The sequence below is a fragment of the Pantoea sp. X-Soil-ISGK-355 genome (assembly GCF_059730805.1).
Genome location: NZ_AP035971.1, coordinates 3,670,765 through 3,728,046 on the forward strand (window position 1 = coordinate 3,670,765; position 57,282 = coordinate 3,728,046).

Genomic DNA, 57,282 nt, shown 5'->3' on the forward strand with positions numbered 1-57,282 from the left:
TTTGCCTGTTAAGGTCTCTGTATCCGATGTCGATCGAGAAAGTCGCTCAGCTGGCTGGCGTCTCCAAAGCCACGGTATCGCGGGTTCTCAACGCGCATCCCGGCGTAAAGCCCGATACGCGTGAGAAAGTTCTGGCGGCAATCTCTGCCTGCGACTATCAGCCCAATCTGCTGGCGCGTCAGCTGCGTACGGCGCAAAGCAACATGCTGCTGGTGCTGATCTCGGATATCACTAACCCCTTCTGTTCACGCGTGGTTCAGGGCATTGAGGCCGAAGCGGAACTGCACGGCTATCATATCCTGCTCTGTAACTCCGCCTCGCAGCTTCAGCGCGAAGCCGCCTATCTGAGTTTGCTGACCGGCAAAGTGGTGGATGGTGTAATTACCATGGATGCGGCCTCCGGCTTACAGGATTTGCAGGCGCTGATCGCCGGAGCCCCCTGGGTGCAGTGCTGTGAATTTAATCCCGACATCCCCGCCTCCTCAGTCAGCATTGATCACCTTGAAGCGGCGCGTGACACCGTCCATTACCTCGCCGGTAAAGGGCGTAAACGCATCGGGCTGGTCAATGGCGACATGCGCTACCTCTACTCGCATCATCGTGAAAAAGGCTACCGGCAGGCGATTGAGGAGCTGGGGTATGCGTGGTCCGGCGTCTCTTATACCTGTGAGATCTCCCCTGAAGCAGGCAGTCAGGGGCTGCGGGAGTTGATGGCGCTGCCGGAACCGCCGGATGCGGTGTTTGCGGTATCAGATGTATTGGCGGTGGGCGTGGTACATGCGGCACTGGAAGCAGGTCTGCGCGTGCCGGAAGATCTGGCGGTCGTCGGGTTCGATGGCGTGCCGTTTACCCGCAGCCTGAATCCGCCGCTGACCACCATCGAGCAACCGATGAACCAGCTGGGCGCGCGCAGCGTGCAGCTGCTGCTGCAGAAGATCCGTAATCCGAATGCGCCGGTCATCCGTGAAGTGCTGCCCTGGACGCGCGTTGAACGCGCATCCAGCTGACTTAATGCCAGATTAACAGCACGCAGGCCGCAGTCAGTAGCCCCATAGCGAGGTTAAAGATTTTCCAGGCACGACGGCTGCGCAGAATGCGGCCGATCATCGCGCCAAATCCCATCCAGATCACGCCCGAGACGAGATTAACCAGAAACATACCGACGCTTATCGCCATCACCGAATGGCGATACGCATCACCGGCCAGACTGAAGCTGGCGACCGCGCCCAGTGCCATCAGCCAGGCCTTTGGATTGATCAGCTGCAGCAGCCCACCCTGCCAGAACGGCATCGGCGCATCCGGCGCCTGGTCAGTTTCCAGCTTTTCATAACTGGCGGTAGCGATTTTCCATGCCAGCCAGAGCAGATAGAGGCTACCGGCGATTTTCAGCACCAGGTGCAACGAAGGATAAAGCAGGATCAGACCGCCTACGCCAAAGGCCACCATCAGCAGCATCACCTGCATACCAATCATGATGCCGATCATCAGCGGAATGGTGCGCATAAAGCCAAAATTAGCGCCTGAGGCGGTGAGTAACATATTATTAGGCCCGGGCGTAATCGCCGCGACCCAAAGAAAGCCCAACATTGATAAAAAAAGACTGAGTTCCATGACAATCGGGTACTCCTTACCCCTGCAAGAAAAAACTTATCGAAGCTAACAGTGAGATATGGAACAGACAAGCTTTTACCACATGAAATTTACCGGACCGGAAAACGAGCAGTTCACGCCGCCTGACAGCCTGCGTAACGCCCACCTGCAGACAATGCTGCCGCGCCTGCTGCGTCGCCGTGTCACGTTCGCGCCTTACTGGCAGCGACTCGATCTGCCGGATGGCGATTTTGTCGATCTCGCCTGGAGCGAAGATCCCCAACAGGCGCAGAATAAGCCGCGCGTCGTGCTGTTTCATGGGCTGGAGGGCAGCTTTCACAGCCCCTATATTCATGGCCTGATGGCGATCTGCCGCGCGCGCGGCTGGCTGGCGGTAGTGATGCATTTTCGCGGCTGCAGCGGCAAACCCAACCGGCTCAATCGCATCTATCATTCCGGCGAAACGGAAGATGCCCGCTTTTTTCTGCACTGGCTGCGTACCCGCTGGGGCCAGGTGCCGACCGTGGCCGTCGGTTTTTCGCTAGGCGGCAATATGCTGGGCTGCCTGCTGGGCCAGCAGGGCGCAGCTGCCGAAGTGGAGGCAGGCGTCATTGTCTCCGCCCCACTGCTGCTGGAGCCATGTAGCGTAAAACTGGAACATGGCTTTTCACGCTTCTATCAATACTATTTGCTGGCGCAGCTGAAGAAAAATGCCCGCCGCAAACTGCACGCCTGGCCGGATACGCTGCCGGTCAATCTGGCGCAGTTAAAAGCGCTGCGGCGACTGCGCGATTTTGATGATGCGATTACCGCCCGCGCCCACGGTTTTGTCGATGCGGCCGATTACTATCATCGGGCCAGCGCCATGCCCTGGCTCAAACGCGCAGAGAAACCGCTGCTAATCATCCACGCCAAAGACGATCCCTTTATGAGTGATGAGGTGATTCCGCACAGCAGCCAATTATCTGCCACTATTACTTATCAACTGACACCACACGGCGGCCACGTCGGTTTCGTCGGCGGGACGTTACGCCAGCCCGAAATGTGGCTGGAACAGCGCATCCCGCAGTGGATCGCCCCTTTTCTGGATACCTGATCTCGTGATTATTCCCTGGCAACAGGTCTCTCCTGAGACCCTTGAAAATCTGATTGAAACCTTTGTGCTGCGTGAAGGCACTGACTATGGCGAGCATGAACGTAGCCTGCTGGACAAGGTGGCTGATGTGCGACGCCAGCTGGAAACCGGTGAAGTGGTGCTGGTGTGGTCGGAACTGCATGAATCGGTCAATATCATGCCGCGTAAAGAATTTCGTGGCTGATGCACCCGGCACCCTTTCATGATAACAATGCTCATCGTCCGACCTCACAGGGAGCTTTTCTATGTCTGCACGTCATCCCATTATCGCGGTGACCGGTTCCAGCGGCGCAGGAACCACCACCACCAGCCTGGCGTTCCGCAAAATTTTTCAGCAGCTTGACCTGCATGCGGCGGAGCTGGAAGGTGACAGTTTTCACCGCTTTACCCGCCCTGAAATGGATATGGCGATTCGTAAGGCACGCGATCTGGGACGTCATGTCAGCTACTTTGGCCCGGAAGCCAATGACTTTGGCCTGCTGGAGCAGAGCTTTAAAGAGTATGGTCTCAGCGGGGAGGGGCAGTCGCGTAAATATCTGCACACTTACGATGAGGCGGTGCCGTGGAATCAGGTGCCCGGCACTTTTACACCCTGGCAGCCGCTACCGCAGAACACCGATATTCTTTTTTATGAAGGATTGCATGGCGGTGTGGTGACAGCGCAGCACAACGTGGCGGAACAGGTCGATCTGCTGGTGGGCGTGGTACCGATTGTTAACCTGGAGTGGATTCAGAAGCTGGTACGCGACACTGGCGAGCGCGGTCATTCACGTGAAGCCGTAATGGATTCCGTGGTGCGCTCAATGGAAGATTACATCAACTACATCACACCGCAGTTTTCACGCACCCATATCAACTTTCAGCGCGTTCCAACCATCGATACCTCCAACCCGTTCGCAGCCCGCGCCATTCCGTCACTGGATGAGAGTTTTGTGGTGATCCACTTTCAGGCGCTGGAAGATATCGACTTCCCCTACCTGCTGGCAATGCTGCAGGGCTCGTTTATCTCGCACATCAATACGCTGGTGGTGCCCGGCGGCAAAATGGGTCTGGCGATGGAGTTGATCATGGGTCCGCTGGTGAAGCGGCTGATGGAAGGTAAGCGGATAGAGTAAGAGGTCAAAAGGGCCTTTCCAGACTAATGCCAATGCAGGATCAATCTGACAGCAGCGAAAATGCTTAACACGCAGGGAACCGGGTCAGAAAAGGAAAGCGTCCCGCGCCAGGGACGGCGCGGGACGAGCGGCCAGGGATTGGCTTAAGCGACTTTCCGATCTGACCCGGTTCCCAGCGCAGGCACAGTATCAACGCGGATTCCCTATGCAGGCACAATCTGACAGCGGACCGACACAAACCGCTCTGACCCTGTTCACAACGCAGGCACAATCTCAAAGCGGATTTCCGGACCAGGCACAGTCTTAAAGCAACCTGCATCAGATACTGGAAGTGAAGTTAGCAGGTCTGCAATAACCCCTGCGGCTACTAAAGTTCGATCACTTCATAGCTATGCGTAATGTTGACGCCTTTACCCAGCATGATGGCCACCGAGCAATATTTTTCAGCCGAAAGATCGACCGCGCGTGAGACCGCTTTATCCTGGAGCGCTTTGCCACTCACGATAAAATGCAGGTTGATGTGCGTAAAGATTCGCGGCGCCTCTTCACGACGTTCTGAGGTCAGTTTTACTTCACAATCAGCCACATCGTTGCGGCCTTTTTGCAGAATTGATACCACGTCAATCGCGCTGCATCCACCTGCCGCCATCAGCACCATTTCCATTGGGCTGGGCGCTTTATCACCTGAATTGCCATCCATCAGTATCTGATGGCCGGATGAGGATTCTCCAAGGAATGTCAGCCCTTCTACCCATTTCACTCTTGCCTGCATGATTTTTGCTCCGGAATACGCTGTTTTGTCGCCAGAGTACGCTTTCGCCTGGTAAACAGCAATCCAGAGAAATCCGCCTGTAGCTGAAGCGAGACAACAGAAGACAGTCGGCAAAAGCTGTGCTACAAACAGTGCTGAAAATATTTTTCGTCACCCGATGGCGAAGCCGGGAAGAATGATGCGCACTGCGCCTGATGCGGCCCGAATAATTTCCTGAAAAGGAAACGCTTGAAGCTTTCACCGCCTGACAGGGAAAACTGCCCCCTGTATTTTGGGCACGATTACAACAGAGGATAATAGCGAATGGTTCTCGGCAAACCGCAAACAGACCCTACACTCGAATGGTTCCTGTCCCATTGCCATATTCACAAGTATCCATCCAAAAGTACGCTGATTCACCAAGGTGAAAAAGCAGAAACGCTTTACTACATCGTGAAAGGTTCCGTCGCGGTTCTGATTAAAGATGAAGAAGGCAAAGAGATGATTCTTTCCTACCTGAATCAGGGCGATTTTATTGGTGAGCTTGGCCTGTTCGAAGAAGGTCAGGAACGCAGCGCCTGGGTACGTGCGAAAAGCGCGTGCGAAGTGGCGGAGATTTCTTACAAGAAATTCCGTCAGTTGATCCAGGTTAACCCCGATATCCTGATGCGACTCTCATCGCAGATGGCGCGTCGCCTGCAGGTGACGTCTGAAAAAGTGGGTAACCTCGCTTTCCTCGACGTTACCGGCCGCATTGCACAGACTCTGCTTAACCTGGCGAAGCAGCCAGATGCCATGACGCATCCCGACGGCATGCAAATTAAAATCACTCGTCAGGAAATTGGTCAGATTGTGGGTTGTTCACGTGAAACCGTGGGCCGTATTTTGAAGATGCTGGAAGATCAGAACCTGATCTCCGCACACGGCAAAACCATCGTCGTTTACGGCACCCGCTAATTCCTGTCATCCACGGCGTGATGGCAACATCACGCCGTTATTGTTTGTGTTGGGCCGATGTGGCGTCGAATCATTTACCATCCTGAAGTCAATTATGCCTTGCGGCAAACGCTGGTGCTCTGTCTGCCGGTGGCGCTGGGCTGGCTGGCTGGCGACCTGCAAAAAGGTCTGCTGTTCTCATTAGTGCCCGCCTGCTGCAATATCGCCGGTCTCGATACGCCGCATAAACGCTTTTTCAAACGTCTGATTGTGGGCGGTAGCCTGTTTGCCCTCGGCAGCTTTCTGATCCAGTGGCTCACCCTGCATGCGATTCCACTGCCGCTGATCCTCTTCGCTATGCCTTTGCTGCTCGGCGTCACGGGTGAGATCAGCCCGCTGCATGGCCGTCTGCTGCCCGGCACCCTGATTGCCGCCATCTTTACCCTGAGCCTGATTGGCCGCATGCCCATCTATGTCACCCCGCTGCTCTATATCGGCGGCACGCTGTGGTACGGGCTGTTTAACTGGTTCTGGTTCTGGCTGTGGAAAGAGCAGCCAATGCGCGAAAGCCTGAGCCTGATCTACCGCGAGCTGGCTAACTACTGCGACGCGAAATACACCCTGCTGACGCAGCTGACCGATCCGGAAAAGGCGCTGCCGCCACTGCTGGCCCGTCAGCAGAAAGTGGTCGATCTGATTAACACCTGTTATCAGCAGATGCATATGCTGTCGGCAAGCCGCGATCACAGCCATAAAAGGCTGACGCGCGCTTTCCAGGTGGCCCTCGATCTGCAGGAGCATATCTCGGTCAGCCTGCATCGGCCGGAAGAAGTCCAGAAGCTGGTGGAGCAAAGCCATGCTGAAGCGGTGATCCGCTGGAATGCCAAAACCATCTCGGCCCGGCTGCGGGTGCTGGCAGATAACATTCTTTATCACCAGTTACCCGACCGCTTTGCGATGGATAAACAGCTCGGCGCACTGGAGAAAATTGCCCATCAGCATCCCGATAATCCGGTGGGTAACTTCTGCCTTTATCACTTCAACCGCATTGCGCGGGTGCTACGCACCCAGAAACCGCTTTACCAGCGCGATCTGATGGCAGACCGCCAGCGCCGCCTGCCGCTGTTACCGGCGCTGCGCAGTTATCTCTCGTTTCGCTCGTCGTCGCTGCGCACGGCGGGTCGCTTTGCGGTGATGCTGATGCTGGGCAGCGCGCTGGCGCTGTTCTTCAACATCCCTAAACCCTACTGGATCCTGATGACCATTATGTTCGTCAGCCAGAACGGCTACAGCGCCACCCGCGTCCGTATCCAGCACCGGGCGCTGGGCACCTTTGCCGGCCTGGTCATCGCGGCCGCTACGCTGCGGCTCGCGGTACCGGAGTCACTGGTGCTGCTGATCATGCTGGCGATAACCTTTATCAGCTATCGCTTTACCCGCCAGTTCTATGGCTGGTCGATGATTGGCTTTACGGTCACGGCAGTTTACTCGCTGCAACTGCTGTCACTGAATGGCGCGCAGTTTCTGCTGCCGCGATTGATGGATACGCTGATGGGCTGTCTGATCGCCTTTGGTGGGATGCTGTGGCTGTGGCCGCAGTGGCAGAGCGGCTTACTACGGCAGAACGCCCACGACGCGCTGGAAACCTATCAGGATGCGCTGCGGCTGTTACTGGGCGACGAACAGTCGCCAGAGAAACTGGCTTATCAGCGCGTGAAGGTTAATCAGGCGCACAATGCGCTGTTTAACTCACTGAATCAGGCAATGCAGGAACCCGCGTTCAACTCCCGTTACCTGAGTGATATGCGGCTCTGGGTCACCCACAGTCAGTTTATTGTCGAGCATATCAATGCGATAACGATTCTGGCGCGCGAGCACACTATGCTGACCGCCTCGCTGGCTCAACGCTATCTGCAATCCTGCGAAATTGCGCTGCAGCGGTGTCAGCAGCGGCTGGAATATGATGGTGAAAGCTCACAGGTGAATCTGCTGGATGACCTGGAAAACATCAGTGAGGGACCGATTACTGTGGTGGAGCAGCATGTGCGGCGCATTCTCGATCATCTGAGCGTGATGTACACCATTTCATCGCTGGCGTGGAACCAGCGACCGCAACATGGCCGCTGGCTGATCAGACGCTTACGTAAAAACTAAGCTAGCCGTTAAGCACTTTGCCGACGGCGGTGGCGAAGCGGCTCATGCCCTCTTCAATGTCGGCCGGTTCGATGATCAGCGACGGGGCAAAACGCATCACATCGGTGCCAGCTACCAGCACCATCACACCTGCAGCGGCGGCGGCATTCAGAATGTCGCGCGACCTGCCGGCATGCTGAGGTTTCAGTGCCGCGCCAATCAGCAGACCTTTGCCGCGAATGTCACTGAACAGGTCATACTTCGCGTCAATAGCCTGCAGCGCCGTGACAAAGTGCTGGCGACGCATCTCTACGCCCGCCAGCACCTCCGGCGTGTTGATAATATCCAGCGCGGTTTCGGCAATGGCACAGGCGAGCGGGTTGCCGCCATAGGTGGTGCCATGCACGCCCGGTGCCATGGTTGAAGCAATCTCGTTGGTGGTCAGCATGGCGCTGACCGGGAAACCGCCGCCCAGCGCTTTGGCTGAAGTCAGGATATCGGGCTGGACGCCATAATGCTCATAGGCGAACAGCTTGCCGCTGCGTCCCATGCCGCTCTGCACTTCGTCCAGTACCAGCAGCGCCTGATGCTGATCGCAAAGCGCACGCAGTCCCTGCATAAATTCCTGCGTCGCAGGCATGACGCCGCCCTCACCCTGAATCGGTTCAACCACAATGGCGCAGGTGTGATCGTCAATGACCGCTTTTACAGCATCCAGGTCATTGAACGGCACGTGGACAATATCCGCCGGTTTCGGACCGAATCCGTCAGAATATTTTGGCTGGCCGCCGACCGTAACGGTAAACAGCGTCCGGCCATGAAAAGCATTATGAAACGCGATGATTTTACTTTTGAACGGACTGTGACGTTTGCAGGCATAGTAGCGCGCCAGCTTAAACGCAGCTTCATTGGCTTCGGCACCGGAGTTGGCGAAGAAGACGCGATCGGCAAAGGTCGCCTGAATGAGCTTACTGGCGAGACGCAGTGCCGGTTCGTTGGTAAAGACATTGCTGGTGTGCCACAGCGTCTCGCCCTGGCTTTTCAGTGTTTCCACCAGCGCAGGATGGCAGTGTCCAAGTGCGGTAACAGCAATACCACCCGAGAAGTCGATATACTCTTTGCCCTGCTGATCCCATACGCGACTGCCCTTGCCTTTTACCGGCACAAACTGCGCAGGTGCATAAACAGGCAAAATAACGTTATCGAACGTCTCCCGCGTGACCGCAATTTTTTCGGCTGCCATTAGTAACTCCATCTGAATGATTGTCGTACTGAATTGAAATAATAATCACAAAATATGCATAAAAAATCACTCAAAGGCAACTTATTGCGTAAGGAAATTGCGCAGCAGCTGATGTCCCTGCTCGCTGAGAATGCTTTCGGGATGGAACTGCACGCCTTCCAGCGCCAGGGTTTTATGGCGAAACCCCATAATTTCGTCAGGCTCGCCGTCACGTACCGTCCAGGCCGTTACCTCGAATGCGTCGGGCAGAGAGTCGCGCTGCACAATCAGCGAGTGATAACGGGTAACGGTAAGGGGATTATTGAGATTGCGGAACACGCCCTGACCGGTGTGCTGAATCGCGGAGGTTTTGCCGTGCATCACCTGACGGGCTCGCACGACCTGCGCGCCATAGGCCTGCGCGATCGCCTGATGGCCCAGGCAGACACCCAGCACCGGCACGTTACCGGCGAAATGCCGAATCGCCGCCAGCGAGATGCCCGACTCTGACGGCGTGCAGGGGCCAGGAGAGATCACCAGATGGGTCAGCGGTAACGCTGCCATCTGCTCCAGGGTGATGGCATCATTGCGCACCACCTGAACCTGCGCGCCCAGCTCGCAGAAATATTGATAAAGATTCCAGGTAAAGGAGTCGTAATTGTCGATAAGCAGCAGCATGACGCGTCCAGAATGATAAACCGCGCCGTTATTCTACGCGGTTAAGCCGCCTCACTCACCACTTTCGCAAACACCTGCTCCAGCGGCGTCAGATCGCCGGCTACACCCGCCTGATTAGCAGCTTTCCAGCTCTCCGCGTCCGTCTCTTCCCACGACAGCAGATAACCGGCATGCAGCGCCAGCTGTTCAAAGAAAATCCGCTGTGCCCGGCCATTTCCATGACGGAAAGGATGCAGCATATTGATTTCGCAGTAGTAGTGGGCGATGCGCTGAATAAACGCGTCGCGCGGCAACTCAGCGAGTCCTTTCTCCTCTTCCAGCGCAGCCATCAGCGCGTTGCCTTCCTTTTCGATATATTCAAAATGGCAGAACGGCGTTTCATCTCGCCAGATATCGATGGTGCGCAGTTCGCCGGCCCAGCTGTAAACGTCCTGGAACAGCGTGCGATGGATCTGGCGCAGGTAAGGCAATCCGGGATTACGCGGTCCCAGTTCCAGGGTGGCGGCACGCGCTGCACTGAAGCTCAGCTCCGCCTTACGCAGTTGGGCGGCATCATGAATATCGGGCAGGTTTTTCAGCACGTTGTCGTGCTGCCACAGGTAGGGATCCTGGGTCACTGCGGTATTAGAGTCCATATTGCCTCCTCAGTGACGCCAGACGCGCGGCTGCATCATCGCTGTTTACGCTGGTTTCATTCGATGAGAAGCCTTCCAGCCGACAGCTGGCCTGATAGCTGGCGCTACGCCGCTGTTGCCACAGAGTGACCTTCTGTTTTTCGGTGAGTTTGTTCGCCATACCGCCTCCTGCTCAGGTTTTTGCCCTAAGTATAAGAGCAAATTCTGGCTTTGCCGGAAGCGGCAGGCGGTCGCCATCCGCAGATGGCGACAAAAAGCGTTAAGGCAGGACTTTGGCGGAGAGGATAACTACCGGTTTGGACGGCACATTCTGGTACGGACCCACATCTTTGGTCGGAACCTGAGAAATTTTTTCAACCACATCCTGACCTTTCACAATCTTACCAAATACGGCATAGCCAAAATCGCGCTGGCCGTGGTCGAGGAACGCATTATCCGCGACGTTGAGGAAGAACTGGCTGGTGGCACTGTCTTTATCGGCGGTACGCGCCATAGAGATGGTACCGCGCAGGTTACGCAGTCCATTGTCCGCTTCGTTTTTAATTGGCGCGTTGGTCTGCTTCTGCTGCATATCCGTGGTGAAGCCACCACCCTGCACCATAAAGCCCGGGATCACGCGATGAAAAATAGTGTTGTTGTAAAAACCGTTGTTGACGTAATCAACGAAGTTTTTCACAGAAACCGGCGCTTTCTGGTTATTCAGTTCGAGTTCGATATTGCCGGCGGAGGTGGTGAGCAGAACGTGGGTGTCACCTTTTGCGGCCAGCGCCTGGGCGGAAACGGTAGAGAGCGCTAACAGGGTGATGGCCGCTGTTAAAGTACGTTTAAACATGAAAGATTCCTTACCTGGGAGAGCGGGCACAAAAACGTGATTGATTGTAAAGAGACTCTATTCCATGAGCCAGCGTTTTACTTATATTTACGCTGTTGCGGCAAATGCACTGAGCAAACGTTAAACAACCCTAATTGCGTGATTAAAATCACACAACACATGAAATCTAGATCTGTAGTTTCACTGCTTGTTTATTAAGATCACAGTTCCGTTTACACTTTCTGACACTTTTTGGCACCCGGTTCTCAACAGGTTCAGAACATGACAAACCGTAATCGTATTGGCCTTACCTGGATAAGCTTCTTCTCCTACGCGCTGACCGGCGCGCTGGTGATCGTTACCGGCATGGTAATGGGCGATATCGCAAAAGATTTCCAGATTCCCATCTCCAGCATGAGTAATACCTTCACCTTCCTCAACAGCGGCATCCTGGCGGCGGTTTTCCTGAACGCCTGGCTGATGGTGATTGTGCCACTGAAGCGCCAGCTGATTTTCGGCTTCGTCCTGATGGTGCTGGCGATAATCGGGCTGATGACCAGCCGCGATCTCACCATCTTCTCGCTCTGTATGTTTGTGCTGGGTGTGGTCAGCGGCATCACCATGTCGATCGGTACCTTCCTGATCACTCACCTGTATGAAGGCCGTCAGCGCGGTTCACGCCTGCTGTTTACCGACTCCTTCTTCAGCATGGCGGGCACGCTGTTTCCGGTGCTGGCAGGCATTCTGCTGGCGCGTCAGCTGCCGTGGTACTGGGTCTATGTCTGCATCGGCGTTATCTACGTCGCCATTTTCGTCATGACGCTGTTTGTGGAGTTCCCGGTACTGCGTAAGCCTGAAAACAGCCCGACGGTTGAGAAAGAGAAATGGGGTGTGGGCGTGCTGCTGCTGGCTGTCGCGGCACTCTGCTATATTCTGGGCCAGCTCGGCTTTATCTCCTGGGTGCCGGAATATGCCACCAAAGTCATGGGCATGAATATCAATGACGCCGGACAACTGGTGGGCAGCTTCTGGACGGCGTATATGGTGGGTATGTGGGCCTTCAGCTTCCTGCTGCGCTTCTTCGATCTGCAACGCATTCTGATGGTGCTGGCGGGTCTGGCGACCGTACTGATGTACTGGTTCGTCAGCAGCAACGATGCCAGCATGCTGAAATGGATCATCATGATTCTTGGCTTCAGCTCAAGTGCTATCTACACCACCATCATCACCCTGGGTTCATTGCAGACCAGAGTGGCGTCACCGAAGCTGGTGAACTTCATTCTGACCTGCGGCACCGTCGGCACCATGCTGACCTTTGTGGTCACGGCGCCTATCGTTGAGAAAAGTGGTGTGCATACCGCACTGGCGACGGCGAACGCGCTCTACGCCGTGGTATTTGTAATGTGTGCCCTGCTCGGCTTTGTCAGCCGTCATCGTACTCACGGTCACGTCACGCATTAATCCTTCAGGGCGGCGAGCGATCGCCGCCCTGCTCGTTAACGCCGGAAGTTTACGCGCTCCCGTTCCCGCCAGTAAATCTCGCTTTCTGCAGGCTTCGTCTCCGCCACGACCACACCGCGACGCAGTGAATAGCGCACCGGGACCTGCCTTCTTACCGCATCAAAACCGCTCTCTGCTGGCAGTATAATCAGACTGGCCTCGTTGCCGCTCTGAATGCCATAGCCTGCAAGCTGCATCGTCTTCGCACTGTTGTGCGTAATCAGATCCAGACCGGCATCAATCTGCTCATAGCCCATCAGCTGACAGACATGTAATCCCATATGCAGCACCTGCAGCATGTTGGCGGTCCCCAGCGGATACCAGGGATCAAACACATCGTCGTGGCCGAAGCAGACGTTAATATCGGCCTCCAGCATCTCTTTTACCCGCGTAATGCCGCGCCGCCTGGGATAGGTATCGAAGCGGCCCTGCAGGTGAATATTGACCAGCGGATTGGCGACAAAGTTAATGCCCGACAGCTTCAGCAGCCGGAAAAGTCGTGAGGCGTACGCGCCATTGTAAGAGTGCATCGCGGTGGTATGACTGGCCGTCACGCGTGCGCCGTTGCCGTCGCGATGGGCCAGCGCCGCCACGGTTTCCACAAAGCGCGACTGTTCATCATCGATCTCATCGCAGTGAACATCGATCAGCCGGTCATAGCGGTCAGCCAGCGCAAAAGTTTTATGCAGCGACTCGACGCCATATTCGCGGGTGAATTCGTAGTGCGGTATGGCGCCGACGACATCCGCGCCCAGCCGCAAGGCTTCTTCCAGCAATGCTTCGCCGTTGGGATAGGAGAGAATGCCCTCCTGGGGAAACGCCACTATCTGAATCGTGATCCAGGGCGCCATCTCCGCTTTCAGCTCCAGCATCGCTTTCAGCGCCGTCAGTGAGGGGTCTGACACGTCAACATGAGTGCGCACAAACTGAATGCCGTTGGCGATCTGCCACTTCAGCGTCTGCAACGCCCGCTGTTTCACATCTTCGTGGCTGAGCAGCGCCTTGCGCTCAGCCCAGCGTTCAATCCCCTCAAACAGCGTGCCAGACTGATTCCATGCCGGTTCACCCGCCGTCTGGGTGGTATCCAGATGAATATGCGGCTCAATAAAGGGCGCGCAGGCTAAGCCGCCCTCGCCGTCCAGCGATTGTCCCACCGGAGAAGGCTGCTGCGGCTGGGCTGAGATGCGGGCAATTTTTCCGTCGGCGATTTCGATTTGCCACAACCCTTCCCGCCAGGGCAAACGCACATTATTGATCCACTTGGGTGACAGCATGGCTGATTCCTTATCCGATTAACCTGTATGGTTAAAACTAACACGATTCATACCCTCAGCAGCAATGCAGGATATTCAGCAGGTTAGCCGCATCCGATAAACCAAATTAAAATCAACTACATACCTCTTAATAGGTATATGGCGTTGTGGTTGATACATATCAATAAGCGTCAGAAAGGGCGCGCTATTGTAGCCGCAGATATCGCAAATTTGAGGCAAAAATGAGCAAGCACAATGTCGTCGTTATCGGTAACGGCATGGTCGGCCACCGCTTCATAGAAGAGTTACTTGAGAAAGCGGAACCCGACCAGTTTTCGCTGACCGTCTTTTGTGAAGAACCCCGCGTCGCCTACGACCGTGTCCATCTGTCCGCTTACTTCTCCCATCACACCGCCGAAGAGCTGTCGCTGGTTCGTGAAGGCTATTACGACAAACATCAGGTCAATCTGCTGCTGGGTGAGCGCGCTATCACCATTAACCGTGATGAAAAGCTCATCCACTCCAGCACCGGTCGCGCGGTTCACTACGACACGCTGATTTTTGCCACCGGCTCTTATCCATGGATCCCGCCGATTAACGGTGCCGAAGGTAGCGACTGCTTTGTCTACCGCACCATCGAAGATCTCAATGCCATTGAAGCCTGCTCACGCCGCAGCAAACGCGGTGCGGTGATTGGCGGCGGTCTGCTGGGACTGGAAGCGGCGGGCGCGCTGAAAAATCTGGGTATTGAAACTCACGTTATTGAATTTGCGCCGGTGCTGATGGCAGAACAGCTCGATCAGCAAGGCGGGGAACAGTTGCGTCGTAAGATTGAGCAGATGGGCGTGCGGGTCCACACCGGCAAAAACACCCAACAGATTGTGCATCACGAGCACGGCGGCAAAACGCTGCAGTTCGCCGACGGCAGTGCGCTGGAGGTCGATTTCATTGTCTTCTCCACCGGCATTCGCCCGCAGGACAAACTGGCAAAACAGTGTGGATTAACCCTGGGTCCGCGTGGCGGCATCGCCATTGATGACCAGTGCCGCACCAGCGATCCCGCCATTTACGCCATCGGTGAGTGTGCCGCCTGGCAGAATCGCGTCTATGGCCTGGTGGCGCCGGGGTATAAAATGGCGCAGGTCGCCAGCGACCATCTGCTGGGCCGCGACAATGCGTTTACCGGTGCGGACATGAGCGCCAAACTCAAGCTGCTGGGTGTCGATGTCGGTGGGATTGGCGATGCGCGCGGTACCACGCCAGGTGCACGCAGTGTGGTCTGGCTGGATGAAAGCAAATCGGTCTACAAACGCCTGATTATCAGCGAAAATCAGAAAACTCTGCTGGGTGCGGTGCTGGTGGGCGACACCAGCGACTATGGCAACCTGCTGCAACTGGTGCTGAATGGTATTACGCTGCCGGATAACCCGGAAGCACTGATTCTGCCAGCGGGCAGCGGGGATAAACCGGCCATCGGCGTCGATTCCCTGCCTGACAGCGCGCAAATCTGCTCCTGCTTCGACGTCAGCAAAGGCGACATCATCAAAGCGGTTCAGGGTGGCTGTCACACCGTGGCCGCGCTGAAAAGTAGCACCCGAGCCGGTACGGGCTGCGGCGGCTGTATTCCCCTTATTACCCAGGTACTTAACAGCGAACTCAGCCGTCAGGGCATTGAGGTCAATAACCACCTTTGTGCCCACTTCGCCTGGTCACGCCAGGAGCTTTATCACCTGATTCAGGTGGAAGAGATCAAAACCTTTGATGAACTGCTGGTCCGCTATGGGCAGGGTTACGGCTGTGAAATATGCAAGCCTGCGGTGGGGTCTCTGCTCGCCTCCTGCTGGAACGAATACGTACTCAAGCCGCATCACGCGCCGTTGCAGGACAGCAACGACCTCTATCTGGGTAATATCCAGAAAGATGGCACCTATTCGGTGATCCCGCGCTCGCCCGGCGGTGAAATCACGCCGCACGGACTGAAGGTGATTGGCGAGATCGCCGAACGCTATCAGCTCTATACCAAAATCACCGGCTCGCAGCGCATCGGCTTGTTTGGCGCGCAGAAAGACGATCTGCCCGCTATCTGGTCACAGCTGATCGAGGCCGGATTTGAAACCGGTCAGGCCTACGCTAAAGCACTGCGTATGGCGAAAACCTGCGTCGGCAGCGCCTGGTGCCGTTACGGCGTGGGCGACAGCCTCGGCTTCGGCGTAATGCTGGAGAACCGCTATAAAGGCATCCGCACACCGCACAAAATGAAGTTTGGTGTCTCCGGTTGCACCCGTGAATGCGCAGAAGCCCAGGGCAAAGATGTCGGCATTATCGCTACCGAAAAAGGCTGGAATCTCTACGTCTGCGGCAACGGCGGCATGAAACCGCGTCATGGCGATCTGCTGGCGGCCGATCTCGATCAGCAGACGCTGGTCAGCTATCTCGACCGCTTCATGATGTTCTATATCCGCACCGCCGACCGTTTGCAGCGCACCTCGCTGTGGCTGGAGAGTCTGGAGGGTGGCATCGACTATCTGCGTAGCGTGATCGTGGATGACAAACTTGGCCTTAACAGCCAGATGGAACAGCAGCTCGACGCGCTGCGCGCCAGCGTTTGCTGTGAATGGCAGGCGACGCTGGAAGATGAGAACCAGCTGACGCGCTTTGCCCACTTTATCAACTCGCCGCAGCGCGATCCCGCTGTACAACGGGTAGCAGAGCGCGACCAGCATCGCCCGGCGCGCCCCGAAGAACGCATTGCCGTGACACTGATTGAGGAGACCGAATCATGAGCCAGTGGAATCCGGTGTGCCCGCTGACGCAGATCCTGCCCGCCACGGGCGTCTGCGCGCTGGTCAAAGGTCAGCAGGTGGCTATCTTCCGTCCACGCAACGATGAGCAGCTTTATGCCATCAGCAATATCGATCCGTTTGCCGATGCCAGCGTGCTGTCACGCGGCATTATTGCCGAACATCAGGATGCGCTCTGGGTGGCCAGCCCGCTGAAGAAACAGCATTTCCGCCTCAGCGATGGCTACTGCATGGAGGACGAAACGCGCTCCGTGGCGGCATGGCCGGTGCGGGTCAATGCCGGACAGGTTGAAGTCTGCCTGTAACGCCCCTCAACAGCCCGCCTGCGCGGGCTTTTTTAAGGACCTCTGATGGACTACTTCCCCTTGTTCTGCCGCCTGCAGGGCCGTCGCTGCCTGCTGGTCGGCGCGGGTGACGTGGCTGAGCGGAAAGCGCGCCTGCTGCTGGAGGCCGGTGCCGAGCTGTGGGTCGGTGCCCGTGAGTTCTCCCCCACCTTCCAGGAATGGGCGCAGCAGAAAGCCATCACGCTGCTGCCAGGGCCTTTCGATCCTGGGTGGCTCACCGGCTGCTGGCTGGTGGTCGCCGCCACCAGTGATGACGCGGTCAATCAGCAGGTGGCAGAAGCGGCCGAAACACAGCAGATCTTCTGCAATCTGGTGGATGCGCCGCAGGAGGCCAGCGCGATTATGCCGTCGATTATCGACCGCTCCCCGCTGATGGTTGCCGTCTCTTCTGGCGGACGCGCGCCGGTGCTGGCGCGTCTGTTGCGGGAGAAGCTGGAGGCGATACTGCCGCAGCATCTCGGCCAGCTGGCGCAGCGGGCCGGCGGCCTGCGTGCACGGGTGAAAAAGCAATTCGGCTCCATCAATGCCCGCCGTCACTTCTGGGAGCGCTACTTTAACAGCGAACGGCTGGCCCAGACGCTGGCTAACGGCGACGGTGAACGCGCGGAACAGACTACCGACGCGCTTTTTAGCGCAGACCTCTCGCAACAGGGTGACGTGGCGCTGGTGGGTGCCGGTCCGGGCGATGCCGGATTACTCACCCTCAAAGGTTTACAGCTGATCCAGCAGGCGGATGTCATCGTCTATGACCGGCTGGTTTCCGATGAGATCCTGAATCTGGTGCGCCGTGATGCCGAACGCATTTTTGTCGGGAAACGCGCCGGACATCACTGCGTACCGCAGGATGCGATCAATCAGCTGCTCTGCGAACAGGCGCTACGCGGAAAACGGGTGGTGCGGCTGAAAGGCGGCGATCCCTTTATCTTTGGTCGCGGCGGTGAAGAGCTGGAAGCGCTGGCACAGCTGAAGATTCCGTTCAGCGTGGTGCCGGGGATCACCGCGGCATCGGGTTGTGCGGCCTACAGCGGTATTCCGCTGACCCACCGCGATCATGCACAGAGCGTCAGACTGGTTACCGGGCATCTGCAGAAATCCGGCACGCTCGCCTGGCAGATGCTGGCGGCAGAGCAGCAGACGCTGGTCTTTTATATGGGGCTGGCCCAGGCCGGAGAAATTCAGCAGCAGCTGATAAAACATGGAATGCGCAGTGATATGCCGGTAGCACTGGTGGAAAACGGCACCAGCACGCGTCAGCGCGTGGTCACCGGGAGACTGGACGAACTGGAAGCGTTAGCCGCTCAGGTGATCAGTCCCAGCCTGATGATTATCGGTAGCGTAGTGAGTCTGCGCGATAGCCTGCGCTGGTTCTGAATCGGCAAATAAAAACGGCGGGCATAACGCCCGCCGTTCTGTTTGTCCGCTCAGCCATTACGGCATCGCGACAAAGCCTACCGCTTCATAAACCTTCTTCAGCGTTTCCTGCGCCTGTGCGCGTGCTTTAGCCGCACCATCACGCATCACCTGCTCCAGCAGTGCTTCATCGTTGCGGAAGCTGTGATAACGCTCCTGCAGCTCAGAAAGCATGCCTGACACCGCATCGGCTACTGCGCCTTTCAGGTGGCCATACATCTTGCCTTCGAACTCCTGCTCCAGCTCGGCGATGGTTTTACCAGTCACGCCCGACAGAATATCCAGCAGGTTAGAGACGCCCGCTTTCTCTTTGATGTCGTAGCGCACCACTGGCGGCTCTTCAGAGTCAGTAACGGCGCGTTTGATCTTCTTCACGACCGCTTTTGGATCTTCCAGCAGGCCGATAACGTTGTTGCGGTTGTCGTCAGACTTGGACATTTTTTTGGTCGGCTCCAGCAGCGACATCACGCGCGCGCCAGACTTCGGAATGAACGGCTCTGGTACCCTGAAGATATCGCCATAGATCGCATTGAAGCGATGTGCGATATCGCGGCTCAGCTCCAGATGCTGCTTCTGATCTTCACCGACCGGCACCTGATTGGTCTGATAGAGCAGAATGTCAGCCGCCATCAGAACCGGGTAGTCGAACAGACCGGCGTTAATGTTCTCTTCGTAACGCGCTGATTTGTCCTTGAACTGCGTCATACGGCTCAGTTCGCCGAAATAGGCGTAGCAGTTCAGGATCCAGCTCAACTGCGTATGCTCTGGCACATGCGACTGAACAAAGATGGTGCTTTTTTGCGGGTCGATACCACAGGCCAGATAGAGCGCCAGCGTATCCAGCGTCGCTTTACGCAATGCAGCAGGATCCTGACGCACGGTGATCGCGTGCAGATCAACAATGCAGTAAATGCAGTGGAAATCATCCTGCATCTGCACCCACTGACGCAGCGCTCCCATATAGTTGCCAATGGTCAGTTCGCCGGACGGCTGTGCGCCGCTGAAAACGATGGGTTTCATACTTAAATCCTGATATTTACAGCCCCAGTGTGGGCAAAAGTTCGTCGAAAGAGTCGAGGGTTAAATCGGGCTGGCTGGTCGCAATCGGCTCGCCATAGTTATAGCCAAAGGTCATACCAACGTTGGGTACACCTGCCGCCTGCGCCGCCTGGATATCATTGCGTGAGTCGCCAACAAACAGCAACTCGTTCGGCAGGACGCCGAAGGTGCCCAGCACCATAAAGATCGCTGCAGGGTGCGGTTTTTTAACCGGTACATCGTCGCCACCGATAATCAGCGAAAACGCATCGGCAATACCAAGCGATTCAAGCAGCGGTGCCACAAACGGCGTCGGCTTGTTGGTCACAATCGCCATCGGCAGCCCGGAAGCCTTTAAGGCATCCAGCGTCTGCTTCACCTGTGGGAACAGCGTGCTGCCCGCATCCACAGTGTCGGCATAGTGGCGGTCAAACAGCGCGCGTGCATCGCGCTGCTCTTCCGGCTGCGGCTCACGGCCCAGCGCAAAGGTCAGCGCACGGGCCATCATGATATCGGCACCGTTGCCAATCCAGGTTGAGACGCGCTCAAGGCCCGCCTGCGGCAGGCGGAGATCGTTCAGCGTGCGGTCGATCGCATCGGCAAGGCCTGGCGCGCTATCCACCAGCGTGCCATCAAGATCAAACGCCAGCGCACGAATATCAGTGAAATGAGCCATTGGCTTTCTCCAGTTCATTGCGCATATCATCGATCACTTTTTTATAGTCAGGATGACCGAAGATGGCAGAACCCGCGACAAACATATCGGCACCGGCAGCCGCAATCTCGCGGATATTGTCGATCTTCACGCCGCCATCCACTTCAAGACGAATGTTGTAGCCGCTCTGATCGATACGTCGGCGTGCTTCCCGCAGTTTATCCAGGGTGCCGGGAATAAATGACTGCCCGCCAAAACCAGGGTTCACGGACATCAGCAGAATGATATCCAGCTTATCCATGACGTAATCGAGGTAGCTCAGCGGGGTCGCCGGATTAAAGACCATACCCGCTTTACAGCCATGCTCCTTGATCAGTTGCAGAGTACGGTCAACGTGTTCGCTGGCTTCGGGATGAAAGGTAATATAGGTGGCACCGGCTTTGGCAAACTCCGGGATCAGCGCATCCACTGGTTTCACCATCAGATGCACGTCGATAGGCGCAGTGATGCCATAGTCGCGCAGTGCTTTCAGCACCATCGGACCCATGGTCAGATTAGGGACGTAGTGGTTGTCCATTACGTCGAAGTGAACCACGTCACCTCCGGCCGCCAGCGCTTTGGCTGTGTCTTCGCCCAGGCGGGCAAAGTCCGCCGACAGGATTGAAGGGGCCAGCAAATATTGTTTCATCCGATTCTCCCACTGTTGTGCGCCAGCACTTAGGCTGGCGTAATGCGTTGGTCGCGGACGAAACAGACTAGCGATAAAGTGCCAGCAGTTCGTCGACCTTGGTGCGACCGGCTATGCTCCGGCTGATAGAACGCCGGGCTTTGACCACATGTAACACTGCATCCTGATACCATAAACGTGTCAGCGCAGTGTCGTGGTTAGAAATCAGTACCGGAATCCGGTGCTCCGACGCAGCCAGCTGTGCCGCTAACGCCGCCAGATTCTCCTGCTCACGCAGGCTGAAGCTGTTGGTGTGATAAGCCGTAAAATTGGCCGTGGCCGACAGCGGTGCATAAGGCGGATCGCAATAGACCACCGAGCCTTTACCGGCACTGGTCAGGGTAACATCGTACGATTCACAGACAAACGTCGCTTTTTGCGCACGCTCGGCAAACCACAACAATTCGGCTTCAGGAAAGTAGGGTTTGCGATAGCGGCCAAACGGCACGTTGAACTCACCACGCAGGTTATAGCGGCAGAGGCCGTTGTAACAGTGACGGTTCAGATAGAGGAACAGCAGCGCGCGCTGGTAGGCGTCGGTGCTGCTATTAAATTCGGTGCGCCGCTGGTAATAACAGATTTCGTTGTTACCCTCCGGCGTAAACAGCAGCTGCGCGTCACGGATGAAATCCGCCGTGCGCGTTTTGACAATATTGTAGAGATTAATCAGGTCACTGTTGATATCAGCCAGATGGTAGCGATCAAACTCAGTGTTCAGAAACACCGAACCTGCGCCAACAAATGGCTCAACCAGACAGTCGCCTTGCGGCAGATGACGATGGATCTCTTCTACTAAGGGAAATTTTCCCCCTGCCCATTTCAGGAAAGCGCGATTTTTTTTCATGCTGTCGTGGTTATTACATCTTATTGTGAGGCTGTGGCTGGACCGACAGCAGATCTGCGCTTAAAACGGGGCCAGAGCCTGGCCCCACATCCGCTATTGGCTGGCTTCTTTCTTCACCTGGCTGACTGGTTTTACCCACGGGTTCTTCGCACGCACGTCTGCAGGCAGCGATGCTACAGCGCGTTTGGCATCGGCCGGTGTGGCATAGGAGCCACTCACCAGCACGTACCACGACTGACCGTTACGGGTGGTTTTGTAGACGTGATATCCACTCAGATTCTGTTGCTTAGCCCAGGCATTCAGGCTTTCCGGCTTTGATGCACCGCTCAGCTGCAGAGTATAACTGCCCCCTGGCAGTGATTTGCTGGCTGAATTGCTGCCCGCTGCCGTGGTAGCTGGCGCAGAACTCACTGGCGTACGCGCTGGCGTGGTATGCGTTTTGCTGTCACGGGTTACTGGCTTCGACGCTGTTTTATGCGATGAATCGTGCGCCGGACGAGCAGCCGTATTTGATTTGTTCGGTGTCTGACGGACTGAAGGTGCCGTGACAGGATTGGCAGCCGTTCCGGCATTGCCGCTGACCGTTGCTGGCGCCGTTGGCAGTGAACTGCCGTTCTGCGTGCCCATCGCGGCACTGTCAACCTGCTGCTGCTGATTAGTCAGCGCGCTGTTCAGATCGCCCGGCAGCGTGACACGCTGCTGATTTGCGGGTGCCTCAACCGGTGCGGCCTGCGTAGGCGTTGAAGCCACAGGCGGCATCGAGATGTCGCGCTGCGGATTAGAGGCAGCATCACCGCTGGTCGCCGCGTTATTTTCGCTGGTGGCGGGGGTAGTCTGCGCATCTGACGGAGGAGTCTGTCCACCGGACATGGAAGAGGAGCCGCCCAGGTCAATATTCTTTTCGCTGCCGGAACCGCCATTGGCGGCAGGGGTTGTGCCCGCCGTGGCCGGTTTTTTCTCATCCGGGCCATTCAGCGCCGAACCAATCCCCAGCACCAGTAACAGCAGAACCAGGATCCCGACACCCATCATGATACGCTGGCGCGAAACCGGTGTTTTGGCCGCAGTAGACGACTTACGAGGGCGCGAGGGACGGCGGTCGCTGGCGTCAGGTTTTAACTCGTCTTCCGGTTTAAACTCATCCATTTTGGCTCCTCCGTAAAGCGGCATTCCGCACTGCGCACCCTGCGCGCCGCGTCACCACTCAACTGCTTAATCTCAGGGTTGCTGACAATCGTTAATTGCAGCCAGCACCATATCATGTGCCACGCCACCACGCACTTCAGAGCGGCCAATCGACAGCGGGAGTATCAGCCGCAGTTCGCCCGCCAGAACTTTTTTATCGCGCATCATGTGTGGCAGATACATCTCTGCACTCATCACCTGCGGCCCATGCACCGGCAAACCGGCACGCTGGAACAGGGCAATAATGCGGTCGGTCTCCTGCGGCTGGAACTGTCCCAGACGTTCAGCCGTACGTGCTGCCATCACCATGCCCGCCGCAATCGCTTCACCGTGCAGCCAGTTGCCGTAGCCCATGTGCGCTTCAATCGCATGACCAAAAGTATGGCCCAGATTAAGCAATGCCCGCTGACCGTTTTCACGCTCATCAGCCGCTACAACCTCTGCTTTCAGTTCACAGCAGCGACGAATGCAGTACGACAGCGCCTGTTCATCCAGTGCCAACAGCGCATCAAGATTCTGCTCCAGCCACTCGAAGAACGCACCGTCGAGGATGATGCCGTACTTTATGACTTCCGCCAGACCAGACGCCAGTTCGCGCGCGGGCAGCGTCTTCAGACAGGCCGTATCAATCACCACCGAGGCGGGTTGATAAAACGCGCCGATCATGTTTTTGCCCAGCGGATGGTTAACGGCCGTTTTGCCGCCAACCGAAGAATCAACCTGCGACAGTAAGGTGGTCGGTACCTGAATAAAGCGTACGCCACGCTGATAACTGGCCGCAGCAAAACCGGTAAGATCGCCAATGACGCCGCCGCCTAAGGCGACAAGCGTCGTATCACGGCCGTGCGGCTTTTGCAGGAGCGCAGTAAAGACCTGATCCATCACGGTCAGCGTCTTATATTGCTCGCCATCGGGTAAGATCACCTGATCCACTTTTACACCTGCCGCCGTCAGCCGTGCTGTCAGCTGGTCAAGATAGAGCGGAGCCAGCGTCTGGTTTGTCACCACCATGGCGTTTTCGCCCGCGGTCAGCGGCCAAAAAGAAGCCGGATCGTTAAACAGTCCGGCGGCGATAGTGATGGGGTAACTGCGTTCCCCCAGTGAGACGGTGATCTTCTCCATGATGCCCGATACCTGTTAAAAAGCCTTCGAACGTTGGATCAACTTTTTTCCAACATGTGGATAATCTGATTCGCCACCACTTTCGCACTCTGATCATCTGTGCGAATGGTGACATCGGCGATCTCTTCGTAGAGCGGGTTGCGTTCGCCAGCCAGCGCTTCAAGCACTTCGCGCGGCGGTGAATCCACCTGCAGCAACGGACGTTTTTTGTCACGTTGGGTGCGCGCCAGTTGCTTCTCGATGGTGGTTTCAAGATAAACCACAACACCGCGGGCGGAGAGACGATTACGCGTTTCCCGGGATTTGACGGAACCACCGCCTGTCGCCAGGACGATGCCTTGCTTCTCGGTCAGTTCGTTAATGATTTTTTCTTCGCGATCGCGAAAGCCAGCTTCGCCTTCGACATCAAAAACCCAGCCCACATCCGCTCCGGTGCGTCGCTCAATTTCCTGATCGGAATCGAAGAACTCCATGTTGAGTTGCTGAGCCAACTGACGGCCAATAGTGCTTTTGCCGGCACCCATCGGCCCAACCAGAAAGATATTGCGTTTCTCTGCCATTTTGTCGGTATTACTAAGAATTCGTTAATGATACCCCGCGTTCAGCATTTGCTGGCGGGACAGGAACTGAGACCTCATGAGCGTTAGCAAGAGTCAGATGAAAAATTATCTCAACACTCAAGGCTGTTTGGCAACCGATTATATTGCCTTCAGCACATCCATTTCTGAATTGGCCTGTGTTCGCGAAACTGTAACGCGCCAGCGCTGCGTCTTTACAACGCTGCTTACAGAGGAGTTTTCTGATCTGTTTGCCGGGATTTACCCTGCATAGACGGTTACACCGTATTGAAAATCGCTAAACCTTGTAAGCTAATTCCTCTCCTGCGTCAACGCAGATGGCCTTAAGGGACGCATTTTCCGTTTTATCCAGCCGTAAGCGCTGCTTCCCTGACCAATCGCGGCGTTATGAAGATCACCAGCTCTCTTTTTTTGCGCTGCTCTGATTGCTGACGAAACAACCCGCCAATCAGCGGCACATTTCCCAGCAGCGGCACCTTATTCTCTCCGTGACTGCGCTGCTGCTGAAAGATACCCCCTAACGCCAGTGTTTGCCCGTCACTGACCGTGACCTGCGTCTCAATTTCCTGTTTATCAATGGATAATATGTCGCTGTCGCCGGTTCTGATGCTGCGACCCGGCATGTTCTGACTGATATGGATCTTCAGCTGGATGCGGCCATGCCCGGAAATCGTCGGTGTCACCTCCATGCCCAGCACCGCTTCTTTGAACTCAATACTGGTGGCTCCGCTGTTTCCCGCCGACACTTCATAAGGAATCTCAGTGCCCTGCTTAATCGACGCGGTCTGTTGATGTGAGGTAAAGAGGCGTGGACTGGCGATGATTTCAATCTGGTTCTCCTGCTCCAGCGCACTTAATTCCAGGTCCAGAAGCTGACCGCCGATGCGCGCCAGTGCCATACCCACGCTGACGCCGGGCGAACTGACCGCCAGCGGAATATCCAGCCGGGGATGATGCAGGATGTCAGTCACGGCGGCGTCACCCGCCTGCAATCCCCACTTCACACCCAGCTCCTGCAGATGCTCTTCGCTGATGGTGACGATATGCGCCGATAGCTCGATCTGCTCCAGTGGCAGGTCCAGCGCCCGTATCCAGCGCTCCGTCTCTTTCAACGCTGCCGCCGTATCGCGCAGTAACAGGGCGTTGGTGCGTTTGTCGACCGTTACGCTGCCGCGCTCACTCATCAGCGACTGCCGCTCACTCAGCAGACTGGCATGCACCTCGCTGGCGCTGGCGTAACGCAATATCACGGCGCGCTGCTGCAAAGGCTCCTGCAGCAATCGGGCCTGCTGCTCAGCCTGCCGTGTCTGCTGCTGTTCCTGTTGCCAGCTTTCCGGATAGACCAGCAGGACATTACCCTGTTCTATCAGCGTCAGCTTTGCCATGCGCGCCACCAGCTCCAGCGCCTGATGCCACGGCAGGTTATCGAGCCGCAGCGATAACGCCCCTTCAACTTCTGGCGCAATCATCAGGTTGATCTGCTGATAGTCAGCCAGCGCCTGCAAAATGCGCGCTACCGGCGCGTTATCAAACGTCAGGCTGAGAGGCTCCTCATCAGCGGCGTAAACCGGCAGCAGGCAGTTTATGAGCAGCAGCAGAGTGGCTATCCTTTTCATGCGAACGTCCTTTTAAATAAAACGAAGTCTGTTGAGCAGTGCAGCTATTCGATACCGTTAAGGAGATGCTGCGGCGGGTCATATCAGCGAGTTGCCAGGGCGGCAGGGGAAATGGCTTGCCTGTACGGACTGCGACGCTCTCTCCCTGCGGGTTCAGTAGCCAGGCATGAAAATGCGTCTTACGGCCAATGATCCCCTGCAGACGCCAGCCGGTAAGCGGCTCTGCAGGCGCCTCACAAACTGATCCGGCAACAGGACGGAACGGATCACGCGCCAGCACACCCCCACAGCACAGCAGTAAAATCAGCAGGTTATGGCGCATCGTCAGGCTCCAGCCAGAGTTGGGCCACCAGCTGCTGCGGCTGCGCCAGCAGCTGGAAATGCACCGGAAACAGCAGGGAAGTATCGGCAAGCTCAGCAAAAAGTGACTGAAACGCCGGCCACTGCAGATGCAGGGTCAGCGTGCGTGAAGGAGAATCCGGCTGCCACTCTTCGAGCTGATGACGTCGTGCCGCCAGGATCGCTTCCACTGCCCGGCCCGATGCGCCCGGTGCAGATCTCGTGAGCGGCATCGACTGCAGCTGCGCCTGCAACTGTGCATTATCGGGATTCTGATGCCACTGCTGCTGGCGTTGCTGAAGGGTACGGTTCAACTGCAACAGTGTCTGCTGTTCAGCGATCAGCGCCTGCTGCTGTGGCCGCAACCATAATACCCATGAGATCAGTAGCAGGCCGGATGAGAGGGCGGCGAGCATGCCGTAGCGTGGAAGTGCAGCCATCTGCCACCAGCGATCCCACCACTCATTCATCAGCCACCTCCTGCACCTCTGCCCGCAGTGAAAAGCGATAATGACTATCAGCCTGACGCTTAACGCTGCCCTGCCTCACCTGACCAAACAGAACGACGGTGGTTAACTGCTCACGGAACTGCCGAACCGCCGCCATATCCTGCGCCAGCCCCTCCAGCGTGAGACGATTGTCGCGCTTCTCCAGCCGGGTCAGCCAGGCGGTGTCGGGCAATAACGCGGGTAAATCGATCCAGAACTGATGCCATGCAGCAAGTTGTACAGCCTGCTGGCGCTGCTTCGCCTGCTGTTTTTGCACTACCGCGAGCTGCGCCAGTAACGTCTTCTGCTGCGCCAGCTGCACGTCCAGATTTTGCAGTGCCTGCTGCTGCATCCTGCTCGTCTGGGCCACCTGCTCACGCACCTGATAGATGCGCCAGCTTTGCTGGATGATTCCCACCAGAACAGCACTCAGCATCAGTGACAGCACGACAAGGCTCTGTCGCCGCTGCTGTTGCTGACGGCACTGCCGCCACGGCAGCAGATTCACGGCGACCATCATTTATCTCCGTCGCGCAGCGCCAGCCCGGTCGCCAGCGCAAAGGCACCCGGAATTTCCGGTAACGGCGGCTGTTTATAACGGAACAGATCAAAGGGGGAAAACGCGCGGGCGTCAGCGGGCAGCGCAGAATTATCGGCTGAGCACCAGGCGACAGAAGGGGCGTCGGGGAAGGCCTGTTGCTGCAGTGCCGCAAGCGAAGTGGCTTCGCCGTTCTCAGCCGCGGTATGCACATCGCTCCAGAGCCAGCGGTTATCCTGCTGCAGGACCAGCACCGCGCCATCCTGCAACGCAGCCTGGCGGGCTAACCGCCTGAGCGCTTCGGTAGTCAGTTCAAACACCTGCGGCTTTAATCCCGCCTGCAGCAGTGGCGCTGCCCACTGGTCTATAATCTCCAGCCGGGCCGCCGTGACGCAGAGCTGGCCGCTCTGTGCATCCATGCGGTAATCCAGCGCCAGCGCAGCAGGCTCCAGTGGAAAGAGACGGCGCGCAGCCGCCTGCACGTAGTGCCCCAGCGCAGGCTCATTGAGCGACTGAACAGGCAGCGGGAGCTGGCGCTGCAGGACCAGCCGGGTGGGCAGCGCGACCCGCAGCGAGTAACGACGCGGCAACCGCTGACGCCAGGCCGTTAAGGCTGCCAGTAATTCAGGCGAAGATTGCAGCACGCCGTTTCTTAACGTATCTTGCGGCAGCCGCTGCTGCCACCAGTGGCGTAGCTGCCAGCCATCACGATGAGGCTGGAGGGCCAGGGCACAAATCTGCCTATTCTGAATATCCAGCCCAATTTGCCAGGTATGAAAAGCCATGTGCGCGATCTCCTTATCGTCCGGGAAAGATGGACATATCAAAGCGTCTGGCTTGCCTTTATACTACCGCGCGGTTGTTTATAAACTGCTCAAACGACAAGAGATGGGAAATTCCAGGTGAAGTTCGTAAAGTATTTATTGATCCTTGCAGTGTGTTGCATCCTGTTGGGAGCTGGCTCGATTTATGGTTTATACAAATACATAGAGCCACAGCTGCCCGACGTAAACACGCTGAAAGATGTGCGTCTGCAAACCCCGATGCAGGTTTACAGCGCCGATGGCGATTTAATCGCCCAGTATGGCGAAATGCGCCGTATCCCTTTGACTCTGCAGCAAGTGCCACCTGTGATGGTGAAAGCGTTTATTGCGACCGAAGACAGCCGTTTCTATGAGCACCATGGTGTTGACCCGGTGGGTATTTTCCGTGCGGCCAGCATTGCGCTGGTTTCCGGTCACGCCTCACAAGGTGCCAGTACTATCACTCAGCAGCTGGCCCGTAACTTCTTCCTGAGCCCGGAACGCACCCTGATGCGTAAAATAAAGGAAGCGTTCCTGGCGATCCGCATTGAGCAACTGCTGAACAAAGATGAAATTCTTGAGCTTTACCTGAATAAGATCTACCTCGGCTACCGTGCTTATGGCGTCGGTGCCGCCGCACAGGTCTATTTTGGTAAGCCGGTTGACCAGTTGTCGCTGAGTGAGATGGCGATGATTGCCGGTCTGCCAAAAGCGCCATCCACCTTTAACCCGCTGTACTCGCCGAGCCGCGCCCTGTCGCGCCGTAACGTGGTACTGGCGCGTATGCTGGATCAGCATTACATCACGCAGCAGCAGTATGACGAGGCACGGAATACGCCGCTGGTGGCGAAGTATCACGGTCCGGAAATCGCCTTCTCTGCCCCCTATCTCAGCGAGATGGTGCGTCAGGAGATGGTGAAACGCTACGGCGACAATGCCTATACTGACGGTTACAAGGTTTACACCACTGTCACCCGCCGTCTGCAGGAAGCCGCTCAGACCTCGGTGCGCAATAACGTTATGGCTTACGATATGCGTCATGGCTATCGCGGCCCGACCAGCGTGCTGTGGAAAGTGGGTGAACCTGCCTGGGATCAGACAAAGATTGAGAAGGCGCTGAAGACGCTGCCGGTCTATGGACCGTTGCATCCGGCCGTGGTCACAGAAGCACGCAGCGATGAAGCGACCGTAATGCTGAAAGATGGCAGCAATGTGTCGCTGGCACTGGCTGGTGTGCGCTGGGCACGTCCTTATAAGTCTGACACCGTACAGGGCCCGACGCCGAAAAGCGTGACGCAGGTCCTGCAGGCTGGCCAGCAGATCTGGGTGCGAAAAGTGGGTGATGACTGGTGGCTGGGCCAGGTGCCGGATGTGAACTCGGCGCTGGTCTCGCTGGATCCAAATGATGGTGCGGTGCGCGCGCTGGTCGGCGGTTTCGCCTTTAACCAGAGCATGTTTAACCGTGCGACCCAGGCGCTGCGCCAGGTCGGTTCTAACATCAAGCCTTTCCTCTATACTGCCGCCATGGATCGCGGGCTGACGCTCGCCTCCATCCTTAACGATGTGCCGATTTCCCGCTGGGATGCGGGTGCCGGGGCTGACTGGCGTCCAAAGAACTCCCCGCCGACATATGATGGTCCGATTCGTCTGCGTCAGGGACTCGGTCAGTCGAAAAACGTCGTCATGGTACGTGCGATGCGTGCGATGGGTGTGGACTACGCCGCAGAGTATCTGCAGCGCTTTGGTTTCCCGGCTCAGAACATTGTGCACACCGAGTCGCTGGCATTAGGTGCGGCCTCATTCACACCGTTACAGGTGGTGCGCGGCTACTCCGTGATGGCGAATGGCGGCTTCCTGGTCGATCCTTACTTCATTACTAAAATTGAGAACGAACAGGGCGGCACCGTATTTGAAGAGAAACCGAAGATCGCCTGTCCACAGTGCAATCTGCCGGTCATCTACGGTGAGACCAAAAAAGCGCTGGCGTTAAATGAAGAGAGCGTCGAGAACGTTGCCGCCTCAAATAACAACCAGAATCAGGCCGTTCCTCAGCCTGAACTGGAGCAGGTTCCGGCGCAGGCACAGCAGGGTGAGCAGCAATATGCGCCGCACGTGATTAATACCCCACTCACCTTCCTGATTAAGAGCGCGCTGAACAGTAATATCTTTGGCGAACCGGGCTGGATGGGAACTGGCTGGCGTGCCGGGCGTGACCTCAAGCGTAATGATATCGGCGGTAAAACCGGTACCACCAACAGCTCGAAAGATGCCTGGTTCTCGGGTTACGGCCCTGGCGTGGTGACTTCAGTCTGGATTGGTTTTGATGATGCGCGCCGCAATCTGGGCCGCAGCACGCTCTCCGGTGCCATTCCCGATCAGATTTCGGGCTATGAAGGCGGCGCTAAGAGCGCACAACCGGCATGGGATGAGTACATGAAGAGTGCGCTGGATGGTGTACCGGTACAGCCGTTAACGCCGCCGGATGGTGTGGTCACTGTGACGATCGATCGCAGCACCGGCAAGCTGGCCAATGGCGGTGGCAACACCCGTCAGGAGTACTTCATCAATGGCACCCAGCCAACCGAATATTCGGTGCATGATGTGGGGACTACCATTATGGATAACGGTGAGAGTCACGAGCTGTTCTGATGTGATATCTGCAATGTGAAATATCTGAGGCTGGTCACCTGACGTGATCAGCCTTTTTTATTGGCCCGCTTATCATGATGAAACACGCGATGCTTTTCGTGCCTGAGCGACTCAGTCAACTGGGATGGGAAAAAAAGAAAGGTAAAGCCGGAGAGAGATCATCATCTGTTGCTGAGGAAAATGCCGATCACCCTGAGCGATCGGCATTAAATCAGTCAGATAATATAAAGCAATGTGTATGAAGTGATTCAGAAAGTGAACCTAAAAAAGAATATCGTTATTATATCGCTATGATTAGCTTAGTCTTCCCTGGTGCCAGCAAATATAATTATTGGCATGTCCGCTGAACAACGATAACCAGCTTAATATTTATTGCGCCCAATAACAGGAGGGATATTAACTCTTGCGCATCGCTTACCATCATGATAAGAATGGAAAGTTCGAAAACCTCTATTTTGATTTAATCACCTATGGATACTTTTATATATGGAAATTAAAGTGGGCCATACGCAAGACCCCGAAACTGAAGAATATATTATTCAGCGACTCTGGCAGCACAATGGACGCTTTGCTGACATCAATATGAAAACGCTGAATGTTATCCTGTATGACGAACAGAAAAATATCCAGGGTGGCCTGTTAGCCCATACCTGGTGTGGCACGCTGGATATTCATTATTTATGGATAGAGGATGCCTGGCGCCTGCATGGCTCCGGACGTCAGCTGATGCAGGCCGCGGAAGAGGAAGCGCGCAATCGCGGCTGCCATATGGCCGTTGTTGACACGTTAAGTTTCCAGGCACGGGGTTTTTACGAAAAACTGGGCTATCGCGTCTATGGCGAACAGGATGGCTATGCGCAGCGCTATGCCCGTTATTATCTGGCAAAAAGATTATAATCTGAATGCTTTCAGCGAGGCGCTATGGACAGCCCATACCGTAGTATTGATGAATTCATTTCTGCATTCGCCACCACCATGGATTTATTACCGACACCCTGGGGGTTTAAGAATGCCGCATCGCAGCATCTTTATATGAATGAAGCTGCAAAAAAGTATACCGCTACGCCGAAAGGTTATTTATTTGAGGGAAAAAGAGACAGTGAGTTTCCCACCCCCTGGAGTGATTGCGCCGATGAATTCTGCGAGCACGATCAACAGGTAAAATTGAATAACAGTCGCGTGGCCGTGATTGAAACCCACTACTGGTATGGCAACAACTACCTCACCCCTTTTATCAGCGAAAAATACCCTGTTTTCGACGATCAAAATCAGTGGCTGGGCTGTATCTGGAATGCACGTCCGGTGGATAACCTTACGGCAATGAGCTTTATCGATCCCAGAAAATCCTCTGTACTGACGACGCGCCTGGAACACGCCCTGTTTACCCCCGCCGAGCTGGATGTCATTTTCCTGCTGCTACGACGCTTCAGCGCGAAAGAGATCGCCCGCATCTATAACCTCAGCGCAAAAACTATCGGTAACCGCATCACCATGCTTTATCAAAAAGCGGGTGTGCATTCGCTACAACAATTTGAGAACTACTGTCGTGCGGAGTCACTGGAGAATTATCTGCCAGAGCGGTTTCTCCGCACAGGCATTATTTATATATAAACCGGTAAGGAAACCCTGTTGTGAGTAAATTTGATGATTATCCTCTGAGCCCTGTTCCTGCAAATAAAAGGCTCTCACTGCTGAGCGTCGCTATTGTGCATATGGGCATGCTGACTGCGCTGGATCAGTTTATGCTTGGCGCGGTTCTGGGCAACAGTATGACGCCAGGCGAGGCGTTTACTGCCATCACGCTGGCCAGCCTGCTATTTGGCGTGCTGACCTTCGCGCTCGGCTATGCAGGAATGCGCGAGGGATTGCCGGGCAGTCTGCTGGCTCGCTGGTGTGGTTTTGGTCGCCACGGCTCAGTGTTCATTGGTCTGCTGGTCGCGGTCAGTCTGCTGGGCTGGTTCGGCATTCAGAATGCCGTTTTCGCCCGATCGCTGAGCTATGCCCTGAACGGCACACTCAGCTTCTCAGAGTCGGCAGCACTTTCAGGGGCCGTGTTGACGTTACTGGTTACCTTTGGCTTTAAGGCGCTGCGCTTTACCGCACGCATTGCGGTTCCACTCTTCATCGCACTGATCGGCTGGATTTTCTGGCACGCGTTCCACGGCCAGCCTGGCCAGCACACACCGCCGGTTATCGCCAGCCAGGCCATTACCGTGAGCGCCGCCATTACCATGGTAATTGGCGGTGCAATCCTGGCCAGTCTGATGACGCCCGACCTGACGCGTTTCTCACGTAACGGTAAAGATGTCTTCGCCATTACGCTGCTGACCATTCTGGCGGGAGAATATGGGATTAATGGGCTGGCCATTCTGATTGCCAGAGAACTGAAGACCTCAGACATCATCGCGATCATTACGCAAACTACCAGCTCACTGGGTTTGCTGGTTGTGGTCTTTTCTACCCTGCGCATTAACGACCTGAATCTCTATTCGTCAACGCTGGGCATCGCCAATGCGATTGAAGGCTTAACCGGCTATAAGCCGCGTTATCCTGTGATTACGCTGCTGCTCGGTATGCTCGGCACACTCTGTTCAATTCTTGGGATTCTTGATCGTTTTGTCGATTTTCTGGAACTTCTGGGGGTCATCTTCCCGCCGGTACTGGGCGTGATGATCATTGACTACTATGTGCTGAAAACTGACCGCCAGACGCTGGCGCTGAGCCGCAACAGCAATTCCTTACCGGCAACGTCTCAGCTTATCGGCTGGCCCGCGCTCATAGCCAGTGCAGCGGGCGGAGCCACCGGACTGTTGGTTGAGCGCGGCGTACCGGTACTTAATTCGATTCTCGTGGCATGCGTGGTTTATCTGTTAACCGCCCCCCTGTTGAAGCCTGCATCAGCCATACAGGAAAATGCAAGAGCAGAATAAAATCGAAACGCGCCTGCTGACAGGCGCGTTTCCTTACTTATGCGCTCGCTCAGTAACTCAGCCGCCCCTGCTTCACCAGCCATTCGCGCGCCATAAACAGCGCACTGACATTACGTGCCTCGCGGAAATCGGGTTCATCCAGCAGCGACATCATATCGCTCAGCGGCCAGCGGTGGACAATCAGCGGCTCCGGCTCATCGCCTTCCAGCTTTTCAGCGTAGAGACCTTCCGCCACCACAATGTTCATTTTGCTGGAAAAGTAGGAGGGTGCCATGGTGAGTTTGCCCAGCGTGGTCAGTTGATCGGCACCAAAACCGACCTCTTCTTTCAGCTCGCGAACTGCCGCTTCATTCACGGTTTCACCTGCATCGATCAGCCCTTTCGGAAAACCCAGCTCATAGGTTTCCAGTCCGACGGCATACTCCTGAATCAGGATCAGATGGTCATCAATAATCGGCACAATCATCACCGCTTCACGCTCAGAGGGCTTCATCCGCTCATAAACGCGATGCGCCCCATTGCTGAAAGCCAGATCGACCGACTCAATAGTGAATAACCGTGAACGCGCCACGGCGGTGATATTGAGGATGTCAGGTTTTTTTGGAATTTTCATATCAGCCTCAAATTATTCTGCGCCGGCTATCTGGAGCGAATTAGCATACCTAACCACAGGCAATTGTGCGACAGTCAGACAGTGTCGTTATCGTTGCATAGATTACAGCGATTGAATAACAGCCTTTGGTTATCAGTTAAGACTAAATTTGCATTAGTCAATATGCTGCGATAAGTTTCAGATAATACCGATATTTAATCCAGTCTGTGCCAGTTACCATTCGGACAAGGCAGGGTTTAAAAAATGCCAGTCAGATATACGCTGGCACTATTTCATCGGGTGCCTGACTCCTCAGGGTTATATAATCTTCCGGAATGCCTCTTTTATAGTGAGCATAACCGGAGGCGAAAGTTTAAAGTGAAGGCAGCATTTTGGCTGAATTGAGCAGAGCATGAGCACAATCTTTATGATCCTGGCCATAGTGCTGACCTGTTCAATCCTGGCAGGTATTGGGTTCTGGTACGCTATGCGGCATCGCCCGCCGTTGGCGAAACCGCTGCCATTCATCAGTCCGCCCTGCCGTAAACTTTCTGCCCAGGAGCGTGAGGCGGTCGATAAATATGTCGCCGCGCTGGAAAAGCAGCCCCGTACCACACTGACTACGGATAAGCGCAGCGCGTCTGAACGTCTGACACTGACGGCGCAGAGCAACAATGTCTATCCGGTTACCCGCGCCATTACACGCTATGGCCTCTCTACTGACGATCCCCATAAATGGCGCTACTACCTGGATGAAGTTGAAGTTCATCTGCCGCCGCTGTGGGAACAGTACATCACTGACGAAAACTACGTTGAGTTAATCCGCACCCAGTCCATTCCGCTGGTGATCTCACTGAATGGCCACTCGCTGGTGGATTACGCCGTCGACCAGCAATCGCTGCCGACACTGATGCGCCCTGTGTCGACTAACGCCTCTATCCGCAAAGCAGAAACGGAAAACGTCGAACTGCTGCAGGTGCGTAAAGAGACAGCGGAAGAATATCGCCTCTCGCGGCCAGACGGCACGCGTGAAGCGGTGATGATCTCCCTTGCCTTCTTACTCTTCTTCTTCAGCCTGTTAGTGCCCACCACACTGATGATCTGGCTGGTCCTGACCGGCGCAGTCACGATCGCGGCTAGTCTGTGGCTGCTCTATCGCATTCCGGGTGAGCGCGGACTACGTGATATCCACTGCCTGCGCGGCGCGCCAAAGCGCTGGGGCCTGTTCAGTGAGTCGAACCAGGAGCAGAGCAACATCACACTGGGGATTATTGACCTCGCCTATCCTCCGCACTGGCAGCCTTATGTGGCACACGATCTCGGTCAGGTGACCGATGTGGAAATCTACCTCAATCGTCAGGTCGTGCGTCAGGGACGTTTCCTGTCGCTGCAGGATGAAGTCAAAAATTTCCCTATCCAGCGCTGGCGAAAAAACGTGGTGCTGGCCTGTGGTTCGCTGATGGTGCTGACCATGCTGGTCACCTGGATCCCGCTTGGTATGCCGATTAAGCTCAGTCTGGCCTGGGCCAGAGGCACCGACAGTCTGGAGGTCAGCAGCGTCGATAAACTCAGCAGCGTGCCGCTGAATATTGGCGACAACCTCAAAGTGAGTGGCACCGGCATGTGTTCCGTGCCAGACAACTACCAGAGCAACCGCAGTTACGCCTATATGCCGTTTGACTGCTCGGCGGTCTACTGGAATAACGCCACGCCATTGCCGCAGCCACAATCGGACATCATCGACAAAGCCGCGGCGCTGCTGGATACCACCACAAAGCAGCTGCATCCGGAAACCAATACCGATCCCAAACTCAATCCACAACTGGCCTCCGCGATTCAGAAGTCAGGCATGATTCTGCTGGATGATTTTTCCGATCTGGTGATGAAAACGCAGGATCTCTGCAATCAGCCGCAGGACTGTATGCGCCTGAAAAATGCGCTGGTGAACCTGGGCAATGCCAAAGACTGGGAAGCGCTGATGCGCCGGGCAGATTCCGGCCAGCTAAACGGCATGAATGTCCTGCTGCGGCCGGTCAGTGCGGAAGCCCTGGAAAATCTGGTCAATACCGCTACCTCGACCTTCTTTTTCCGCGAAACACGCCGGGCGGCAGAAAACCTTAATAGCCCGCCACCTGGGGGATTCCTGATCGTCAGCGACGAGGGTCGCCAGTTGGTCAATCAGCCGCAGCCTTCCGTATCGCTGTTTGATCTCGATCCCCCCTCCCAGTGGCGCGAGCTGCAACGTATTTCCGCCATGCTGCTGCACACGCCGTTCAGCGCAAGCGGCATCATTACTGGCATTTCGACCGATGCCAACGGCACACGTCACATCATGCTGCACAATGAACCGGATGCTATGGCGCAGTGGCGCTATCTCGGCACCGTGTTGCTGCTGCTGGTGCTGCTGGCCTGCGGCGTAATCAACGGACTGCTGGCGCTGCGCCGCATGCACCGTAATCGCCAGCGCATGATCGATATCCAGCAATACTACGACAAGTGTTTCAACCATAACCTCGGCACTTTGCAGAGCGTGCGCTCGATATTCTGAGCCCTGCCCTTCTGTGCTACCCTGTCGCCCGGTTTTTTACAGGGTCTGACACTACGATGCTCAACTGGTCTGAGATTGATACCGTGCTGCTCGACATGGATGGCACGCTGCTGGATCTGGCATTCGATAGCTATTTCTGGCTGGAGCATGTCCCTGAACAGCTCAGCCAGCAACGCGACATCAGCCGGGCAGAAGCCGACGCGATCATCACGGAAAAGTATCAGGCCGCTGCCCATACGCTAAACTGGTATTGTCTGGATTACTGGGCAGAGGCGCTGTCGCTGGACATCCGTGCCATGACCTGGGCGATGCGCAGCCGGATCGCACTGCGTGACGATACGCTGCCTTTTTTGCAGGCCCTGCGTCGCGCCGGAAAGTCCACGATTCTGCTGACCAATGCGCATCCTTACAATCTGGACGTCAAACTGGCGCAGACAGGTTTAGCGCCGCACCTTGATTTATTACTTTCCACCCATACCTTTGGGTATCCGAAAGAAGACCCGCGTTTATGGCACGCGGTACAACAGCACACCGGCTTTTCTGCGCCGCGCACGCTGTTTATCGACGATAGCGAAGTGATTCTGGATGCTGCGAAGCTATGGGGCATCGGTGAGTGCTTAGGCGTGAAGAACCCCGATTCGGGTCGTCCTGAGCAAATCTTTCAGCGTCACCGCGCCACGGACGATTACCGGACGCTGATCTGAGTCAGGAGCAGCAATGAAAGAGAAAAGCAGCGAAGAGGTCCGCCTCGACAAGTGGCTGTGGGCCGCGCGCTTCTACAAAACCCGGGCGATGGCGCGGGAAATGATTGAAGGCGGCAAGGTGCATTACAACGGCCAGCGTAGCAAACCCGGCAAAGTGGTAGAGCTGAATGCGGAACTGACACTGCGTCAGGGCAATGATGAACGCACCGTAGTAGTGGCTGGCATCACCGCGCAGCGCCGTCCCGCCAGCGAGGCCCAGCAGCTCTATCGTGAAACCGATGCCAGCATTGAAAAACGCGAAAAAATGGCGCAGGCGCGCAAGATGAATGCGCTGACTATGCCGCATCCCGATCGGCGACCAGACAAAAAAGAGCGTCGCGATTTGATGAAGTTTAAATTATCGGGCGATGAATAACGCCGTCTTCGCTGACGCACCATCGCCCCGTCCCAGTGAGAGAAAAAATATGTCAGTCCAGGATCAACTGCACCGTTATCTGTTTGAAAATGCCGCCGTGCGCGGCGAGCTGGTGAACGTCTCTGACACCTGGCGTGAAACCGTGAAGAACCACGACTATCCGGCACCGGTTAAAACGCTGCTGGGTGAGATGCTGGTCGCCACCAGCCTGCTGACCGCCACGCTGAAGTTCGATGGCGAAATCACCGTGCAGTTGCAGGGTGACGGTCCGCTGTCGCTGGCAGTGATCAACGGTAACAATAATCAGGAGCTGCGCGGCGTTGCACGTATCAAAGGCGACATCCCGGATGACAGCACCCTGAAAAGCATGGTCGGCAATGGTTATCTGGTGATCACCATCTCCCCTGAAAAGGGTGAACGTTATCAGGGCGTGGTCGGGCTGGAAGGTGACACTCTGGCGGCGTGCCTGGAAGATTACTTTATGCGCTCCGAGCAGTTGCCCACGCGCCTGTTTATCCGCACCAGCGACAAAGGCGCTGCCGGTATTCTGTTGCAGGTACTGCCAGCGCAGGATACAGAGAAAGAGGTCTTCGAACACCTGGCGACACTGACCGAAACCATCAAAACGGAAGAGCTGATCGATCTGCCTGCTAATGAAGCGCTGTGGCGTCTCTACCATCAGGAAGAGGTTACCCTCTACGATCCGCAGCCGGTGATCTACAAGTGCACCTGCTCGCGTGAACGCTGTGGCGAAGTGCTGACCACGCTGCCGCAGGAAGAAGTGGATGAGATCATCGCGGAAGATGGCAAAATCGACATGCACTGCGACTATTGCGGCTCAAACTACGTGTTTGACGCCGTAGACATTGCCGGCATCCGTAGCCACTCCCATGAGAATAACGACCGACTGCACTGATTAATCGGGCGGCGTCTGCCGCCCCTTCTCTTTTCCCCCGCGCTATCCCCATAATTTTTCTGACAAATTATCTTTTTTTACTTTCATAACATCTTTTAAACGTTCGAAACATAGCCTTAACGCGCCCTGAGTCGCATTTTTAGATCACTGCCCTTTTTCCCTCTTCGCAGAAGAGTAAACTGCGCGCGATCGTGCAAACGCCCGGACGCCTGGGGCAGATGCCCTGAATAGCCCGGTTAGCTTTGCAGGCTGTCGTAACGACGCGCAGTAAACCGTCAGTGATTCACCGCACCCGATACCACAGCCGGTGGCACGATCCCAACCTATCTCTGCTTTGCAGAACAGACACCGATTTAAGGAGCAGTAAAATGCGCGTTAACGGCCTGACCTCGCAAGACCTTGCCGCTTTGGGCATCGTGGATACCACGGAAGTGGTTTACAACCCTGATTACGACACGCTATTTCAGGAAGAGACGCGCCCGGACCTCGAAGGTTTTGCTCGTGGCACCCTGACGCAGAGCGGCGCGATTGCAGTAGACACCGGGATTTTCACCGGGCGATCGCCAAAGGATAAGTACATTGTGCGTGACGACACCACGCGCGATACCCTGTGGTGGAACGACCAGGGCACCGGCAAAAACGACAATCAGCCTCTGTCACAGGAGACCTGGAACGCACTGAAAAGCTGTGTTACCCGCCAGCTTTCCGGCAAGCGTCTGTTTGTAGTGGATGCGTTCTGTGGTGCCAATGCCGATTCACGTCTGAGCGTACGTTTCGTCACTGAAGTTGCCTGGCAGGCTCACTTCGTGAAAAACATGTTCATCCAGCCTACAGATGCTGAGCTGGCCGACTTCACGCCTGACTTTGTGGTGATGAACGGAGCGAAATGCACCAATCCTGACTGGCAGGCGCAGGGTCTGCACTCGGAGAACTTTGTTGCCTTCAATCTGACGGAACGCATGCAGCTGATTGGCGGCACCTGGTACGGTGGCGAGATGAAGAAAGGTCTGTTCGCCATCATGAACTACCTGCTGCCGCTGAAAGGCATTGCTTCAATGCACTGTTCAGCTAACGTCGGTAAAGCAGGTGATGTGGCGGTCTTCTTTGGTCTCTCCGGCACCGGCAAAACCACACTCTCCACCGATCCTGACCGCCAGTTGATCGGCGATGATGAGCACGGCTGGGACGATGATGGCGTGTTTAACTTCGAGGGCGGTTGCTACGCCAAAACCATCAACCTTTCTGAGCAGGCTGAGCCGGAGATCTACCGCGCCATTCGCCGCAATGCATTGCTGGAAAACGTGGTAGTGCGCGAAGATGGCAGCGTTGATTACGCCGACGGCAGCAAAACAGAGAACACCCGCGTCTCCTATCCGATTAATCACATCGACAATATCGTGCAGCCGGTCTCAAAAGCGGGCCACGCGAAGAAGGTGATTTTCCTGACCGCCGATGCGTTTGGCGTGCTGCCACCGGTTTCACGTCTGACGCCGGAGCAGACGCAGTATCATTTCCTGTCAGGCTTCACCGCCAAACTGGCGGGTACCGAGCGTGGCGTGACGGCGCCGACCCCAACCTTCTCCGCCTGTTTCGGCGCGGCATTCCTGACGCTGCATCCGACGCAGTACGCTGAAGTGCTGGTGAAGCGGATGGAGGCGTCCGGTGCGCAGGCTTATCTGGTCAATACCGGCTGGAACGGCAGTGGCAAACGCATCTCACTGAAGAATACCCGCGCCATTATCAATGCGATCCTGGCGGGTGAGCTGGATGATGCACCGACAGAAACGCTGCCAATCTTTAATCTGCAGATGCCGGTTGCGCTGGGCGAGCTGGACAGTGACACGCTCGATCCGCGTCGTAGCTGGGAGAGCGAAGAGAAGTGGACCGCTGCCGCCGAAGGTCTGGCACAGCGCTTTATTGATAACTTCGACAAGTACACGGATAACGCCGCAGGTGCTGCGCTGGTGAAAGCTGGCCCGCAACGCTAAAAGAACCGGCGCGGCAATGAAACTGCCGCGCCGTTTTTATCATCCCGACACGCTGTTGCTGCCGTTGTTGTGGCTCAGCGCCATGCTTTCCACTAACGGCAACCAGGCACGAATGCGTAAACCGCCGCGTTCGCTCTCACCAATCTCCAGCGAGCCCTGATGGGCATCAATAATACGCTGCACGATCGCCAGGCCCAGACCAGTCCCGCTGGTGCTGCGGGCGCTGTCACCGCGCACAAACGGCTGGAACAGATGCGCCAGCTGATCCGGCTTGATGCCAGGTCCGTCATCTTCCACCTGGAACCAGGCCCGATGCAGTTCCCGTCCGCTACTGACCTTGATCCAGCCATTGCCGTAGCGTGCGGCGTTGACGACCAGGTTAGCCAGTGCGCGTTTAATCGACAGCGGGTTAATATCCAGCATTAACTCTTCCGGCATCACCGCATTTTCGATTTCACGCTCATAGCCGCTTTCAGCCGCCACCACCTCGCCCAGCACGCTGTTCAGGTCGGCACGCTCGGTCTGCATCTCCTGACCAGTGCGCAGGTAGTCAATGAACTGTTCAATGATGGCGTTGCACTCTTCGATATCTTTATTAATCGATTCGGCCAGATAGCCATCCTGCTCGCTCATCATCTCGGTGGCGAGACGAATGCGGGTCAGCGGCGTACGTAGATCGTGGCTGACACCCGCCATTAGCAGCGTGCGGTCATCCGCCAGCTGCTTCACGCCAGCCGCCATCTGATTAAAGGCGCGCGTTACCGATCGCACTTCTGATGCACCGTATTCGCGCAGCGGCGGCGGAATAATCCCGCGTCCGACCTGTAGCGCGGCGTGCTCCAGATCCACCAGGGGTCGGTTCTGAATACGGATAAACAGCCAGGCACCGCCTATCGCCAGCAACATGATCGCCAGGGTGTAGCGGAACAGTGGTGAGAAGTCGCCCTGATGAATCTCCGTCAGCGGCACCCGCACCCAGATATCGGGCGACAGCCAGGTTTTCAGCCAGACCACCGGCGAGTTTTTGTTCACCTCCACCCGGACATCGGTGGGACCGCCAAGCTGCTGGCCCATCTGCTCGCTCAGGAATTCATAGTGCTGCGCCCAACGCAATCCGCTCTCCTCTGCTGCTGCATTGGTGTAGAGCGAGATCCCCAGCTCGCGGTAGATTTCCCGGCGAAACGCCGGGGGCACTTCCAGCTGCGTGCCATCTTCCAGCTGCAACCGGTCGGTCATCAGCATACGAACTTCGTAAGCGAGCACCTTATTGAACTGTTGCAGGCTGGGAAGAATAGCGAAGTTCAGCACCACCAGATAGGTCGTTACCAGGCTGACGAACAGCAGGGTAACGATCAGCAGCAGGGTGCGGGCAAACGAACTACGTGGCGAGAAGCGCAGTCGCTTCATGCTTTACTGCCGTCCGGCACAAAGACGTAGCCCAGACCCCAGACGGTCTGGATATAGCGCGGATGCGCAGGATCCTCTTCCACCATGCGACGCAGACGGGAGATCTGGACGTCGATCGAACGCTCCATGGCGCTGTATTCACGGCCACGCGCCAGGTTCATCAGCTTGTCACGGGACAGCGGCTCACGCGGGTGGCTTACCAGCGCTTTCAGCACCGCAAACTCACCGCTGGTCAGCGGCATCGGCTCATCTTCACGAAACATCTCGCGGGTGCCGAGGTTAAGTTTGAATTTACCGAAGGCAATAATCGCCTCTTCCTGCGACGGTGCGCCTGGCAGTTCATTAGCCTGACGGCGCAACACCGCGCGGATACGCGCCAGCAGCTCACGCGGGTTGAAAGGCTTGGGAATGTAGTCGTCAGCGCCGATCTCCAGCCCCACGATACGGTCCACCTCTTCGCCCTTGGCAGTCACCATAATAATCGGCATCGGGTTGCTCTGACTGCGCAGACGACGGCAGATAGAGAGGCCATCTTCGCCCGGCAACATCAGGTCCAGCACCATCAGATGAAAGGATTCACGGGTTAACAGACGATCCATCTGCTCGGCATTAGCGACACTGCGCACCTGAAAGCCCTGCTCGGTGAGATAGCGTTCAAGCAGTGCACGCAGACGCATATCATCATCGACGACCAGAATTTTGTAGTTCTCTTGCATTTTCAACTCCCAAAGGCGCTATTGCCTGAGCCAACATTGTTAAAAAAAGATGCCTTATAGTGACAGTCATTATTGGTTTATATTCTAGCCAAAATTGTTACAAAGCATATTAAACAGGAGCTTATATTTGAATTAAGGCGATTGTGGGGCCGTTTCAACCCGTTTACCCCTGCCTGGCTTCTGATACGGCAAATCTGAAAAAATGGCCCTGTTTCTCTGTATCGCTGGCGTCAGAAGCGAGCCAGTTTTTAATCGATGAATCAATTCAGTGAGTTAGCAGATAATTTGACTTAATGATCAGCCATCATTGTAGATAAGCTCCAGATAATCTACCTCAACAGCGTTGCGGCAGCATAATATTCCAGTAAATCTGCCTGACACCTCATGCTCCTCTCGGATTAGTTTCAGCAGCACGTTCAGCAAGGCCAGTTTAAATTAAAGCTCTTTAAATCAATCAGTAAAGCCAACTTTTCGCCCCTCTCGTTTTGAACCAGACTGCTCTGGCAACATTCGATGTCTCAACGGGGAATACACAATGAAAAAAACAATTTTACTGCTGAGCGCGCTGGCATTAAGCAGCGTCAGCCCAGGTTATGCTGCCACAGCAACCGGTGAAGCCGCCGGCGCAGCAGCGACAACCACTGCAAAAGGTAACTCTGACGCCATCGGCGTGGGTGCAGTCGCAGCCCTGCTGGGCGTTGCGCTGGCCACTATGGGCGGCGGCGGCGGTGACGGTCACAGCACCGGCACCTCGACCACTACGGCGACTCACGCCGGAAAATAAGTTTAAGCACCCTGCTGGCTTCAGATTACTGGTTTCATTTTGCATCACAGCATCAACCCTTTCGCCGCCGGGGAAATTAACGTGGGTTTTTAGCCTTTAAAAACCCTTTCCCCGACTCTTTTTTGCCGTGCCCTCTTTGCCTTACACTGTCGCTCCTGAGATTTCTGTGGCCGGTATAGCATGAAAACCCGACTTATTACCCGTGAAGGCTTCGATAAGCTGAAAGCGGAACTCGACTATTTATGGCGTGAAGAGCGACCGGAAGTGACGAAAAAAGTCACCTGGGCTGCCAGCCTTGGCGATCGCAGTGAAAATGCCGATTATCAGTACAACAAAAAACGGCTGCGTGAAATTGACCGCCGCGTTCGCTATCTGACCAAAAGTCTTGAACAGCTGCGTATCGTTGACTACTCACCCCAGCAGGATGGCAAAGTCTTCTTTGGTGCCTGGGTAGAAATTGAAAACGATGAGGGCGACCTCAAACGCTTCCGCATTGTGGGCTACGATGAGATTTTTGGCCGTAAAGATTACATCTCTATCGACTCACCCATGGCGCGGGCGCTGCTGAAAAAAGAGGTCGGCGATGCCGCCACCGTTGAGACGCCAGTGGGTCCGGCACTGTGGTATATCAACGCGATTGACTACCCGCAATAACGATTCAGATTATCGCTGAAAGCCGCCCGCGTCTCTGGCAATTTTGATTATCAATCCGTATAACTGTCGGCTATTTCTCAACCCGGAAAGCAAGACAGTCCTGATGATGAAAGTTCTGAGCCAGATAATTGCCAGTGAGCTACAGGCGCGACCAGAGCAGGTTGACGCCGCCGTTCGCCTGTTAGATGAAGGGAATACCGTGCCGTTTATCGCGCGCTATCGTAAAGAGGTCACCGGCGGTCTGGATGATACCCAACTCCGCCAGCTGGAAACCCGCCTCAGCTATCTGCGTGAACTTGAAGAGCGACGCCAGTCAATTCTGAAGTCGATTGACGATCAGGGAAAACTGACTGACGACCTCGCCCGCGCCATCAATACCACCCTCAGCAAAACCGAGCTTGAAGACCTCTACCTGCCCTACAAGCAGAAACGCCGTACGCGTGGACAGATCGCGATTGAAGCGGGTCTGGAACCGCTGGCGAACACGCTCTGGCAGGATCCGTCGCACACCCCTGAGCAGCTGGCTGAGCAGTATGTCGATGCTGATAAAGGCGTTGCCGACGTCCGTGCCGCGCTGGATGGTGCCCGCTACATTCTGATGGAGCGTTTCGCCGAGGATGCCGCGCTGCTTGCCAAAGTGCGTAACTACCTGTGGAAAAATGCCCACCTGGTCTCTCGTGTAGTGGAAGGCAAAGAGGAAGCGGGCGCGAAGTTCCGTGACTACTTTGATCATCACGAAGCGCTGAGCACCGTGCCGTCGCATCGTGCGCTGGCGATGCTGCGTGGCCGCAACGAAGGTGTGCTGCAACTCTCGCTGAATGCCGATCCGCAGTTTGATGAAGCACCGCGTGAAAGCCACGGCGAAACCCTGATTGCTGAACACCTGAATCTGCGCCTGAATAACGCCCCTGCCGACAGCTGGCGTAAAGCCGTCGTGAGCTGGACGTGGCGCATCAAGGTGATGCTGCATCTGGAAACCGAACTGATGGGTACGGTGCGTGAACGCGCAGAAGATGAAGCGATCAACGTCTTTGCCCGCAACCTGCACGATCTGCTGATGGCCGCCCCGGCCGGGATGCGTGCCACCATGGGACTGGATCCCGGCCTGCGTACCGGCGTTAAAGTCGCTGTGGTCGATGCCACCGGTAAAGTCGTGGCGACCGATACCGTTTATCCACACACCGGTCAGACCGCCAAAGCGGCTGCCGCGGTTGCCGCGCTCTGCATTAAGCACCAGGTCGAGCTGGTGGCGATTGGCAACGGCACCGCGTCCCGTGAAACCGAGCGCTTCTTCCTGGATCTGCAGCAGCAATTCCCACAGGTCACGGCACAGAAAGTGATTGTCAGTGAAGCTGGCGCATCGGTCTACTCTGCCTCTGAACTGGCGGCGCTGGAATTTCCGGATCTTGATGTTTCGCTGCGCGGCGCGGTGTCGATTGCCCGCCGTCTGCAGGATCCACTGGCTGAGCTGGTGAAAATAGACCCGAAATCGATCGGTGTCGGTCAGTATCAGCATGACGTCAGTCAGAGCCAGCTGGCGAAGAAACTCGACGCCGTAGTAGAGGATTGCGTAAATGCCGTCGGCGTTGACCTTAACACCGCCTCGGTGCCGCTGCTGACCCGCGTCGCGGGCCTGACGCGCATGATGGCGCAGAACATTGTCGGCTGGCGTGATGAGAACGGCCGCTTCCAGAATCGCCAGCAGCTGCTGAAAGTGAGCCGTCTTGGGCCAAAAGCCTTTGAGCAGTGTGCGGGCTTCCTGCGCATCAACCACGGCGATAACCCGCTGGATGCCTCGACCGTCCACCCGGAAGCCTACCCGGTCGTGGAGCGTATTCTGACCGCCACCGAGCAGGCGCTGAGCGATCTGATGGGCAACGCGGGCAGCCTGCGTAACCTCAGCGCCCACGATTTCATTGATGAACGTTTTGGTCTGCCGACCGTTACCGACATCATGAAAGAGCTGGAGAAGCCGGGCCGCGATCCGCGTCCCGAGTTTAAAACTGCGCAGTTTGCAGAAGGTGTGGAAACACTGAACGATCTGTTGCCGGGCATGATCCTCGAAGGCGCCGTCACCAACGTCACTAACTTCGGTGCGTTTGTGGATATTGGCGTGCATCAGGATGGCCTGGTCCATATCTCGTCGCTTTCAGACCGCTTTGTGGAAGACCCCCATCAGGTGGTGAAAGCGGGCGATATCGTCAAAGTGAAAGTGATGGAAGTCGATCTCCAGCGCAAACGTATTGCCCTGACCATGCGTCTTGATGAGCAGCCGGGCGAAGGCAATGCACGTGGCGGCGCGAGAAACGCTGCCCCGCGCGAAGAGAAACGTCCGGCCGCCGGTAAAGGCCGTCCACGTCCGGTCAGTTCCTCTGCGGGTAATAGCGCGATGGGTGATGCGCTGGCCGCGGCATTCGGTAAAAAACGCTAAGCTTTTCAGGGGGCCACATCCGGCCCCCTCTTCTCGTCCTCTCCCCCGGTTGAAAATCCCCATCATCGCGCTACGCTAAAAAGACGCCTGTCATAAAAACAACACCTGCTGTGGCACCCAATTCACGATGGATACGATCACCGATCTGATTGAGAAGATTTATGCTGGCACATTCCCGGAGGCGACCTTTGCGCGCCTGCAGGCTGACATCGCTACCGCCCGCGAGGCGATTAAGCTGCCGCGCAAGGCACACTGGGATGAACAGGATGTGGTACTGATTACCTACGCCGATCAGTTTCGGGAAGCCGGTAAACCCACGCTCAGCACCTTTTCCCGGTTCTATCAGCAGCACCTGCAATCCACGTTTCCGCTGGTTCACCTGCTGCCCTTTTTCCCCTGGTCGTCCGATGACGGCTTTTCGGTGATTGATTACCATCAGGTCGATCCGCAGTGCGGCGACTGGCAGGATATTGCGCGCCTGCATCAGGAAACCCGGCTGATGTTTGACTTCGTCTGCAACCACATGTCGTCGCAGAGCACCTGGTTCAGCCACTTTCTGGCGCAGGATCCTGGCTGGGATGATTTCTTTATCAGCATGCCGCCCGCCACCGATCTCAGCGCCGTCACGCGACCGCGCACCTCGCCGCTGCTGACGCCGTTTAAGATGGCCGATGGCGACACCCGTTTTATCTGGACCACCTTCAGCGCCGACCAGATCGACCTTAACTTTGCCAATCCTGAGGTGTTGCTGCGCATGGTCAACGTACTGCTCGACTATCTGATTCGTGGCGCTGACTATGTACGTCTCGATGCGGTCGGTTATATGTGGAAAACGCCCGGCACGCGCTGTATTCATCTGGAAAAAACCCATCAGCTGGTGAAGCTGTTCCGCGCCATTGCCGACCATGTCGCGCCTGGCACGGTGATTATCACCGAGACCAACGTGCCGCATCAGGACAACATCAGTTATCTGGGCAACGGGCACGATGAGGCGCAGATGGTCTATCAGTTTTCACTGCCGCCGCTGGTCCTGCATGCCATTCATACCGGATCGGCGCGCGCACTGCGGCAGTGGGCCAGTTCGCTGGATCTCAGCAGCAACGACACCACCTTCTTCAACTTTCTGGCGTCACACGATGGCATCGGGCTGAATCCGGCGCGCGGCATTTTGTCTGAAGTGGAGATTGTGGCGCTGGTGCGCGATCTGGCACTGGAAGGCGCGCTCGTCTCCTATAAAAATAACCCCGACGGCACCACCAGTCCCTATGAAATCAACGTCACCTATCTGGATGCGTTAAATAGCGAGGCTGACGATGACGCCACGCGACTGAAACGCTTTTTGCTGGCCCATGCGATTCTGCTGGTCTTTCCTGGCGTGCCTGCCATCTATATCCAGAGCATTCTGGGCGGTCGTAACCATTATGATGGCGTGCGGGCCGCCGGACACAACCGGGCGATTAACCGTCAGAAGTATGATTTGCAGCAGATTGAGGCGGCGCTGGCGGGCGGTGACTGGCTGCGGCAGCAGATTTATACCCGGCTCGGCCAGTTGATACAGCTGCGTCGTCGCCAGCCTGCGTTTCACCCGGATAATCCGATGACGCTGTATGACAGCGAAAATGCCGTGCTGGTGCTCAGCCGTCATCATGCGGAAAGCGGCGACGGACTGCTTTGCGTATTTAATCTCAGTGGACGATCAGTGGAGACGCGGCTGCCAATGGCGCATACGTTGCAGGATGTGGTGAGCGGAGAGAAAATTGATGGCACCCAGCCGGTTAAGCTGGATGCCTGGCAGTTCATGTGGCTACGTTAATTACTTGTAGACTTCAGCGGTGGCGCTGAATTTACCGTGTTCGCGGCCTGCGATCACGCGGTAGTATTTACCGCCCTTTTCGTCAGCGAGCTTCGACAACACTTTCTTAGCATCCATTGGCGAGGTAGTTTCCGCCGTGGTGTTAACGTTGCCGATCTTTTGCAGGTTCATTGTTTTAACTTCTTCCTGGGTGACTTCTTTCGCTGCCATCGCAGAAAATGAAATCGCGCCCATCATCATTGAAGCCACAACCCATTTAAAAACCTTCATTATGTTTACCCTCATTCATGATCCATTGTGAGATGTAAGCAGCCGCTAAACGCGTAAGGCGGTATGGAACGGCATAGTCATTTCCGTGACTAATCACATAAAATGCAGCGGCCTTGCTCACAGAGAGAAGTATTGCTGCTGTCTGCGATTTTGCCAGTTCAAAGCGTCATTATCACGGCAGATTACTGATAAAATTAACAATATGCTGGCAAAAACGCTCAGGATGGGAAATAAAAGGCGCATGTGCGGCTTTTTCGATAACCACTGAAGGCGATGCTGGCAACATTTCATCTATCTCAGCGGCTATCCGGCGCGGCACCAGTCCATCCAGCGCCCCGTAGAGTCGCAGGAACGGCAGCGTAATCTGCGGTAACGCGTCGCGCAGATCGACCTGGCGCAAAATCTCCAGCCCGCCATCCAGCACCGCCACCTCCGGCATCGGCTGCGACAGCACCACCTCTTTCAGCTGCCGCGCATCGGCGCGAGCCGTTTCGGTACCCAGCGTCTGCAGCGCCAGAAAGCGCTCCACCGTGCGCTGGAAATCATTGCTGAGCATCTGCTGAAAGTTCTGCAGCGTCTCCGGTTTAATGCCGGGCCAGCTCTCTGTGGCGGTGAAACAGGGCGACGAGGCAACGGTGATCAGTGCAGCCAGTTTTTCTGGCGCGCTCAGCGCAAGCTGCGTCGCCACCAGTCCGCCCAGCGACCAGCCCACCACAATCGCCTGCGGTGGCAGCAAAGGCAGTAACTCTTCTGCCATCTGCGCCAGCGTCAGCGCACCGAAATGCTGGCTGCGGCCATAACCCGGCAGATCGACCAGATGCAGGCGATAGTGCGGGCTGAGTCGCGGAATAATGCTTTGCCAGACTTCGGCGTTCAGTCCCCATCCGTGCAGCAGCACAAGATCGCGTTTTCCTTCCCCGCAGGTGTGCCAGTAGAGCGACATCATCAGTTACTATCCCGAAATTGATAAGGAGGTCGCTATGCTAGCAATGCCCGCCCTGTGTTGGCTATGCCGGATGCCGTTACGGATAGCCCGGCACGGCATCTGCAGTTTATGCCTGCGCGGATTACCGCCGTTGCCATTGCTCTGTCCGCGCTGCGGATTGCCGGCTGGCTCAGCAAAGGTCGCCTGTGGCCGTTGCCAGCTTAAACCGCCCGCCTGGCAGGCGCTGGTCTGCGTCAATGACTACTGTCCGCCGTTCAGCCAGTGGGTTAATCAGCTGAAGTTTTCTCACATAACCGCACTCAGGGTGATGCTGGCGCGGCTGCTTTTGCTAAGCTGGCTGAATGTTTACCGGCGTGGCACGGTGCCGCGTCCCGATCTGCTGCTGCCGGTTCCGCTGCACCGGCGACGACGCTGGCAGCGCGGCTTCAATCAGACGGTACTGCTGGCCGCTCCGCTGGCGCACTGGCTGGGATGTGAATGGCGTGAAGGTGTTTCCCGCAGGCGAAGGGGCGCCCTACAGCATCAGCTCAGCGCCCGGCAGCGCCGCACCAACTTACGCGGTGCCTTCCGCCTTGAAATGGCGGTGCAGGGACGCCATATCGCGCTGCTTGATGACGTCATTACGACCGGCAGTACCGTAGATGAAATCAGTCGTCTGTTACTGGCACAGGGTGCGGCCAGCGTGCAGGTCTGGTGCCTGTGCCGTACCTTGTAGAGCGTCTTTGATGGGCGTATTATAACCAACTAAATTAGTCAACTATTGAGCAATCGACATGATCCGAATTACTGACTCTGCCCAGGAACATTTTTCTAAACTGCTATCCAAACAAGAAGATGGCACCCAGATTCGCGTATTCGTGATTAACCCGGGTACGCCAACAGCAGAATGCGGCGTCTCTTACTGTCCGCCCGATGCGGTTGAAGCCACCGACACCGAACTGAAGTTCGAAAAGCTCTCAGCGTATATTGATGAGCTGAGCAAGCCGTATCTGGAAGATGCAGAAATCGATTTCGTTACCGACAATCTGGGTTCCCAGCTGACGCTGAAAGCACCGAATGCCAAGATGCGCAAAGTCTCTGATGATGCGCCCATGGTTGAGCGCGTTGAGTATCTGCTTCAGGCGCAGATCAACCCACAGCTGGCTGGCCACGGCGGTCGCGTGTCGCTGATGGAGATCACCGATGAGGGCTACGCCATTCTGCAGTTTGGCGGCGGCTGTAACGGCTGTTCAATGATCGACGTGACCCTGAAAGATGGTATTGAGAAAGAGCTGCTGGCTGCCTTCCCGGAACTGAAAGGCGTGCGCGATATTACCGAGCATCAGCGCGGCGAACACTCGTTCTACTGATGATAAAGCGCGGCAGCCCGGCTGCCGCGCCCTTCTTACTTCTCTTTCTTTCCTGACTGACGCTGCTGACTCACTACCTTCAGTAACGCATTCACTTCCTTGTCCGCAAAGATCTCCTCCAGCGTTTTGCTCAGCTTGCGTCGCCAGTTAGGGTACTGATCCACCGTGCCCGGCACGTTAACCGGCGTGGTCATCCCAAGCCAGTCCTCAGGCTGCAGGCCCAGCAGCGCACTGTCGGTATCTGCCAGGAAACGATGGATCGCCCGGTTCAGCGCAGGCGTCATAGCCAGCTTCTCCGCCTTCTTCTGGCTGCGAGCCGGTAAGGCACCCGCCTGATGCAGCGCATCCAGCAGCGCCTGCTTCTGTGCGGCACGCTGCTCATGTAACGCTTTTACCGCATCGCCCGGATAAAGACCCAGCTTCTCGCCCAGTTCCAGATCGCCCTGCTCCCAGAAGCCGGTCAGTGTCGGCAGATCATGGGTACTGGCGCTGGCAATAGACTGACGTGGATAGTCTTCAGGGGCGCGATAGCGTTCATCTTTCTCCTGCTCAAACCAGAGCACCTTCCATGAAAAGACGCCGCTTTTGCGCAGCAGGCTGACGATCTCCTGAGGCACGGTGCCAAGGTCTTCACCAATCACCATACAGCGCAGCCGGTGGCTCTCCAGCGCCAGGATAGCCAGCAGATCGTTGACCGGATAGGCCACATAAGCACCTTTATCCGCCGTCTCTCCGGCTGGCACCCACCACAGACGCAGCAGCGACATGACATGGTCGATACGCAGCGCGCCGCAGTCACGCATGTTGGCACGCAGCATGTCGATAAACGGCTGATAGGCGCGCGCCTGCATCACATGCGGATCCATCGGCGGTAAGCCCCAGTTTTGTCCCAGCGGCCCCAGACGATCAGGCGGTGCGCCCACCGAGGCCTTGAGGCGATAAAGCTCCGGGTCGTGCCAGGTCTCCGCACTGCCTTCCGCCACGCCCACCGCCAGGTCACGGTAGAGACCGACGCTCATGCCCAGCGCCTGACTGTGCGCCCAGCAGCCTGAGAACTGCTGCTGCGCCAGCCATTGCAGCCACTGCCAGAAGGCGATCTCCTCTTCATGCTGTTCACACCACTGCTGCACTTCCGGCGACTGACTGTTGCGCCACGCCTCTGGCCAGGCAGGCCAGCCGCCCTGCTGTGACTTGTCTGCCTGCCGCTCCAGCTGTATGCCATCGTAGGCAGCCTGATAACGCAGGCTGTCACCGCCTTCACGCACAAAGGCTGCAAAGGAGAGAGGCTCTTCGCTCTGACTGTCACGCGCCTGAAAGTGTGTCCAGGCATGGCGCAACGCCGCCAGCTTCAGCGCCATCACGGCTTCGTAGTCGACCTGCTCCGCCTCACGCGCTTTGGTCAGCGCCTTCTGTGTTTTCGCGCTTTTCCACCATTTCTGCGCTGCCGCGCTTTGCTGAAAATCGTCCACCTGACTGACGTCGATATAGATCACGTTCAGCCAGCGGCGCGATGACGGACTATACGGGCTGGCAAAACCGGCGCTGGCAGGATAGAGCGCATGCAGCGGATTCAGCCCCACGAAATCGCCGCCGCGCTCAGCCAGCTGGACCAGCAATTGATAGAGATCGCCGAAGTCGCCGATGCCCCAGTTCTGTTCAGAGCGCACGGTATAAAGCTGAACCAGTGCACCCCAGCGTTTTTCCCCGGCCTCCAGCGCCGGAGGCAGATAGCAGCGCCGCGGCGCGACAATAATCTGCGTCTGCCAGCTTTTCTTCCCTTTGTTGAGCGTCAGCTGGTGATAACCCTGGGTCAGCGGTCCCGGCAGCGTAAAAGGCTCCCCGGCGGTTAACTCACCGCTTTGCTGTTTGCCCTTTTCAGTCTGCAATTGCCAGCTGTAAGTGCCACTGCCCTGAGGCGTCAGCTGTCGCTTACTGCTGCCGCTGAACACCGCGACCGGCGGCAGCGGGGATTTACTGGCCTTCTGCGGTTCTGCCATCACCGCCAGCAGCGCGCGTTTGGTCTCATCGCTGACGGCCTCTTTCCTGCCGTTGACGTCGATGTAATCCAGTGAAATGCCTGCGGCACGGGCGGCCTGATCGAGTGAATTTTGCTTCATTGCTGCTCCTTAGCGCGGTGCCTGCCAGATACGTTGCTGATAGTCACGAATGGAACGGTCCGAACTGAACATGCCGGTTCGTGCCGTATTGAGGATGGCGGCGCGGGTCCAGCCTTCGGGGTCACGCCATAGCGCTTCCACCCGTTGCTGCGCCTCGATATAGGCCTGGAAATCGGCCAGCACCAGCCAGGGATCGCCATGTTTGGTCAGGCTTTCCAGCGTCAGGTCAAAGGCGTGCTTATCCCCGTCGCTGAATTTGCCCTTCTCCAGCGATTTCAGTAAATCGTCCAGCGGCTTGTTCTGCTTACGCACTTTTTTCGGGTTGTAGCCTTTCGCCTTGAGCGCCTTCACCTCATCCACGGTGTGGCCGAAGATAAAGATGTTTTCCTCGCCCACCTGTTCGGCAATTTCGACGTTGGCACCGTCGAGCGTGCCAATCGTCAGCGCACCGTTCAGCGCCAGCTTCATGTTGCCGGTGCCGGAGGCTTCATAACCGGCGGTGGAGATCTGCTCAGAGAGATCGGCTGCCGGGATCATCTGCTCGGCCACGGTGATACGGTAGTCGGGGATAAACACCACTTTGAGTCTGTCGCCAACCCGCGGATCGTTGTTCACCACCTCCGCCACTTTGTTAATGGCGTAGATGATATTTTTGGCGAGGTAGTAACCCGGCGCGGCCTTAGCCCCGAACAGGAATACCCGTGGCGTAAAGGTGACATCTTCCGGGTTGTTACAGAGCGTCTGATAGCAGTAGAGGATATGCAGCAGGCTGAGATGCTGCCGCTTGTACTCATGCAGTCGCTTGATCTGCACATCGAACAGCGCAGCCGGATTCACGATGATGCCGGTATGCCGCGCGATATACTCTGTAAGCTGCGCTTTGTTCTGCTGTTTGATGCTGCGATAGCGCTGACGAAACGCCTGATCGTCGGCATAAGCCTCCAGACCGATCAATGCATCAAGGTTACTGGCCCACTCGGTTTTCAGCGTCTCATCAATCAGCCCGGCCAGCGCCGGGTTACACTGCTTCAGCCAGCGGCGCGGCGTAATGCCGTTGGTGACGTTATGGAATTTTTGCGGCCAGAGCTGGTGATACTCCGGAAAGAGATCGCTGACCACCAGACGGGAGTGCAGCGCTGCCACGCCGTTGACCGCAAAGCCGCTGACGACGCAGAGATTGGCCATTCGCACCTGACCGTCAGCCACCACCGCCAGCTTGTGCCACATCGCTTTGTCATCCGGCCAGCGCTGCTTCACCTGCTTCTTCAGTCGCTGATTAATCTCTTTGATAATCAGCATGTGGCGCGGCAGCAGACTGCGCATCAGCTTCTCATCCCAGCGCTCCAGCGCCTCTGGCATCAGCGTGTGGTTGGTGTAGGCAAACAACCGGCTGGTGATCTGCCATGCTTCATCCCAGCTCAGCTGATGCTCATCCAGCAGCACGCGCAGCATCTCCGGTATAGCGATGGTCGGATGGGTATCGTTGAGCTGGATCACTTCGAAGTCTGGCAGGCTGTGAATGCTGCGCCCCGCCAGATGGTGACGCCGCAGGATATCCGCCACCGCACAGGCGCACTGGAAATATTGCTGCATCAGGCGCAGCCGCTTGCCAGCCTGATGGTTGTCATTGGGATAAAGCACTTTGGTGAGCTTTGCCGCTTCGATGCCGGGCTGCTCTGCCTGCAGGAAGTGGCCGTCGTTAAAGGCGCTGAGATCAAACGGATGCGCGCTTACGGCCTGCCACAGGCGCAGCGGCAGCGTCACGCCGTTGCGATAGCCGGTAACCGGCAAATCCCAGGCCTCGCCGCGCAGCGTAAAATCGGGATGCCAGCGTACACCACCGTTTTCCAGCTTTTCAACCCGGCCGCCCATCGCGACATCAACATCCAGCGCCGCGTTGTGACGGAACCACGGATAGCGCTCGCGCTGCCAGTCATCGGGCGTTTCAATCTGCTTACCCTCGTCAAAAGACTGGCGGAACAGGCCGTACTGGTAATTAAGCCCGTGACCGGTGGCAGACTGCCCTACCGTTGCCATTGAATCCATGTAGCAGGCGGCCAGTCGTCCCAGCCCGCCGTTACCGAGCGCCGGATCGACCTCCTGCTCCAGCAGTTCGGTTAAATCGAGCTGCTGCTCAGCCAGCGCCGCCTTAACCTCGTCATACCAGCCGAGATTCAGCAGATTGTTGCCGGTCAGACGACCAATCAGAAACTCCATCGACAGATAATTAACATGGCGCTGCTGCACCGCCGGACGCGGTGCCGGTTGCGCGGCCAGCAGTTCTGCCAGCACCGCACTCACTGCCTGCCACGCCTGATGCGGGGTCATCTGTTGTGCGGAGAGGAGACTTAACTGCTGCCACTGGCGGGTCAATGCGGCGTTAAAACGGGCTTTATTAAATTTCTGCTGCGGCATAGCACTCCCTTCTGTTACGCAATGAGGTGAAGCAAAAATAGAAAGCGCACGGGCTGGCAACCGGGTACCAGCAATCGTTAAGTAAAGACGGGAGTGAGGAAAAAAGCGACAGCAATCAAAGAAAAACGCCAGCCGGGCGGCTGGCGTGACAGGAATCAGCAGAGTTCGAGGTGAACCTCATGCTGCTCAATCACTTTCATGACGCTGGCGGGCGGCATTTTGTCGGTGTAGAGATAGTCCAGCAGACTCATGTTGCCAAGGTTAACCATGGCGTTACGGCCAAACTTCGAGTGATCCACCACCAGCATCACACAGCGTGAATTTTCAATGATGGCGCGCTTGGTGCGGACTTCGTGATAGTCGAACTCCAGCAGCGATCCATCCATATCGATGCCGCTGATCCCCAGGATGCCGTAATCGAGCCGGAACTGGGAAATGAAGTCGAGCGTCGCTTCCCCCATCACCGCGCCATCGCGGGTCCGTACTTCACCGCCTGCGATAATTACCCGGAAATCGGGCTTGCCCATCAACAGCATCGCGACGTTGAGGTTGTTGGTCACCACGCGTAAGTCGCTATGGTTGAGCAGTGCATGCGCCACCGCTTCCGGCGTGGTGCCGATGTCGATAAACAGCGTGGCCCCATCCGGGATCTGACTGGCAACACGCTGCGCAATCCGCGCTTTCTCCGCTGACCACATCATTTTACGATCGTGCCAGGCGGTATTCTCAGAGCTGGAAGGAAGCGCCGCGCCGCCGTGGTGACGCTGAATTTTATTCTGATCGGCCAGATCGTTGAGATCGCGACGAATGGTTTGCGGGCTGACCTCAAAGTGATCCACCAGCTCCTCAGTACTGACATATCCCTGACGACGGACTAAATCGATAATCGCATCATGACGTTGCGTCTGCTTCACGTTCCTCTCCTGTTAACCCGCTTATATCCTGTCTAACGACGCGTGACGTTACGCGTATCCACCAGCGCCATTGCCAGCCCGACGACCAGACCGGCGACGTGCGCCGCGTTAGCAATCGCCAGACCAAAGACGCCGAACCAGCCAATCACCAGCCAGACCAGCGCAAAACCGATCAATCCCCTTTCAAGATAGACGCCGCTGTCTGGATCGCGCTCGCCGCGCAGCCAGCAGTAACCCATCAGCGCATACACCACGCCCGACAGGCCGCCAAACCAGATGCCACTGAACTTCGCCTGCAGCCAGCCGCTGAGCAGCGCCGAAATCAGCATAATCACGAACAGTTTGCCGCTGCCAAGACGCTTTTCGACCGCGCCGCCGAGATACCACCACCACATCAGATTAAACAGGATGTGCAGCAGTGAAAAGTGCAGCAGCGCATGGCTGAACCAGCGCCAGACCTGCAGATGCTGGTCGGCA

The 57,282-nt window shown here is 56.4% G+C and carries 55 protein-coding genes (1 of these 55 only partly in view); 26 read left to right on the forward strand and 29 right to left on the reverse strand.

The features are described 5' to 3' along the window. The first annotated feature begins 26 nt into the window (after positions 1-26). Positions 27-1,007 (forward strand): LacI family DNA-binding transcriptional regulator, encoded by a 981-nt coding sequence (locus AC6I8J_RS16930; protein WP_161733644.1) that lies wholly within the window; start codon positions 27-29, stop codon positions 1,005-1,007. A 1-nt stretch (position 1,008) separates the two neighbouring features. On the opposite strand, the gene AC6I8J_RS16935 is transcribed toward AC6I8J_RS16930, so the two are convergent. Further along, a complete protein-coding gene (locus tag AC6I8J_RS16935; protein ID WP_161733646.1) occupies positions 1,009-1,611 on the reverse strand; it encodes a LysE family translocator in 603 nt (200 codons plus the stop codon). A gap of 58 nt (positions 1,612-1,669) precedes the next feature. Between AC6I8J_RS16935 and AC6I8J_RS16940 the strand changes: the two genes are divergently transcribed. The 3 genes from AC6I8J_RS16940 to AC6I8J_RS16950 all read left to right on the forward strand — a co-directional run bounded on the left by AC6I8J_RS16940 (position 1,670) and on the right by AC6I8J_RS16950 (position 3,840). Continuing rightward, complete coding sequence (locus tag AC6I8J_RS16940) at positions 1,670-2,686, forward strand: hydrolase (RefSeq protein ID WP_161733648.1); 1,017 nt, start codon at positions 1,670-1,672, stop codon at positions 2,684-2,686. 4 nt (positions 2,687-2,690) lie between these two features. Beyond that, on the forward strand, positions 2,691-2,909 hold the full coding sequence (locus tag AC6I8J_RS16945) for a YheU family protein (protein WP_013359263.1): 219 nt from the start codon (positions 2,691-2,693) through the stop codon (positions 2,907-2,909). Between the two features lie 61 nt (positions 2,910-2,970). After that, complete coding sequence (locus AC6I8J_RS16950; protein WP_222924918.1) at positions 2,971-3,840, forward strand: phosphoribulokinase; 870 nt, start codon at positions 2,971-2,973, stop codon at positions 3,838-3,840. A 367-nt stretch (positions 3,841-4,207) separates the two neighbouring features. On the opposite strand, the gene AC6I8J_RS16955 is transcribed toward AC6I8J_RS16950, so the two are convergent. After that, positions 4,208-4,612, reverse strand: a complete 405-nt coding sequence (locus tag AC6I8J_RS16955) for an OsmC family protein (protein ID WP_010253071.1) — start codon at positions 4,610-4,612, stop codon at positions 4,208-4,210. 303 nt (positions 4,613-4,915) lie between these two features. Between AC6I8J_RS16955 and crp the strand changes: the two genes are divergently transcribed. Both crp and AC6I8J_RS16965 read left to right on the forward strand, forming a co-directional pair. Beyond that, positions 4,916-5,548 (forward strand): cAMP-activated global transcriptional regulator CRP, encoded by a 633-nt coding sequence (gene crp, locus AC6I8J_RS16960; RefSeq protein ID WP_003852956.1) that lies wholly within the window; start codon positions 4,916-4,918, stop codon positions 5,546-5,548. 57 nt (positions 5,549-5,605) lie between these two features. After that, positions 5,606-7,681 (forward strand): YccS/YhfK family putative transporter, encoded by a 2,076-nt coding sequence (locus AC6I8J_RS16965; protein ID WP_440829876.1) that lies wholly within the window; start codon positions 5,606-5,608, stop codon positions 7,679-7,681. A 1-nt stretch (position 7,682) separates the two neighbouring features. On the opposite strand, the gene argD is transcribed toward AC6I8J_RS16965, so the two are convergent. The 5 genes from argD to ppiA form a co-directional block, all read right to left on the reverse strand. Beyond that, entirely contained in the window at positions 7,683-8,903 is a 1,221-nt protein-coding gene (gene argD, locus AC6I8J_RS16970; RefSeq protein ID WP_497825584.1) for a bifunctional acetylornithine/succinyldiaminopimelate transaminase, read from the reverse strand. Positions 8,904-8,984: 81 nt separating this feature from the next. Further along, entirely contained in the window at positions 8,985-9,560 is a 576-nt protein-coding gene (locus tag AC6I8J_RS16975) for an aminodeoxychorismate/anthranilate synthase component II (RefSeq protein WP_497825585.1), read from the reverse strand. 41 nt (positions 9,561-9,601) lie between these two features. Next, positions 9,602-10,195, reverse strand: coding sequence for a putative adenosine monophosphate-protein transferase Fic (locus AC6I8J_RS16980; RefSeq protein ID WP_161733658.1), 594 nt, complete (start codon positions 10,193-10,195; stop codon positions 9,602-9,604). Then, complete coding sequence (locus tag AC6I8J_RS16985) at positions 10,185-10,355, reverse strand: YhfG family protein (protein ID WP_090966735.1); 171 nt, start codon at positions 10,353-10,355, stop codon at positions 10,185-10,187. The genes AC6I8J_RS16980 and AC6I8J_RS16985 overlap by 11 nt, the downstream gene beginning before the upstream one ends. A gap of 99 nt (positions 10,356-10,454) precedes the next feature. Then, positions 10,455-11,027 (reverse strand): peptidylprolyl isomerase A, encoded by a 573-nt coding sequence (ppiA, locus tag AC6I8J_RS16990; protein ID WP_150011056.1) that lies wholly within the window; start codon positions 11,025-11,027, stop codon positions 10,455-10,457. A 261-nt stretch (positions 11,028-11,288) separates the two neighbouring features. Here ppiA and tsgA point away from each other — a divergent pair, with 261 nt between their 5' ends. Beyond that, entirely contained in the window at positions 11,289-12,467 is a 1,179-nt protein-coding gene (tsgA, locus tag AC6I8J_RS16995) for an MFS transporter TsgA (RefSeq protein ID WP_222924913.1), read from the forward strand. Positions 12,468-12,502: 35 nt separating this feature from the next. Here tsgA and AC6I8J_RS17000 read toward each other — a convergent pair whose 3' ends face one another. After that, positions 12,503-13,780 carry a cytosine deaminase gene (locus tag AC6I8J_RS17000; RefSeq protein WP_497825586.1) on the reverse strand — a complete coding sequence of 426 codons (1,278 nt, stop codon included), beginning with the start codon at positions 13,778-13,780 and terminating at the stop codon, positions 12,503-12,505. Positions 13,781-14,001: 221 nt separating this feature from the next. Between AC6I8J_RS17000 and nirB the strand changes: the two genes are divergently transcribed. Genes nirB through cysG form a run of 3 tightly spaced genes read left to right on the forward strand, consistent with a single transcriptional unit; the run spans position 14,002 to position 18,275 of the window. Further along, positions 14,002-16,542 carry a nitrite reductase large subunit NirB gene (nirB, locus tag AC6I8J_RS17005; RefSeq protein WP_497825587.1) on the forward strand — a complete coding sequence of 847 codons (2,541 nt, stop codon included), beginning with the start codon at positions 14,002-14,004 and terminating at the stop codon, positions 16,540-16,542. Continuing rightward, entirely contained in the window at positions 16,539-16,865 is a 327-nt protein-coding gene (gene nirD, locus AC6I8J_RS17010; RefSeq protein WP_159227114.1) for a nitrite reductase small subunit NirD, read from the forward strand. Before nirB ends, nirD begins: the two co-directional genes overlap by 4 nt. Before the next feature lie 45 nt (positions 16,866-16,910). Beyond that, on the forward strand, positions 16,911-18,275 hold the full coding sequence (cysG, locus tag AC6I8J_RS17015) for a siroheme synthase CysG (RefSeq protein ID WP_497825588.1): 1,365 nt from the start codon (positions 16,911-16,913) through the stop codon (positions 18,273-18,275). A 57-nt stretch (positions 18,276-18,332) separates the two neighbouring features. Here the strand turns inward: cysG and trpS are convergent, their stop codons facing one another. The 7 genes from trpS to aroK all read right to left on the reverse strand — a co-directional run bounded on the left by trpS (position 18,333) and on the right by aroK (position 24,445). Further along, entirely contained in the window at positions 18,333-19,334 is a 1,002-nt protein-coding gene (gene trpS / locus AC6I8J_RS17020; protein ID WP_013359276.1) for a tryptophan--tRNA ligase, read from the reverse strand. 16 nt (positions 19,335-19,350) lie between these two features. Next, complete coding sequence (locus tag AC6I8J_RS17025) at positions 19,351-20,028, reverse strand: phosphoglycolate phosphatase (protein ID WP_061063545.1); 678 nt, start codon at positions 20,026-20,028, stop codon at positions 19,351-19,353. Then, positions 20,012-20,695 (reverse strand): ribulose-phosphate 3-epimerase, encoded by a 684-nt coding sequence (gene rpe, locus AC6I8J_RS17030; protein ID WP_013359278.1) that lies wholly within the window; start codon positions 20,693-20,695, stop codon positions 20,012-20,014. Before rpe ends, AC6I8J_RS17025 begins: the two co-directional genes overlap by 17 nt. 67 nt (positions 20,696-20,762) lie before the next feature. Further along, positions 20,763-21,578, reverse strand: coding sequence for an adenine-specific DNA-methyltransferase (dam, locus tag AC6I8J_RS17035; protein WP_161733667.1), 816 nt, complete (start codon positions 21,576-21,578; stop codon positions 20,763-20,765). Between the two features lie 93 nt (positions 21,579-21,671). Then, the gene (locus AC6I8J_RS17040) at positions 21,672-22,724 is read right to left on the reverse strand and encodes an SPOR domain-containing protein (protein ID WP_161733669.1); all 1,053 of its coding nucleotides are present in this window, start codon (positions 22,722-22,724) and stop codon (positions 21,672-21,674) included. Between the two features lie 72 nt (positions 22,725-22,796). Next, the gene (aroB, locus tag AC6I8J_RS17045) at positions 22,797-23,885 is read right to left on the reverse strand and encodes a 3-dehydroquinate synthase (protein ID WP_222924909.1); all 1,089 of its coding nucleotides are present in this window, start codon (positions 23,883-23,885) and stop codon (positions 22,797-22,799) included. 38 nt (positions 23,886-23,923) lie between these two features. After that, positions 23,924-24,445: a shikimate kinase AroK gene (aroK, locus tag AC6I8J_RS17050; protein ID WP_003852989.1), complete on the reverse strand. Its 522-nt coding sequence runs from the start codon at positions 24,443-24,445 to the stop codon at positions 23,924-23,926. A gap of 97 nt (positions 24,446-24,542) precedes the next feature. Between aroK and AC6I8J_RS17055 the strand changes: the two genes are divergently transcribed. Next, on the forward strand, positions 24,543-24,716 hold the full coding sequence (locus tag AC6I8J_RS17055) for a hypothetical protein (RefSeq protein WP_223811662.1): 174 nt from the start codon (positions 24,543-24,545) through the stop codon (positions 24,714-24,716). 91 nt (positions 24,717-24,807) lie between these two features. Here AC6I8J_RS17055 and hofQ read toward each other — a convergent pair whose 3' ends face one another. From hofQ to pilM, 5 genes are read right to left on the reverse strand one after another with little or no spacing between them, the layout of a single operon-like run. Then, positions 24,808-26,079: a DNA uptake porin HofQ gene (gene hofQ / locus AC6I8J_RS17060; RefSeq protein WP_253420245.1), complete on the reverse strand. Its 1,272-nt coding sequence runs from the start codon at positions 26,077-26,079 to the stop codon at positions 24,808-24,810. Further along, positions 26,018-26,401: a HofP DNA utilization family protein gene (locus AC6I8J_RS17065; RefSeq protein WP_161733675.1), complete on the reverse strand. Its 384-nt coding sequence runs from the start codon at positions 26,399-26,401 to the stop codon at positions 26,018-26,020. The genes hofQ and AC6I8J_RS17065 overlap by 62 nt, the downstream gene beginning before the upstream one ends. Beyond that, positions 26,391-26,888, reverse strand: a complete 498-nt coding sequence (locus tag AC6I8J_RS17070; RefSeq protein ID WP_497825589.1) for a HofO family protein — start codon at positions 26,886-26,888, stop codon at positions 26,391-26,393. The genes AC6I8J_RS17065 and AC6I8J_RS17070 overlap by 11 nt, the downstream gene beginning before the upstream one ends. Then, complete coding sequence (locus tag AC6I8J_RS17075) at positions 26,881-27,426, reverse strand: PilN domain-containing protein (RefSeq protein WP_253420251.1); 546 nt, start codon at positions 27,424-27,426, stop codon at positions 26,881-26,883. Before AC6I8J_RS17075 ends, AC6I8J_RS17070 begins: the two co-directional genes overlap by 8 nt. After that, a complete protein-coding gene (pilM, locus tag AC6I8J_RS17080) occupies positions 27,423-28,229 on the reverse strand; it encodes a type IV pilus biogenesis protein PilM (RefSeq protein ID WP_222924906.1) in 807 nt (268 codons plus the stop codon). Before pilM ends, AC6I8J_RS17075 begins: the two co-directional genes overlap by 4 nt. 117 nt (positions 28,230-28,346) lie before the next feature. Between pilM and mrcA the strand changes: the two genes are divergently transcribed. The 4 genes from mrcA (at position 28,347) to AC6I8J_RS17100 (ending at position 33,826) form a co-directional block, all read left to right on the forward strand. Beyond that, a complete protein-coding gene (mrcA, locus tag AC6I8J_RS17085) occupies positions 28,347-30,896 on the forward strand; it encodes a peptidoglycan glycosyltransferase/peptidoglycan DD-transpeptidase MrcA (protein ID WP_161733681.1) in 2,550 nt (849 codons plus the stop codon). A 486-nt stretch (positions 30,897-31,382) separates the two neighbouring features. Then, positions 31,383-31,793 (forward strand): GNAT family N-acetyltransferase, encoded by a 411-nt coding sequence (locus tag AC6I8J_RS17090; protein ID WP_161733683.1) that lies wholly within the window; start codon positions 31,383-31,385, stop codon positions 31,791-31,793. A 267-nt stretch (positions 31,794-32,060) separates the two neighbouring features. Then, on the forward strand, positions 32,061-32,507 hold the full coding sequence (locus AC6I8J_RS17095; protein WP_237566700.1) for a helix-turn-helix transcriptional regulator: 447 nt from the start codon (positions 32,061-32,063) through the stop codon (positions 32,505-32,507). Between the two features lie 20 nt (positions 32,508-32,527). Beyond that, positions 32,528-33,826, forward strand: a complete 1,299-nt coding sequence (locus AC6I8J_RS17100; protein ID WP_161733687.1) for a cytosine permease — start codon at positions 32,528-32,530, stop codon at positions 33,824-33,826. Between the two features lie 49 nt (positions 33,827-33,875). Here the strand turns inward: AC6I8J_RS17100 and nudE are convergent, their stop codons facing one another. Then, positions 33,876-34,439 (reverse strand): ADP compounds hydrolase NudE, encoded by a 564-nt coding sequence (nudE, locus tag AC6I8J_RS17105; protein ID WP_161733689.1) that lies wholly within the window; start codon positions 34,437-34,439, stop codon positions 33,876-33,878. Positions 34,440-34,830: 391 nt separating this feature from the next. On the opposite strand from nudE, the gene AC6I8J_RS17110 reads away from it, so the two are divergent. From AC6I8J_RS17110 to pckA, 5 genes are all read left to right on the forward strand, one after another. Next, complete coding sequence (locus AC6I8J_RS17110) at positions 34,831-36,966, forward strand: intracellular growth attenuator family protein (protein WP_161733690.1); 2,136 nt, start codon at positions 34,831-34,833, stop codon at positions 36,964-36,966. Positions 36,967-37,022: 56 nt separating this feature from the next. Then, positions 37,023-37,670 (forward strand): GMP/IMP nucleotidase, encoded by a 648-nt coding sequence (yrfG, locus tag AC6I8J_RS17115; protein WP_497825590.1) that lies wholly within the window; start codon positions 37,023-37,025, stop codon positions 37,668-37,670. Between the two features lie 13 nt (positions 37,671-37,683). Continuing rightward, entirely contained in the window at positions 37,684-38,085 is a 402-nt protein-coding gene (gene hslR, locus AC6I8J_RS17120; RefSeq protein WP_033734209.1) for a ribosome-associated heat shock protein Hsp15, read from the forward strand. Positions 38,086-38,134: 49 nt separating this feature from the next. Next, positions 38,135-39,001, forward strand: a complete 867-nt coding sequence (hslO, locus tag AC6I8J_RS17125) for an Hsp33 family molecular chaperone HslO (protein WP_150011098.1) — start codon at positions 38,135-38,137, stop codon at positions 38,999-39,001. 368 nt (positions 39,002-39,369) lie between these two features. Further along, entirely contained in the window at positions 39,370-40,989 is a 1,620-nt protein-coding gene (gene pckA, locus AC6I8J_RS17130; protein ID WP_013359292.1) for a phosphoenolpyruvate carboxykinase (ATP), read from the forward strand. A 39-nt stretch (positions 40,990-41,028) separates the two neighbouring features. On the opposite strand, the gene envZ is transcribed toward pckA, so the two are convergent. After that, positions 41,029-42,396, reverse strand: coding sequence for a two-component system sensor histidine kinase EnvZ (gene envZ / locus AC6I8J_RS17135; RefSeq protein ID WP_003853013.1), 1,368 nt, complete (start codon positions 42,394-42,396; stop codon positions 41,029-41,031). Next, a complete protein-coding gene (ompR, locus tag AC6I8J_RS17140) occupies positions 42,393-43,112 on the reverse strand; it encodes an osmolarity response regulator transcription factor OmpR (RefSeq protein ID WP_003853014.1) in 720 nt (239 codons plus the stop codon). Before ompR ends, envZ begins: the two co-directional genes overlap by 4 nt. Before the next feature lie 535 nt (positions 43,113-43,647). Here ompR and yjbE point away from each other — a divergent pair. The 4 genes from yjbE (at position 43,648) to AC6I8J_RS17160 (ending at position 48,794) form a co-directional block, all read left to right on the forward strand. After that, complete coding sequence (gene yjbE, locus AC6I8J_RS17145; RefSeq protein WP_150011104.1) at positions 43,648-43,896, forward strand: exopolysaccharide production protein YjbE; 249 nt, start codon at positions 43,648-43,650, stop codon at positions 43,894-43,896. 180 nt (positions 43,897-44,076) lie between these two features. Beyond that, entirely contained in the window at positions 44,077-44,550 is a 474-nt protein-coding gene (gene greB, locus AC6I8J_RS17150) for a transcription elongation factor GreB (RefSeq protein WP_010253180.1), read from the forward strand. A gap of 103 nt (positions 44,551-44,653) precedes the next feature. Further along, a complete protein-coding gene (locus AC6I8J_RS17155; protein WP_480343711.1) occupies positions 44,654-46,981 on the forward strand; it encodes a Tex family protein in 2,328 nt (775 codons plus the stop codon). Between the two features lie 127 nt (positions 46,982-47,108). Beyond that, positions 47,109-48,794 carry an alpha-amylase family glycosyl hydrolase gene (locus AC6I8J_RS17160; protein WP_497825591.1) on the forward strand — a complete coding sequence of 562 codons (1,686 nt, stop codon included), beginning with the start codon at positions 47,109-47,111 and terminating at the stop codon, positions 48,792-48,794. Here AC6I8J_RS17160 and AC6I8J_RS17165 read toward each other — a convergent pair whose 3' ends face one another. Together AC6I8J_RS17165 and bioH are read right to left on the reverse strand one after the other, a co-directional pair. Next, positions 48,795-49,064, reverse strand: a complete 270-nt coding sequence (locus AC6I8J_RS17165; protein WP_010671554.1) for a YdgH/BhsA/McbA-like domain containing protein — start codon at positions 49,062-49,064, stop codon at positions 48,795-48,797. A 172-nt stretch (positions 49,065-49,236) separates the two neighbouring features. After that, complete coding sequence (gene bioH, locus AC6I8J_RS17170) at positions 49,237-50,010, reverse strand: pimeloyl-ACP methyl ester esterase BioH (RefSeq protein WP_161733696.1); 774 nt, start codon at positions 50,008-50,010, stop codon at positions 49,237-49,239. Between the two features lie 34 nt (positions 50,011-50,044). Between bioH and gntX the strand changes: the two genes are divergently transcribed. Further along, positions 50,045-50,725, forward strand: coding sequence for a DNA utilization protein GntX (gene gntX / locus AC6I8J_RS17175; RefSeq protein WP_033784173.1), 681 nt, complete (start codon positions 50,045-50,047; stop codon positions 50,723-50,725). A gap of 58 nt (positions 50,726-50,783) precedes the next feature. Continuing rightward, positions 50,784-51,359, forward strand: a complete 576-nt coding sequence (nfuA, locus tag AC6I8J_RS17180) for a Fe-S biogenesis protein NfuA (RefSeq protein WP_161733698.1) — start codon at positions 50,784-50,786, stop codon at positions 51,357-51,359. 35 nt (positions 51,360-51,394) lie between these two features. Here the strand turns inward: nfuA and malQ are convergent, their stop codons facing one another. From malQ to glpG, 4 genes are all read right to left on the reverse strand, one after another. Beyond that, positions 51,395-53,476 carry a 4-alpha-glucanotransferase gene (gene malQ / locus AC6I8J_RS17185; protein ID WP_497825592.1) on the reverse strand — a complete coding sequence of 694 codons (2,082 nt, stop codon included), beginning with the start codon at positions 53,474-53,476 and terminating at the stop codon, positions 51,395-51,397. A 9-nt stretch (positions 53,477-53,485) separates the two neighbouring features. After that, entirely contained in the window at positions 53,486-55,891 is a 2,406-nt protein-coding gene (gene malP / locus AC6I8J_RS17190; protein ID WP_497825593.1) for a maltodextrin phosphorylase, read from the reverse strand. A 155-nt stretch (positions 55,892-56,046) separates the two neighbouring features. Further along, positions 56,047-56,805: a DeoR/GlpR family transcriptional regulator gene (locus AC6I8J_RS17195; protein ID WP_013359303.1), complete on the reverse strand. Its 759-nt coding sequence runs from the start codon at positions 56,803-56,805 to the stop codon at positions 56,047-56,049. Between the two features lie 32 nt (positions 56,806-56,837). After that, positions 56,838-57,282, reverse strand: partial view of a rhomboid family intramembrane serine protease GlpG gene (gene glpG, locus AC6I8J_RS17200; protein WP_161733705.1) — the 3' portion only. 377 nt of this gene lie beyond the right edge of the window; only the last 445 of its 822 coding nucleotides appear in the window; its start codon lies beyond the right edge, outside the window; it ends in the stop codon at positions 56,838-56,840.

Coding starts and splice junctions, on each gene's coding strand:
- AC6I8J_RS16930 (WP_161733644.1), top strand. CDS start 27: ATGTCGATCGAGAAAGTCGCTCAGCTGGCTGGCGTCTCCAAAGCCACG.
- AC6I8J_RS16935 (WP_161733646.1), bottom strand. CDS start 1,611: ATGGAACTCAGTCTTTTTTTATCAATGTTGGGCTTTCTTTGGGTCGCG.
- AC6I8J_RS16940 (WP_161733648.1), top strand. CDS start 1,670: ATGGAACAGACAAGCTTTTACCACATGAAATTTACCGGACCGGAAAAC.
- AC6I8J_RS16950 (WP_222924918.1), top strand. CDS start 2,971: ATGTCTGCACGTCATCCCATTATCGCGGTGACCGGTTCCAGCGGCGCA.
- AC6I8J_RS16955 (WP_010253071.1), bottom strand. CDS start 4,612: ATGCAGGCAAGAGTGAAATGGGTAGAAGGGCTGACATTCCTTGGAGAA.
- crp (WP_003852956.1), top strand. CDS start 4,916: ATGGTTCTCGGCAAACCGCAAACAGACCCTACACTCGAATGGTTCCTG.
- AC6I8J_RS16965 (WP_440829876.1), top strand. CDS start 5,606: ATGTGGCGTCGAATCATTTACCATCCTGAAGTCAATTATGCCTTGCGG.
- argD (WP_497825584.1), bottom strand. CDS start 8,903: ATGGCAGCCGAAAAAATTGCGGTCACGCGGGAGACGTTCGATAACGTT.
- AC6I8J_RS16975 (WP_497825585.1), bottom strand. CDS start 9,560: ATGCTGCTGCTTATCGACAATTACGACTCCTTTACCTGGAATCTTTAT.
- AC6I8J_RS16980 (WP_161733658.1), bottom strand. CDS start 10,195: ATGGACTCTAATACCGCAGTGACCCAGGATCCCTACCTGTGGCAGCAC.
- AC6I8J_RS16985 (WP_090966735.1), bottom strand. CDS start 10,355: ATGGCGAACAAACTCACCGAAAAACAGAAGGTCACTCTGTGGCAACAG.
- ppiA (WP_150011056.1), bottom strand. CDS start 11,027: ATGTTTAAACGTACTTTAACAGCGGCCATCACCCTGTTAGCGCTCTCT.
- tsgA (WP_222924913.1), top strand. CDS start 11,289: ATGACAAACCGTAATCGTATTGGCCTTACCTGGATAAGCTTCTTCTCC.
- AC6I8J_RS17000 (WP_497825586.1), bottom strand. CDS start 13,780: ATGCTGTCACCCAAGTGGATCAATAATGTGCGTTTGCCCTGGCGGGAA.
- nirB (WP_497825587.1), top strand. CDS start 14,002: ATGAGCAAGCACAATGTCGTCGTTATCGGTAACGGCATGGTCGGCCAC.
- nirD (WP_159227114.1), top strand. CDS start 16,539: ATGAGCCAGTGGAATCCGGTGTGCCCGCTGACGCAGATCCTGCCCGCC.
- cysG (WP_497825588.1), top strand. CDS start 16,911: ATGGACTACTTCCCCTTGTTCTGCCGCCTGCAGGGCCGTCGCTGCCTG.
- trpS (WP_013359276.1), bottom strand. CDS start 19,334: ATGAAACCCATCGTTTTCAGCGGCGCACAGCCGTCCGGCGAACTGACC.
- AC6I8J_RS17025 (WP_061063545.1), bottom strand. CDS start 20,028: ATGGCTCATTTCACTGATATTCGTGCGCTGGCGTTTGATCTTGATGGC.
- rpe (WP_013359278.1), bottom strand. CDS start 20,695: ATGAAACAATATTTGCTGGCCCCTTCAATCCTGTCGGCGGACTTTGCC.
- dam (WP_161733667.1), bottom strand. CDS start 21,578: ATGAAAAAAAATCGCGCTTTCCTGAAATGGGCAGGGGGAAAATTTCCC.
- AC6I8J_RS17040 (WP_161733669.1), bottom strand. CDS start 22,724: ATGGATGAGTTTAAACCGGAAGACGAGTTAAAACCTGACGCCAGCGAC.
- aroB (WP_222924909.1), bottom strand. CDS start 23,885: ATGGAGAAGATCACCGTCTCACTGGGGGAACGCAGTTACCCCATCACT.
- aroK (WP_003852989.1), bottom strand. CDS start 24,445: ATGGCAGAGAAACGCAATATCTTTCTGGTTGGGCCGATGGGTGCCGGC.
- AC6I8J_RS17055 (WP_223811662.1), top strand. CDS start 24,543: ATGAAAAATTATCTCAACACTCAAGGCTGTTTGGCAACCGATTATATT.
- hofQ (WP_253420245.1), bottom strand. CDS start 26,079: ATGAAAAGGATAGCCACTCTGCTGCTGCTCATAAACTGCCTGCTGCCG.
- AC6I8J_RS17065 (WP_161733675.1), bottom strand. CDS start 26,401: ATGCGCCATAACCTGCTGATTTTACTGCTGTGCTGTGGGGGTGTGCTG.
- AC6I8J_RS17070 (WP_497825589.1), bottom strand. CDS start 26,888: ATGAATGAGTGGTGGGATCGCTGGTGGCAGATGGCTGCACTTCCACGC.
- AC6I8J_RS17075 (WP_253420251.1), bottom strand. CDS start 27,426: ATGATGGTCGCCGTGAATCTGCTGCCGTGGCGGCAGTGCCGTCAGCAA.
- pilM (WP_222924906.1), bottom strand. CDS start 28,229: ATGGCTTTTCATACCTGGCAAATTGGGCTGGATATTCAGAATAGGCAG.
- AC6I8J_RS17090 (WP_161733683.1), top strand. CDS start 31,383: ATGGAAATTAAAGTGGGCCATACGCAAGACCCCGAAACTGAAGAATAT.
- nudE (WP_161733689.1), bottom strand. CDS start 34,439: ATGAAAATTCCAAAAAAACCTGACATCCTCAATATCACCGCCGTGGCG.
- AC6I8J_RS17110 (WP_161733690.1), top strand. CDS start 34,831: ATGAGCACAATCTTTATGATCCTGGCCATAGTGCTGACCTGTTCAATC.
- yrfG (WP_497825590.1), top strand. CDS start 37,023: ATGCTCAACTGGTCTGAGATTGATACCGTGCTGCTCGACATGGATGGC.
- hslR (WP_033734209.1), top strand. CDS start 37,684: ATGAAAGAGAAAAGCAGCGAAGAGGTCCGCCTCGACAAGTGGCTGTGG.
- hslO (WP_150011098.1), top strand. CDS start 38,135: ATGTCAGTCCAGGATCAACTGCACCGTTATCTGTTTGAAAATGCCGCC.
- pckA (WP_013359292.1), top strand. CDS start 39,370: ATGCGCGTTAACGGCCTGACCTCGCAAGACCTTGCCGCTTTGGGCATC.
- envZ (WP_003853013.1), bottom strand. CDS start 42,396: ATGAAGCGACTGCGCTTCTCGCCACGTAGTTCGTTTGCCCGCACCCTG.
- ompR (WP_003853014.1), bottom strand. CDS start 43,112: ATGCAAGAGAACTACAAAATTCTGGTCGTCGATGATGATATGCGTCTG.
- yjbE (WP_150011104.1), top strand. CDS start 43,648: ATGAAAAAAACAATTTTACTGCTGAGCGCGCTGGCATTAAGCAGCGTC.
- greB (WP_010253180.1), top strand. CDS start 44,077: ATGAAAACCCGACTTATTACCCGTGAAGGCTTCGATAAGCTGAAAGCG.
- AC6I8J_RS17155 (WP_480343711.1), top strand. CDS start 44,654: ATGATGAAAGTTCTGAGCCAGATAATTGCCAGTGAGCTACAGGCGCGA.
- AC6I8J_RS17160 (WP_497825591.1), top strand. CDS start 47,109: ATGGATACGATCACCGATCTGATTGAGAAGATTTATGCTGGCACATTC.
- AC6I8J_RS17165 (WP_010671554.1), bottom strand. CDS start 49,064: ATGAAGGTTTTTAAATGGGTTGTGGCTTCAATGATGATGGGCGCGATT.
- bioH (WP_161733696.1), bottom strand. CDS start 50,010: ATGATGTCGCTCTACTGGCACACCTGCGGGGAAGGAAAACGCGATCTT.
- gntX (WP_033784173.1), top strand. CDS start 50,045: ATGCTAGCAATGCCCGCCCTGTGTTGGCTATGCCGGATGCCGTTACGG.
- nfuA (WP_161733698.1), top strand. CDS start 50,784: ATGATCCGAATTACTGACTCTGCCCAGGAACATTTTTCTAAACTGCTA.
- malQ (WP_497825592.1), bottom strand. CDS start 53,476: ATGAAGCAAAATTCACTCGATCAGGCCGCCCGTGCCGCAGGCATTTCA.
- malP (WP_497825593.1), bottom strand. CDS start 55,891: ATGCCGCAGCAGAAATTTAATAAAGCCCGTTTTAACGCCGCATTGACC.